The sequence below is a fragment of the Paenibacillus sp. Soil522 genome, assembly GCF_001428245.1.
Classification (GTDB): Bacteria; Bacillota; Bacilli; order Paenibacillales; family Paenibacillaceae; genus Pristimantibacillus.
This window is the reverse complement of record NZ_LMRV01000088.1, coordinates 57672-114233: the sequence shown is the minus strand read 5'-3', so window position 1 is coordinate 114233 and position 56562 is coordinate 57672. Positions and strand designations below refer to the sequence as shown.

Sequence of the window (56562 nt, the reverse complement as noted above, 5' to 3'; positions counted from 1 at the left end):
CGCCTGATGCCAGCTCATCTGCGGCGTATTCTCGAATAAGGAAGGCAAGTCCAAAGCCGCTTCGCGCGAATTGGACAAGCAAATCGATGCTGCCCAGCTCAAGCTCGGGAGCGAGCTTGATGCCATTCGCGTTGGCATACTCGTCAAGGGAACGGCGGGTGCTGCTTCCTTTTTCTAATAGCATCAAGGGATATTGGCTTATATTTTCAAGCTTCAAGACATTGCCGCCAAGCGCAGAATAAGCTCGGCCGCAGACAAGAATATCTTGCAGCGGCATGCTTACACGAAAGTCCAGCTGTTTGTCAGCTGCAGGCATATGTACAATGCCGAAATCGATTTTACCCTCCTTAAGGAGAGAGATTGTCTCAGGGGAGGTACGATTCGTTACACGGATGCGAATGTCAGGGTACTCTTTATGAAACCGTTCCAAATAAGGCATCAAATAATGCTTGCATAACGTGTCGCTGGCGCCAATGCTGATTTCCCCGCTTTGCAGACTGTGCATTTCTGCGAGCATTCGCTCGCCTGTCTCCATAAAGCGATAAGCCTGTTCGATGTAACGGAACAGCACCTCGCCCTCCGCTGTGAGCTTAACCCCTTTAGCCATGCGAAAAAAGAGCTGCCCGCCTAATTTGGCCTCTAATTGCTTAATGGTTTGCGTGACGGCAGGCTGTGTAATATACAGCTGCTCTGCGGCTCGCGAGAGACTGCCTGTCTTGGCTGTCCAGTAAAATACGCGATACCACTCCATATTAATAAGCATACCTATTACCTCGCCTTATATTTCATATTAACAATATCAATTATATTAATGTCATTACTGCCATTATAATGAATGATGTAGAGTGAAAACAAGGTCGGGAGGCGATTGGTTTGACAGTTACCGCAATAGTAGGTGCGAATTGGGGAGATGAAGGAAAGGGGAAAATGACGGACGCGTTAGCCGCAAATTCCTCGTATGTCGTGCGTTATCAAGGCGGCAGCAATGCCGGGCACACGATTATTAACAGCTATGGGAAATTTGCTCTTCATATGCTGCCGTCGGGCGTTTTTTATCCGCAGATTACGAACGTCATCGGCCCCGGTACGGCCTTGGACATCGATGTGCTGCTGCGGGAGCGGGATGAGCTGCTGGCCAGAGGAGTGCCGGAGCCGCGAATTCGCATATCCGAACGGGCTCAGGTTGTGCTGTCTACTCATCGTTTGTTCGATGAGCTGGAGGAGGAGCGGCTTGGAGTAAACGGCTTCGGATCAACGAAGCGGGGGATCGCTCCGTTTTATGCGGATAAATATGCGAAGCTAGGCATTCAGGTTGCTGATTTGTACGATGAAGAGCGTTTGCTGCAGCGTCTAGAACAATCACTGGCTGCCAAAAACGTACTGCTTGAACAGCTGTATAACCGCAAGCCGATAGACGCGCGCGAGCTTTTGCCCGAGCTGCTCGACCAGGCAGAGCGGCTGCATCCTTTCGTATGCGATACGAGCAAGCTTCTTCATGACGCTTACCGGCACGGAGAGCCGATTTTGCTGGAGGGACAGCTTGGAGCGCTTCGTGATCCGGATCACGGCATCTATCCTTATTCGACTTCATCTTCAACGCTGGCAGGTTTTGCGCCTGTTGGCGCGGGACTGCCGCCCTATGCGATTACGAGAATCATTGCGGTAGTAAAGGCGTATTCCAGCTGTGTGGGAGCGGGGCCATTCGTTAGCGAGCTGACGGGTGCGGAAGCCGACAAGCTGCGCCGGTTGGGCGGCGATGCTGGAGAATTTGGCGCAACGACCGGACGGCCGCGCCGTATGGGCTGGTTTGATGCAGTAGCTACCCGCTACGGCTGCATGCTTCAAGGCGCCACGGAGGTTGCGCTCACCAATCTAGATGTACTCGGTTATTTAGAGGAAATACCGGTATGCGTAGGCTATGAGCTGGACGGACGAATAGTAAAGGACTCTTTCCCGGTTACGGCAAAGCTGGATTCGGCAAAGCCGATATTGGAGCTTCTGCCGGGCTGGCGCTGCGATATTTCGCAGGTGCGCGTATTTGAACAATTGCCGGAAGCGGCGCAGCAATATGTTCGGTTTGTGGAAGAGGCAATTGGCGTGAAGGTTGCAAGCGTATCGGTAGGACCAAACCGCGAGCAGCTCATTACGCGATAAACGCGGGCAGGCAAAAGAAAAAAAACGGTATCCTGGCAGATAGGATACTGCATTTTTCCTTGCGCACCCTATTGTTTTAATCGAATAGAAGTTTTTCTTTAAAGTGAAAACAAATGATAAACTTGGGCTTGCAAAAACTAATACCATTAGTTTATTATAAAACTAATAGTATTAGTTTTATTTTGAGGGGGCCGGTTGGGATGAGATTGATTCGTGAAAAAACGGTTGTGCAGCTGACATATTTGCCGAATGTGTTTCCTGTAAATTGTTATTTGGTTGAGGAGGAAGACAGCTTGACGCTGGTGGATGCTGCGCTTCCGAATAATGTTAAAGCAATCTTGCAAGCGGCCGATCAATTAGGTAAACCAATTAACCGTATTGTGCTGACGCATGCTCACGACGACCATATCGGCGCCCTCGACGGATTAAAAGAGCTGCTTCCTGCCGCGCAGGTGTTCATATCCAAAAGAGACGCAAGACTGCTGGAGGGTGACCTTTCTCTGGAGCCTAATGAACCTGGCGGTCCGATTCGCGGCGGCGTGCCGAAGAAGGTTCGTACGAAGCCTGACGTTCTGCTGAAGGATGGCGATCGCATCGGTTCCTTGCTCGCGGTTGCAGCGCCAGGTCATACGCCCGGTTCGATGGCATTCCTTGACACGCGTAACGATATTTTAATCGTTGGAGATGCTTTCCAAACCCGCGCAGGCGTTGCGGTCTCCGGGCAGCTGAAGCTGCTGTTTCCTTTTCCCGCCATGGCTACCTGGGATAAACGAACGAGTCTCGAATCGGCGCGCCGACTGAGAGATTTGAAGCCTTCACTGCTCGCTGCCGGTCATGGCAATATGGTGCTTCAGCCGAAGCGGCAGATTGACAAAGCGATTAATGAGGCGGAGCGGTCTTTGGCAAAATAGAAGTAAAAGGGGGATTTCTCCATGACACCAAGACGGGGGCTTGATTTGCTTACGATCGTGGAAGCGGCAGCTGCAATCGCAGATGAGCACGGTATACAAGAAGTAACGCTGGCATCGCTGGCGCAGAAGCTTGGCGTTCGTTCTCCATCATTATATAACCATGTGAACGGATTAAATGGATTGCGCAATCAGCTTGCCATTTACGGGCTGAAGAAGCTGACTGCTGCAATTAATAAGGCTTTAATGGATAAAAGGGGCGATGAGGCGATACATGCCATTGCCTCCGCATACATCGCTTTTGCAAGGATGCATCCGGGTTTATATGAGCTAACCTTGCGTTCTCCGGATGCGGGTGAAGCAGAATACGCAGCAGCCGGGCAGCTGCTGGTCGATCTGCTGGTAAATACGCTGAGCCATTATAAGCTGGATCGCGATAAGGCCATTCATAATGTGCGGGGATTACGCAGCTTCTTGCACGGATTCGCTTCTATCGAGCAGAAGGGCGGATTTGGGATGCCCCAGGCTATCGATGAAAGCTTGAAAATCGTAATTCAAACCTATTTGAACGGACTTCGCCAGCACTAACAGGAAAGGGCAGCTCTTTAAGGTTTATGACCTTGAAGAACTGCCCCTTTATGCCTATTAGTAAGCTTGTTGGATCAATGCGGCAGCGCCGATCAGTCCTGCATCCTGCTGCAGCAGTGCTGGAACGATAGCGGCTTGTCTGCCCGACGGGTTAAGCGCATTTTTGGAAACGTAGTCTCTCACGGCTGCAAAAAGCGGCTCGCCTACCTGCGAAACGCCGCCGCCGATTACGATTTTGTTCGGATCCAATATATTGATGAGCGATACGCAGCCCATGCCGATCGAGGTAAATACGCGGTTAACGAGCTCAGACATTTGCGGATCGCCTTGCGCGGCAAGCTCAAAGGCTTCCTTGGATGTAACTTCACGGCCAAGCAGCTCCGTCGCTTGACGGGCAACTGCGGTGCCGGAGGCAACTGCCTCCCATGGCGTGCCGGCTTGATCCACGAGCATAAAGCCTGCGTCACCGGCATTGCCTGTTGACCCGGTAAGCAGCTTCCCGTGCATAAAGATTCCGGCGCCAATGCCCGTGCTTATCGTAATGAAGATGAAGTGATCGGAATCCTTCGCTGCCCCGATCCATTTCTCGGCGAGCGCAGCTGCCGTAGCGTCATTCTCCATTTTAATAGGCAGGGGCAGATGCGCTTTAAGCGCTTCTACGACAGGGAAGCCCCACCAGCTTTTTAAATTAGGAGGGCAGGTCAGCTCTCCTTTTTGCGTATTGAGCGGGCCGGGCGCCCCTACGCCGACTCCCTTCAATGTTTCAAGCGATAGACCGATCTGCTCGGCCAGCTGCTTTACCGCATCGGCGACTCGCGCAAGCATCTCGTCTGGCGCGACCGTGAGGTCGGTTTTTAACGAGCCTTTGGCCATAACGTCTCCTTGCTCATTTACGAAGCCAAATGCTATTTTTGTTCCGCCAATATCAATTCCTATTGCTATACTCACGCAGCACCCTCCAATTAAATGAAAAAATAACTGACACTGTTCGTGAAAAAGTCTATCACACTCGCGGAATATTAGGAAGAACAGAGCAGAAAAGCCCGCAGCGGCAGCGGCAGCTTTTGCCTTTAACTAATACTGTACAAATAGAGAGGAGTGTAGTAATATCCTATCAAATGAAGTGCTAGAGAGGATCCTTTGCGGCGCAAGGGATCCTCTGGTCGTTTACATCCGGTAAAGAGAAGAAGGGTAGCAATCCAATGGAATCCGAGGCCAAAGCAAGTACGCGCATGTTGAAATTTGGGATGCCGATGACCGCAAACGTATGGCGGAACGCCCGAATCGATGTTGGGGCATCCTGTCTGTTCAGCTTATTTAATGTTGTTTTGAACCAGTTCTATGTCGCGTTCGCGATTCAGCAGGGCGCAAGCAATTTTCAAGTCGGATTATTGTCGGCTGCGCCCGCGGTTGGCTTACTGTTTTCACCCTTCTGGGCGACCTGGATCGAAAAGGCAAATAATCCGAGGCCGTTCGTCATCATTCCCAATGCTATTGGAAGATTGCTCTTGCTGCTGCCTGCCTTCTTCGCGAATCCATCGGTTTATGTTGCCGCTGCGCTCGCGTTTCAACTATTGATGGGCATTCAAGCACCTGCCTATGCGGCGCTAATATCGCGGATGTATCCAGCTGATTTGAGAGGCAGGCTCATGGGCTACGTGCGGATGGCGATGGGGATCATCATGATTCCGCTCGCTTACTTTGTAGGTAGCTGGTCGGATGCCTTTGGTCCGTCTGGGCCTTTAATTGCAGCTTCTCTTGCAGGTATGCTGTCTATTGGATTATTTAATACGTTGAAGCTGCCAAAGCAGACGGTAGAGTTGAAGCCCGCTGTACTACTGAAAAAGGGAAGCCGGTTTCCGCTGCAGGAGCAGTGGAGGCTCATTAAAGAAAATCGGACGCTTGCTGTTTTTCTGGCGGCTACTACGTTTGCAGGATTCGGCAATATGCTGGCTAATCCGCTCTATCAGATCATTCAGGTTGATGTGCTGGAGCTGTCAAACGTACAGATTGGATATGCCCGCGTCGCTTATTTTACAGCCTTGCTTATTACCTTCTGGATAGCGGGCTGGATGATCGATCGGATCCATATTAAATATACGCTGTTATGCGGCATTGCTGCTTATGCTGTAGTGCCGATGCTGTATGGGATTTGGGGAAGCTATGTTGCGGTCATAACCGGAAATGCGATTCAAGGGATCGGGGAAGCGATTTGGGATATCGGTATTTTAGCATTTGTGTTCCGGTTGGCGCCAGGCCGCGAAGCGATGGTGTTCGGATTGCATTTGATGCTATTCGGATTCCGCGGTACGCTCGGTCCGCTTCTCAGCGCATCGCTATCTACCAGCGTATCCTTATCGGTACTGCTTATTATCGCTTCGATTTGCGGCTGGATCGGAACGTTTCTATTTTTATCGGGCAATTGGAAACGACGAAGGCTCATCCGGCAAAGTTAATTTCCAACTTAGTGAACGATATGAACAAATGGAAAGTGATGCTAAGCAGTTAATTCTAGGCAACCAAAGAAGAAGGCACTTGCTCTAATGAGAGTAGGTGTCTTTTTCCTTTTCCAAAGAGCGGTTTATATTTCTTTAGCGCCTCATTAACCATACTTCCAATAGCTTTCGCATACATTATAAAAGCAGTGAGCTTTTGGAGAGTTTATTTTTTTGATTTTGAAGGGGCTGTTATTTATAAAAAGGGAGTGACTTTGTTGTCTAAGAGAATCCTGATTTTGACAGGCGATGCCGTAGAAGTTCTAGAAGTGTATTACTCGTACTATCGGTTGCTGGAAGAAGGCTATCTGCCCGTAATTGCGTCACCGATACGAAAAATACTGCATACTGTCGTTCATGATTTTGAGGGATGGGATACATACACTGAAAAACTCGGCTATCAGATTGGATCGCATCTCTCGTTTAGCGAAGTTATTCCTGAAGAGTACGACGCTCTTATCATCCCGGGCGGGAGAGCTCCTGAATACATCCGGCTGGACAGACATATCCCGAGAATCGTCAGTCATTTTTTCGAGACGGGTAAACCTGTCGGCGTGATATGCCATGGGGTGCTCGTTCTGAACGCGTTGCCAAATAAGAGCTACTTTGCAGGCCGAACGATGACCACCTATCCAACCTTACGTTTCGAATTGGAAAATTTGGGTGCGTTCTATACGAATCAATCGACATATGTGGATGGAAATATTGTATCCGTGCAACTATGGTCGGATCTTTCCGCTTTCATGAGAGACTTTCTTAAGCTCGTGAGAAAATAATTCTTATCCATTCGGCTAAGAAGCCTTTCTAACGCTGGAAAGCGAATCGCATCCCGTCAGTATGACACGTAAACCCTAATATCCTGATCGTAATTGCCGAACTGTTTGCCGAACATACTTAGACCACCGCTATGAGCAGCTGTTTCGGGAGCGCTTATTCGGAATCTGATATCTTCCCCATAGCTGATGAGCAGATCCTTAATCGTTCGATCAGACATTCGAATGCCGTCGATATAAGAGCCCTCCGCATCGACCGTTATTTGCTTGAGTAAGCCATGCTGCGTTCCAAGATCCCACCATGCAGGCGTATAAACGCCCCGGAGCGCTCCAAAATCGCCTGGACAGGTCCAGACGCCTAAGCAAACGTCATTGATATAGAAGGAGAGGTCGGAAGGCCAATTTTCGTTATAGTGCGGTGCTTCTGAGCAAATTTCGAGCGAAACGGAAATGCTGCGGGCGCTCTGTTTTCCTACTAAGTAGTTAGGGATACGATATTCGATATAGCCGCTGCCGAACCAGAGATGGCACGCCTTTACACGCTCGGGATCAGAGAAATAGCGGGGATCGTCTATCATTCCGATCATTTTGGTATCGGAGGCAAGGCCGCAGGTCGGCTTTATTTCGTAGGAGGAATATTGCCCGATCGGAATGGTTACGGCATACCGATTTTGATCGGTCTGCTCCTTAGCCCGGAATTGCAGCGTTGCCGAATCGAGCGACAGATGGCATATTTTTTGGCGGCCTCTTGTACTCGGTACGCTCTCTGTCGTAATAATCGAAGCCTCTTCGAGCTTCTGAATATGTTTGGTAACGATAGCTGACGAGAGGCTAAGCGCTTCCGCTAATTCCTTAATATTCATAGGCTTATGATTCAATAACTCGATTATTTTTACTCTTGTGCCTGAAGCGAAGCACTCAAGAAATTTTAAATTATGGCTATTAACCTCGATGTTCATGAAAAACGCCTCATTTCATCTATTTGCCCTTATTATATAATCTGAAAGTTAAGCACACAACTTTAAAGTTTACTAATAAGATGAGATAAATAAAAATGGGGTGTCCCGTAAGACCTGTAAAGGCCTTTTGGGACACCCCATTTTTATTGAAAAAAAGAACGGTTTATGGAATGGCTCGATTAGTAAAGAGAAATGGTCAAAGTGTCGCGCTCGAAATAGGAATGAAGAGTAGCTTCACTGCCTACAATCTCCACGCTAATTAACGATTTGATACAAGTTTTCAATGCGTTTTTGCCTGTTGTCAGCTTACGGTTCAGTACAGCGGATAGCTTTTCAATAGCTTGCTTATTCGTATCGGTTAAATAGACAGGTATCGTTTTATTTTGAAACATCAGTATCGTTTTCATGGTAAAGACCTCCATCCCGCGAAGGATTTTTTTTATATTGTAACTGACAATTATTAAATAATTCTTAAAATTCGGTGAGTATTTGGTTACAAAGCTGTAACTTTTGGCAAAAAGTCAGCTAAATACAGCATTTTTTCTTATTATGGACGGCGTTCTGACGTTTCAAGCTGTTTTTTGCGGAACTGCGAAGGTGTACATTTCATCATTTTGCGAAATACTTTAACGAAGTAACTAATGTGATCGAAACCTACATCAAGCGCTACCGCCGATACTTTGAGCTCGGGCCTCAGCAGCAGCTCCGTTGCTTGTCTGATCCGATAGGCATTCAAGTACTCAATTGGCGTTTGTCTGGTCATCGCTTTGAAGAAGCGGCAAAATTGTCCTTCGCTCATCGGAATTTGATCGGCGATTTCAGAGATCCGTATGGGACGGTGGAAATTTTGCTGCATATAAACGATAGCTGTCTTCAGTCTGTCAATCTTCGTCGTGTCGGCCGTACTCGCCTCGCTGCGGTTGCAGAAGCAGCCTTCTGCTGCGATTTCGTGAAGCATTAAGTAGAAGTGTCCTTTCACGGCTGTCTCAAGACCGGGCGTCTGTCTTTCACAGACGTTCATGATGCTTTGCAAATGACGCAGCAGAGCGCGTTCCCAATCTGTGACTGGCCGGATATGTCGCGGAAACGTTCGTTTCTTATCCTGAAGCGGAGAGATAAAGCGTTCTTGCACGGCATCATAGCTCGCGCTGGCAAGCAGATGAGTGTCGAACACAATTGCACAAAATGAGCAGGCCGTATCGCCCAGTGCATGTCCAGCGTGAATATCGCCGCCGTCTATAAATACGGCCTCGCCCGCGCGAACGGGAAAATATTCGGTATCCACCTGAAACAGCACTTCACCGGACAGTACATAAAAAAATTCAGCCTCTGCATGCCAGTGGCAATCAAGAACGGGGACGCCAGCCTCATGATGCTCAATCCAATAGGCTGCAAGCGGGAACATGTTGTCACCGTGCAGACGGTCTTCCTTCAATGAATGACGAATCGTTTGATCCATTTTGCAAGGGCCTCCTGCGTCTGATTCGAGATGATTGGCTTACTTAGAGGCGTATCGTCAGAATAGTGCTATAGATGAGCATGATTATGTTAGAATCATACGATTAAGTATCAGTATAATGCAATTATGTAGGAATGCAAATAAAACATAACAGGAAGGTTGGTTCAGTCCATGAAATTTACAGACGGCAACTGGCTCATTCGTGATGAATACAAAGTATTAGGAGCTGTACAGGTACATGATTTCGAACAACATGATGGCAAACTGACGGCGTATGCATCTCCGCAGCCAATCGTAACGCGCTCGAATATGCTTGATACGATGCTGTTAACGGTTCATTTTCATTCTCCGCTGCCAGGTATTATCGGTGTGAAGCTTGTGCATCATGCAGGGGTTGTCGAACGCGGTCCGGTATTTGAGCTTTCCTCACAAACCGGCGATCATATCGTCATTGAAGAAAACGAAAACGAGGCCGTTCTAACAAGCGGCAATCTAAGCGTTCATATACGCAAAGGCCCGGTTTGGGCAGTAGATTTCTACCGGGGCGGCGAGCGCATTACCGGCAGCACGCAAAAATCAATGGCTTACATTAAAGAAAATAACGGAAATACCTTCATGCGCGAAGAGCTGGATGTAGGCGTTGGCGAATGGGTTTACGGTCTTGGCGAGCGCTTTACGCCATTCGTAAGAAACGGACAAGTCGTTGATCTATGGAACAAAGACGGCGGAACAAGCTCCGAGCAATCGTACAAAAACGTTCCATTCTATATTACGAATAAAGGCTACGGCGTATTCGTCAATCACCCGGAGCTTGTATCGTTCGAGATCGCTTCGGAGAAAGTAAAAAAGGTGCAATTTTGCGTTGCAGGCGAATCACTCGAATATTTTATTATCGACGGTCCAAGCATGAAAGATGTGCTTAACAAATATACCGATTTGACTGGCAAGCCTTCTCTGCCGCCGGCATGGACATTCGGTCTGTGGCTCACGACCTCTTTCACAACCAATTATGATGAAGCGACGGTTAATTCCTTCGTTGACGGTATGGCTGAGCGCGACCTGCCGCTGCATGTATTCCACTTCGACTGCTTCTGGATGCGCGAGTTCCACTGGACGGACTTCAAATGGGATGAGCGGGTATTCCCAGATCCGGTCGGCATGCTGTCGCGTTTGAAGGAGAAAGGGCTTAAAATTTGCGTATGGATTAATCCATATATCGCTCAGCGCTCGCGCTTATTCGAGGAAGGCAAGCAAAACGGCTATTTGTTGAAGAGGCCAGACGGTAACGTATGGCAATGGGATTTGTGGCAGCCGGGCATGGCGCTCGTCGATTTCACGAACCCGGCGGCATGCGAATGGTATGCAGGTTACCTGCGCGAGCTTGTAGACATGGGCGTTGACAGCTTTAAAACAGACTTCGGCGAGCGTATCCCGACGGATGTTGCTTACTTCGACGGCTCCGATCCGATGAAGATGCACAATTATTACACGCAGCTTTATAATAAAGTAGTGTTTGAAGTGCTCGAAGAGAAGCTTGGCAAAAACGAAGCAGCCTTGTTCGCGCGTTCGGCTACGGCTGGCGGCCAAAAGTTTCCGGTTCACTGGGGCGGCGACTGCTACGCGGATTATGAGTCGATGGCAGAAAGCCTGCGCGGCGGCTTGTCGCTCGGCATCTCAGGCTTTGGCTTCTGGAGCCACGACATTGGCGGGTTTGAAAACACGGCGCCTGAGCATGTATTCAAGCGCTGGCTGGCATTCGGCTTGTTGTCCAGCCACAGCCGTCTTCACGGAAGCAAATCGTACCGGGTGCCTTGGGCATATGATACGGAAGCGGTTGATGTAACTCGCTTCTTCACGAAGCTGAAGTGCCGAATCATGCCTTACTTGTTCAACACGGCTGTTCAAGCGACCGAGCTGGGCTTGCCTTCGATGCGCGCCATGGTTCTTGAATTCCCGGAAGATCCAACAAGTGAAATTCTTGATCGTCAATATATGCTGGGGGACTCTTTGCTCGTAGCTCCTATTTTTAACGAACAAGGCAACGTCACTTATTATTTGCCTGCTGGCAAATGGACGCATCTGTTGTCCGGCGAAATCGCCCAGGGCGGCTCATGGCGTAAAGAGAAGTATGATTTCTTCAGTCTTCCATTATTCGTACGTCCAAACTCCATTATTGCGCTTGGGGCAAATGACGTTCGTCCGGATTACGACTATGTCGATGGCGTTAGGTTTGAGCTTCATAACTTGGAAGACGGCAAATCAGCAGCAACGATAGTTCGCGATGTAAAAGGAGCTACGGAACTGACGGTATCTGCAAGCCGCCAGGGCAGATCGATTTTGGTTAAAGTTGACGGAAGCGGCAAACCATTCTCGTTCGCACTGAAGGGACTTGGAGACATCGTTTCTATAGAAGGCGCGCAAGCTGTAGTAACCGGAAGCGTTGCACAGCTCTCATCCGGATCGAAGCAATTGGAATTTACGGTTAACATTTAAATGATAATAGAGCAGCTCTGTCACAGCCATATGTTGGCCGGGTCAGAGCTGTTCCTTTCCTTATTTCACTCTGCTTTAAACTGGCATTGACCAAAATCGCATAAGAAAAGGCTAATTAAACAGCTGTTTTTCTTATGAAACTGTCGATATAATGAAAGTCGGAAAGCAAAATCAAATACATCAAAATAAAAGATATAAGGGAGAGCGACTCACATGACACGAATGAATGTTGGTTTGCAATTGTACACTGTACGAGATGCTACGGCACAGGATTTCGAAGGCACGCTTCGCCAAATTGCTGCAATGGGCTATGAGGGCGTAGAATTTGCCGGCTACGGAGATATCAAAGCGGAAGCGATGCGCGACCTGCTGCAAGAGCTTAATTTGAAAGCAATCGGCAGCCACATCGGCCTGCAGCTTCTCGAAGAGCGCCTTGATGAGGAAATTGCTTATCTTCAAACGATCGGAGCAAAATATGCGATTTGTCCTTGGTTGCCCGCTGACGCTCGCGATACAGAAGCATGGCGCGGACATCTTGTGAAATTTGAAGAGTACGGAAAGCGTTTCCGTGAAGCGGGCATTGCTTTTGCTTATCATAATCATGAATTTGAATTTGAAGTGGAAATCGACGGCAAAATCGTATTTGATGCTTTGTATGAGCGAATAGATCCGCAATATTTGCAGGTTGAGATGGATATCGGCTGGGTGCAATATTCAGGAGTCGATCCGCTTGCTTACATTGCAAAATATGCAGGCCGTTTGCCTCTTCTTCATCTGAAGGATTTCCGTGCAGGCGAGAAAGGCAAACAAATCGATACGGTTGAGCTGGGCCGCGGTGATTTGCCGCTGCTGTCAATCATTGAAGCTGCCTCGCAAGCATCTGTAGAATGGCTTATCGTCGAGCAGGACACATGCGCGAATCCGCCGCTGCAAGCTGTTGCGGAAAGCATGGAATGGATGAAAACGAATTATTTGAACAAATAATCAAATTTAAATAGATAGGGGAAAATAAAGATGCCAAAAATACGCGTAGCAGTTATAGGTTGCGGTTCCATTTCTAAATACCGTCACATTCCGGAATATGCGGCTAATGAAAATGTCGAGCTTGTTGCTTTCGTTGACCCGGTTATCGAGCGCGCTGAGAAATATGCCGAGCTGCATGGCGGCAAGGCTTATGCGGATTTTAAAAAGATGCTGGCAGAAGTTAAGCCTGACGCAGTCAGCGTATGTACGCCAAATGCGCTTCATGCGTCTATGTCCATTGCTGCTGCTAATGCAGGCGCTCACGTGCTTGTAGAAAAGCCAATGGCTGTTTCGGATGAAGAAGCAGAAGCGATGATCGAAGCTGCTAAGAAAAACGGCGTTCATTTGATGGTTGGCCACAACCAACGCTTCATGCCGCCTCATGTGAAAGCTAAGCAAGTGCTGCAATCAGGAATTCTTGGAAAAGTACTTACTTTCCGCACTTCCTTCGGTCACCCTGGACCGGAAGGCTGGAGCATTGATGGCGCAAACAGCTGGTTTTTCCGTAAACCGGAAGCGATTATGGGCGCAATGGGCGATCTTGGCGTTCACAAATCCGATCTTATTCGCTGGATGCTGGATGATGAGGTTTCAGAGGTAGCTGGATTTGTTGGCACGCTTGACAAGAAAGGTACCGAAGTTGACGATAACTCGTCCTGCTTGCTTCGCATGAAGAGCGGCGCAATCGGTACGCTTGTTGCCAGCTGGACTTACTACAAAGGCGAGGACAACAGCACGATTCTATGGTGCGAGAACGGCGTTATGAAAATCGGTACGCATCCGGACGATCAAGTTATTGTTGAACTGCGCAACGGCACGGTTGAGAAGCATAAAGTTGGCGCTATCTCGACGAATGACAATCAAGAAACAAGCGGGGTTATTGATGCTTTCGTGAAAAGCATTCTAACGGACACGACGCCGGCAGTAAGCGGTGAAGACGGCCGCGCATCCTTGAAAGTCATTTTGTGCGCATTCGAATCGCAAGCGACAGGCAAGTTTATAAGTGTAACTTAATGAACGTGAATGCCTTTATTAGAACAAAAAGCAGGCCAGGGAAGTTTCCCGCGGTCTGCTTTTTTGCATGTCCGCCGTTTCGGGTCTTGAAATGAAAGCATATGATATAGCAATTGTTTAACCGAAAGGAAGCGATGCATGATGGCCGTTGAACGCAAAAACTTCCGCAGATTCACCTATGCGGAATACGTTGATTACTTGAAGCCATTCGTTTCAAAGGTAACGTTCTCGCAGGTTCATGTACACGGAACGTGGAAGCCGACGATTGCTGATTATCATAGAGCAACAGATAAAATGAAGATCATTCAAGCGATGTGGCGTTTCCATACGATTACACAAAAATGGGGCGATATCGCACAGCATGCGACCATCGATCCTGACGGCTATATATGGGAGGGCCGTTCGCTGCTTACACCGCCAGCATCATCAGTGGGCTATAACGACCCGGATGACGATCGTATTCATCCGTTTATGTTTGAGATGATCGGAAATTTCGACGTTGGCGCCGAGAAGCTTGAAGGCGCACAGCTGGCTACGGCCGTAAAACTTACGAGTTTAATCTTAACGATGTGGAAGCTGCCTGATGATCAAATCAAGTTTCATCGGGAGATGAATCCGGCCAAAACTTGTCCGGGAAACTCGATTAACAAAACCTCATTCGTAGAACTCGTTCGCGATTGGAGGAGCGCTGCTATGAGCCCGGAAGATGCAAACAAAATCATCTCAACATGGCTGTCTCCGGCATGGTTTGCCGCCGGTACAAAAGCAGAGCGCGATGAAATTCACCGATTGGCGAATGAACTGCGTAAAGCTAGCGGTCAATTAGAATAAAGCGCAAAAAAACATGATGAGCATATTCTCATAATGCAGTAACGGTGCTGTTTTGCTAGCTGTTTTCAACCTATTACCAGTTTTTGTGCCATGAAACGGCCAAATCCCCATGATAAGATAAGTGGCGTCGGGAAGAACAACACGCAAACAAAACGGATGCGCTGCTGAATAAAGGCATCAGCGGACAGACGTTTTGAATAAAAACTTATTTTATTAGGAGGAATTATTCATGAAGATGCAACCAATACGTGTAGGTGTCGCTAGCATACTCGCAGCAACAGTGATCGGCGCAGGCTTTACTGCTCCAACGGCAGGTGCAGCACCGGCTGTGAAAACATTCTCCAACTATAACTGTCCGTTTAACCAAAATACTACGTTTAACCAAGATATGTTTAACCAAGATAGTTTTAAACAAATTGCAGATAAATACGGTATAGATCTTAGTAAGCTGCTTAATGGAGGTACGATTCAATTCCCAACTGCAGGCGGTTCTACAGGAGCAACGCAGCCAAGCACAGGAACTGGCACAGTAACTAAGCCAAGCACAGGAACTGGTACGGTAACAAAACCGAGCACGGGCACTGGTACGGTAACAAAACCGAGCACAGGCACTGGTACGGTAACAAAACCAAGCACAGGCACTGGTACTGGTACTACGACTAAACCTAGTACAGGCACTGGCAACGCGAGCGCTGGAGTTTCCAGCTCGACTGCATTCCAAACGCAAGTAATCGACTTAGTGAACCAAGAGCGTGCGAAGGCTGGATTGTCGGCTTTGAAGACTGATGCTTTGCTTACGAAGGTAGCTATTGAGAAAGCAAGAGACATGGACGTTAACAACTATTTCAGCCACAACTCGCCGACTTACGGCTCGCCATTTGATATGATGCGTTCTTTCGGAGTAACTTATTCCTACGCTGGTGAGAATATCGCTTCCGGTCAAAGAACACCGCAAGAGGTTATGACAGCATGGATGAACAGTGCAGGTCACCGCGCGAACATTCTTAGCCCTAACTTCACTAAAATCGGCGTTGGTTATGTAAACGGCGAATGGGTGCAAGAATTTACCGGCTAATCGTCTAAATGAATAACTGATAACCGTTAAGGGCGCTTGTCGCCCTTAACGATTTTTTACAATAACGCTGCCGTAGTTGTGAAACTTCGGAAGAGCACAGGAGGATTTACCGCATGTTTAAAAGACGTACCTTAGCAGCAGCATTAATTGGAATTTCCGTCATGATGGCGGCTGGAACGGTTGACGCAGCTTCAAAAACACATATAGCGACTGACAATGATACATTCTGGAAGCTTTCCAAGAAGTACAATGTACCTTTGGATACATTGATGGAAGCGAATCCAAAAATTAATCCGCTTAACTTGTATAAAGGCTTAAAGCTTACGATTCCGTCCACGGAAGCAAAAGCAGCCAAAAAACCGGTAACGCTGAAGGCAGCGGCTGCTAACACTACGAAATCGGTCACTGCCATGAATGGTAAAGAATACGCTTACTCTAAAGCGTTAATCGTACAAGCTACTGCTTATACTTCAGCGGCATCGGAAAATGGTTGGGGTCCCATCGATTATTTTGGCAATAAGCTTAAGGTCGGCACGATTGCGGTTGATCCGAAATTGATCCCGCTTGGTACGAAGCTCTATGTTACTGGCTATGATTATAACGGATTGCCCAAGGGCGGTATGGTTGCAACAGCGACCGATACGGGCAGCGCGATTAAAGGCAATCGCATCGATATTTTCGTTCCAGGCGTTTCAAGCCAAGCCATGTCGTTTGGTATCCAAAACGTTAAAGTGTTCATTTTAGAATAAGCTGCAAGGAAAAACCGGTAATCCGCTCATGTTGTGCGGATTACCGGTTTTTTTTGCTCTTGCTGTGCTGGCGGGAGGCGGATTGGTCAATAAGCTCGGGCAGCGTTACGAGCTCATAGCCTTTGCTTTGGAGAAGCTGGATAAGCTGCGGAAGTGCATTAACCGTACCGGATAAATCTTGGCCGATACCTCCTCCTGCATGCTGAAGCACGATTGATCCTGACTGAAGCGTTTTTTTTATATTTTGCAATACGGTTTCGCTGCTTGGATTGTTCTTCCAATCTACCGAGTCCACATCCCAATTGACGATGGTAAAGCCGGCCTGCTCGCTCCATCTCACCTGCTGCGGCAGCAATTCACCGTAGGGGGGACGGATAAAGTGCGGAGAGTAGCCGATCATGCTTTTGATAATAGCATCGGTTTTCCAAATTTGCTTTTGATAATTCGTTAAGGTAAGGGTTGACAATTCAGCATGGTCGTATGAATGATTACCAATAATATGTCCTTCGTTATGTATCCGCTTCACGATCGAAGGATTTTTGGCTGCGCGATTGCCAACCACAAAGAAAGTGGCGCAAACATCATGCTCTGCTAATATATCTAAAATGGCCGGTGTATATTTGGGATCGGGAGCATCATCGAAAGTAAGCGCAATTTGCTTCGTATGACGAGGTCCATTCAGTAGAAAGGCGCTTGGAAATTGCTTGTGGAGCTTTACCCATGACATGTCGGCTACGTGCCGTTTCTTTGTGTCATTAGCTGATTTGGTTGGCGCAAGCTGCTGTCCGCTGGCAGAAGCTGCATATGAATCGGCTGTAAGGCAAAGCAATAGGCATCCTATTAAAGTCAATGCCACAATAGGCATCCATATTTTTTGTGGTGCGTTCCACATGCTGCATCAGTCCCCGTGATTGAATGATAAATGAGCTGTGCCGCTATTTTACCCCTACGCTTTGCTTTCATGCGCTTTACAATAAAAAAAGGGAGGCTTAAGATGAATGAAGATCTTATTTTCCATATAAAGGAGAGCATGTGAATGAAGCTTTTGCAGTATAAGCAATCGAACCAATTGAGGCTGGGTATGAAGGTAGAGAAAGGGATTATCGATATTGCCGCTGCGTCACAAGAATTGGGCTTAGCTGCCCCTCAATCGATAGAAGAGGCTATAGGAGGCGGAGAAGTGGCGGCTTCTCAGCTAGAAGCAGTAATGAAAGCCGTTTTAGAAAATTTTAAAACCGTTTACATGCTTGAAGAAACGAACCTCTCCTTTGCACCAGTCGTTATGAATCCGCAAAAAATTATTTGCGTCGGCTTGAATTACCGCAAGCATGCAGAGGAAACGAAGGCAGAAATTCCGACCTCGCCTATATTGTTCAACAAATTTGCGAATGCGCTTAGTGCGCATGGCGATTGTATTGAGCTGCCTCAAACAAGTGATGAAGTTGATTACGAAGCGGAGCTGGCAATTATTATCGGGAAAACCGCAAAAAATATTGAAGAAGCTGAAGCACTCGACTATGTCTTCGGTTATAGCTGTGCGAACGATTTATCCGCTCGAAACTTGCAGCGCCGAACATCACAGTGGCTGCTGGGTAAAAGCTGCGACGGGTTTGCTCCAATCGGACCCTACATCGTCACTTCGGATGAAGTGGCCGATCCGGATAAGCTGACCATCTCATGCAGCGTTAATGGCATTCAAAAGCAGCATTCAAATACGGCAGATATGATTTTCTCATGCCGCGCGATAATTAGCTACATATCGAGGCATATGACGCTCGTGCCTGGCGACGTTATATTAACAGGAACGCCTGAAGGAGTAGCGATCGGATATCCTAAGGATCAACGCGTTTATTTGAAGTCCGGTGATAAGGTTGCGGTTCAAATCGAACAGCTGGGAGAGCTATCCGTTACGATGATCTCGTCTAATTGAAAAAAAGATCATGATCTGCCCGCTCGGTATGCGGAAGATGATGGTCTTTTTTTCAATTAATTATTTCATTTTAAATACATTTATCGTCCTGAGCAGCTGAGCGGCCATCGTTCGCATCCGCTCGGTTTCTTCAACGACTGCCTGTACGGATGCAATTTGCTCGTTCATGGAAGCCGATACCTGCTCGGTGCCAGCAGCAGATTGCTGCGTGATCGCGGAAATGTTTTGAATTGCCCCGGATATTTTACGGGCGCTCTCAAGCATGGCATCGCTTTCTTGGGAAAAAACGAAAATTTTCTCGGTAATAAATTGAACGCTTTGGACGATTTCCGCGAATACCAGCTCAGATTCCTTAATGTGCTCGGCTTGCAGCTTGACAACCTCTTCGTTCGTTTTCATGTTGCTTATCGTATGCTTGATACCTTCGTCAATGCTCTTCACCAGGTTGAACACTTGTTTTGTTGATGCGCTGGATTCTTCGGCTAGCTTGCGAACCTCAGATGCCACAACGGCGAAGCCTCTTCCGTGCTCGCCTGCTCTGGCAGCCTCGATCGAGGCGTTCAAGGACAAAAGATTGGTTTGTTCAGCCAAATCAGAAATCGTTGTCGTAATGGCGCTAATGCCTTGCGCTTTCCGTGCAAGCTCTTCAATCGTAGCGGATACCTTCTCGGTCGCCTCAACGTTGCGGCGCATGCCATCAGCTTGTACATCAAGAGCTTTCATACCTTTGTCAACAAGCAGCAGCGTCATCTCGGAGCGTGTATTCATCTCTTTCGTGGACGAAGCATAGTCGGAAACCTTCTCTTCGATCTCGGTAATGGACTCGCTCATCTCCGATACATCTTCGGAAATCTCGTTTGCCCCGGTTGCAAGCTCGTTGGCGGAAGCGGCAACCTGCTGCATCGCGATTTGAATATTATTATTTTTATCGAAAATGCTGTGACTCGTATCGGACACGTGACGGATGATGTTAGTCGTTTCCGTAAGGATGTCGCGAAGCTTATCGATCATGCTGTTAAAGGAATGTCCAAGCTCGCCTAATGCGGATGAGGAATGGGTGTCGATTTTTTGAGTGAAGTCGCCTTTGGAAATTCGTAGTGCAGTTCCCTTAATTTCATCGAAGGAATTGTTGATCGATTTTTCAATGAAGGAAATAAGCGGGAATGTCACGATTGCCATAATGATTATAACGATAATGCCAGCAATGAGTGAGCCGCCTGATACCGATAAAATGAGAAGCATAATGAGGGCAAACACCGCTAAATTAAGGTAAGACGTAATAAGCAGTTTGTTGCGCACAGAAAGCGAATAGTACCATTGGATCATTATGTAAGCGCTCCTTTTAATAGATTATCCATATTATAGCACTCGTCTCGAAATTGGTCTATAATTGTCGATTCACAAAAAATAAATATAAAAAATACGACCGCAAGCGGCATTTCGGAAAATACTAAATATGTTTTCGGTGTAACAATAATTAGAAAATGATACCATTATCGGTAATTGGAATGTTTTTTATGGACTTACTTCCATAAAGTATGGGGTGGTTCAAATTTCCTGAACATGAGTAGAAAGGATCAATATAGAAGGTGCAGGCGACGAGATTCAATACTGATTGGCAGCTTCTAGTTCGGAAGATTCATTTAATTTCTGAATAATAATCATTAGTCTTATTTAAATATGTATAAATTAGGGATTAAAAAAATTAATGTACTCAAAATAAATCGAAAAATGAAAAAATATGTTGAATTATATATTGAAAATGATAGAAATGAACTATATAATATGCGGTGAGACCTAAATGGAAACTCATACCTAATAAATCATAAAGGAGGATAAAATGTATGCAAACGGATTCGGTTTCACTCGCACGTCAAGTAGAATTTGTGTTTCGCCAGCTCGAGGGTGAGCTGACTAATGCAACTGCAGGTACGGTATTGATTCATATTCGGAATAATGCGGTGGGGAAATTTGGCGTCAGGCATCATCCGATCGAGAGCAAAAATGGGCAGTTTGAGAACGGGGATAAAGGGCTGACCGCAGCGCAGGTGCAAGCATTCAAAAAAATGGCGATCGAATCGCTCAGGTACAGAAGGGAATGGACGCATGGCGAAATTTTGTACGATTTCTCCGTTCGCCCAAGTGCAAACTCATGGTCAGCAAGTATACTATTCGAATCTAACTACAATATGGCCAACTGGAATTTACGCTACTATCCTAAAAAAAATGATTTATGGGATTCACAATAATAATCAAAAACGAGCTGACGGCGACCGTCAGCTCGTTTTCTTAAAGTCCAAAATCCAGATCAGGATATACATACGGTGATTCAGGCGCCTTGATTCGCTCCAGCTTGACGGCCTCCAAAGTTAGAATTTCATTATCCAGATAAGTTGAGGTAGTCAGGGTTCCCTTCACAGTTATCCATTCATCGTCCGCGTAATCCATAGCTTTAGGCCAAATAATCATTAGTCCATAGGGCAAAGCGTCAGCAGAACAACAGTTCATGGCAAATCGGCTGACGGCAAAGCGTTCCTTGCCCATGTCCTCCTCACGGTAAACAAAGCCCGTAATTTCAACTTCTTTGCCTATGAAAGCTTCCCGGTAAAGATCAAGCGTCGTTAACGTTTCAATGAATTGCTTCTCCGGTACGGAGATGAGTCCTTGCGTATAAAGCTTCTTTCCGTAAGCGGCATGCGCTTCCGTATATTCATCATAAGGAAACAAGGTATCTATTGAGCTGCCTGAAGCCTGTTCCCCTTGATTTGAAGGCGGCGGGGCCGATGATGAATCGGTGATGTGAGGCGCAGTCGAGCTTTGAGATATTGACCGTTCAACACCAGCGCTGCCCGAAAGGCTTATCCCTTTTTTTGCTGCAAGCGCGCTGCCAAGCGTCCCGGTTGGAAGGAGAAACCCGAGCAGCAATGGAAATACAAACAACCCGTAAATTACAATATTTTTGAAAACAGACGGAGAAGGCTCGTGTTCGCAATCACAGTCCGGTGCTTGGTTGCCCATTCGCTTCTGAAGAGCTGCATATACTTGGTAAATAGCTGCTGCGTAGAGCCCGATCGCCGAAAGCTTCACGTACAGCTCCATTCTCGGAGCGATGTACAGGATCATTTCGCCAGTGCGGTCCAAATAGACGATTAACATGGCAAAGCCCGTCAATATAGCGGCTCGTATCAGGTGATGTGTCATCGTATTACCTCCGTTATCCAAGCTCCGATAATGGTCAGTACTGCGGTTAAAGCAATGAGTGTGAATACAAACTTAACGCGGAATGTCGTGAGCAGCATAAGCGTGTTTTTTAGATCGACCATAGGCCCAAATACAAGAAAGGCAAGCAGCGGTCCGAAATCGAACACGCCGTTGAACGATGAAGCGATGAACGCGTCCGAAGTGGAGCAAATCGACAGAATAAAGGCAAAGGCCATCATGAATATATACGAGAAAAAAGGCTGATCGGCAAAAGAAGTAAGCGTGCTGCGCTCAATAACCGTCTGAATAACAGCGGTTAAAAAAGCGCCGAAAATCAAATATTTTCCCATTTCAAAAAACTCATCGGAAGCATGCGATAAAATCGAGGAGATTCTGCCACGGAACCCATTGCCGTTAGCGCCATGATCATGGGTATGAGTATGGCCGTGATGCACGATATTCAATGCCGGAGTCACCTTAAGCGGGTTGCTTCGCATAAATTTATATAGCAGCAAGCCGACGACAACTGATACGGCAAAGGCTAGTCCCATTCGAGAATAGGCCATTTCAGGAGTTGTGCGAAAGGCGGTGAACGTTGACGCATAAACGATCGGGTTCACGATGGGGCCGGCCAAAAGGTATACGATTCCGATATAGGCAGGCATGCCTTTACGGATTAAACGCCGTACGACCGGAATCATTCCACATTCGCATAACGGGAACAGCAGGCCAAGCAATGCGCCAAAAAGGACTCCGCCGACCGGGTTTTTAGGCGTGAATTTACGAATGAGCTCATCGGTGACGAATACTTGCAGCAAAGCAGAGAACAACACGCCAAGCAGTATAAACGGAAAAGCTTCTAATATAATGCTTATAAACAATATTTTGAAGGATTGCAGATTGGCAGCGTTAAAAATATGTACGGGCAATTCTCGATTCGTAACAATAAGTGCGAGCATGATGAGGCAGCAAGCTCCGAGCAGCGGAGTGCCAAAGCGGAAAAAAAATTTCGGCATGATGAAATTCCTTTCTTTTTGTAAGAATTACGATTAACAGTATAGCTTATGCTTGAACTTCTTACAATAGGACAACTTTCTTACGCTTGACTTTACCGTCTACACATGTATAATCGTTTTAAATGCAATGATGGGAATAAGTAAGCTCGATTGAATTGCGTGCAGAGAGCCGGTGGTTGCTGCGAACCGGTGCAAGCGTCGATGCTGAATGGGCCCCGGAGCCTATGAACGGAAACTGGCAGCAGCAGCTGCTGAAGATGTTTGTACGGAAGCTCCCCGTTATGGAGCAACAAGGCTTATGGGATTTTTATGCGCTTAGTTCTTATAAAAAAAGCGTACCATAAGCGAATTAGGGTGGCACCACGGTCCCTCGTCCCTTGCGGCGGGGGATTTTTTGCGTTTTTTTATACTCGAATGAAATGGGGTAGAAGTGGAATGAAAAAAGTGCTTTCCGGCATTCAGCCAAGCGGCCAGCTTACACTCGGAAATTATATCGGAGCCATGCAAAACTTCGTAAAGCTGCAGCATACAGAGGAATGTTTTTTTATGGTTGTCGACTTGCATGCCATTTCGGTGCCGCAGGATCCAGCTGCGCTGAGAGAGCAAACGGAGGCGGTAGCCGCATTGTTTATAGCCGCAGGAATCGATCCGCTCAAAGCGAACGTATTCGTCCAATCCCACGTGCGTGCGCATGCTGAGCTGGGATGGTTGTTTACGACGCTCGCCAACATGGGCGAGCTGGAGAGAATGACGCAGTTTAAAGATAAATCGGCGGGCAAAGATTCGGTTGGCGCCGGCTTATTCGTCTATCCCACGCTCATGGCTGCCGATATCTTGGTATACAACGCTGATCTCGTGCCTGTTGGCGATGATCAAAAGCAGCATCTGGAGCTAACACGTGATTTGGCGCATCGTTTCAATACAAGGTTCGGAAAATATTTTACGATCCCGGAGCCTTATATTCCGAAAGTAGGCGCCAGAATTATGTCACTCGACGACGCAAGCAAAAAAATGAGCAAAAGCAATCCGAACGTCGGCAGCTTTATTGCGTTGCTTGATTCACCGGATGTCATCCGCAAAAAAATTAGCAGAGCGACGACTGATTCCGGCCGCGAAGTTAAATATGATCCGGCTAACAAGCCTGAAATCAGCAACCTGATCAGTATCTATTCTCACTGCGCGAATATGAGTATTGAAGAGATCGAGGTCCGCTATGAGAGTCAAGGTTATGGACCATTTAAGAAGGAGCTTGCGGAGCATGTTGTTTCGGTCATTGAACCGCTGCAAGCGAGATATAACGAAATCCGCAGCTCAGGCGAAATTCATCACATTTTAAAGCAAGGGGCTGAGCGCGCTTCCGTTATCGCTGACCGTACCCTTGCTGAAGTGAAAGAACTTATGGGCTTTCTTCCGCCTCGCGGCTAAACGTTTATAACAGCTACAAGGCTGACGCCTCGCGTCAGCCCTGTTTTTTTCTACGTAAGCGGGCTTTCACGATAAAGCCGGCTCCGATAGTGAAAAGACTCAATAAACCAAACAATAATACGAGCCAGCCACTATAGCTAATGGAGACAGACATCGCGCTCATAAATACGATGGCAAGCACAGAAAAGAATAACGAAAGCGGTTTAGACATGGTGTTTTTTCTCCTTCACAAAAAGTCAATATTTTTTATTGAACGAAGCATAGATTCCTTAATGGTGCACATAATAAGCTTGCAAGCTTGCAACACACATCTTAGTGCAGAGGACGAAAGGAGAATTACATTATGGCAGGCAGAAACAGCAGCAGAAGTGGTCAACTGGTTGTTCCGCAAGCGAACCAAGCACTACAACAAATGAAACTTGAGGCAGCACAAGAGCTAGGCGTGCAAATTCCTCAAGATGGCTATTACGGTAATGTTTCGACTCGTGATGCAGGCTCCCTTGGTGGTTACATTACAAAAAAGCTAGTCCAAATTGCTGAACAACAGCTTTCTGGCGGCTCCCGTTAAACGTTTCTAATACTCATTGATGAATGGAAGCCCGAGGTTTTCCTTGGGCTTCTTTGCTGTTGCAAGCTCTATTTTAACATATGGCTTATGGACAGGGCTGTTCTATTTTGTACAAAAAAAAGAAAGCCCTTTTTATTGTGCGGTAAAGGGCTTTCTGGCGTCAATATCAATAAGTATCCATACGCAATCTTTTCATTAAGCGCTCATCGCTGAGCCAGCCTACATAGGAGCCAACCGTTTCAAAATTTTTATTCATTAGCAGTACGCCGACGAACGGATATTGCTTGCGATGGCGATACCGGATGTCGCACCATCTTACCTCGTATCCCCATTTATGCTCGCGGACATCTGCGCAGGCGAAGCTCGTGAAATATAAAAAGGAGCTTATAGCCGGATCATTCTTTGATTTTTCGACTGCCGGATGATCGGAGCACTGCACACGATCAAGCCACTGCAGATGATTATTGCGCAGATTGCCGATGACGAAACCGCCATTTTTCATCTGCTTGACTACGTTCCAAATCGTTAATGAGATGGTCGGGATGGCAATGTAGAAATCGCCCTCGTGATGCTCACTATCGAGCTTCTTTATTTTTTGAAGGGTGCTTCTGGCTGTCAAAGTTCGCCATACAAAGTAAATGATTAGAAACAGGTACATAATCGGAAATAATAATGCAGGATTTACGAAGCCGCCTGCCCACAGTAAAATAGCAATGATATGCACCGTGAAAATGATCGGATCGAATATATGGATAATATTCCATGATATCCATTTTTCCGTAAAGGGCCGCATTGCCTGTGTGCCGTAGGTATTAAATAAGTCGGTGAATACATGAATGCAGACGGCGAGCAGCACCCATCCCCCGATATGCAGCCACGGCAGGCTGCCGCGGTAAATCAATTGGAGAATACCGGTAATCAGCACCGTCCAAATGGCGATAGCGGGCAAGGAATGAGAAATGCCGCGATGGTTGCGAATATAAACCGCATTTCCCTTTAAACGAAGAAGCCCGTCCAAATCGGGCGCTTCCGATCCGGCTACGGTGCCGAGCAGGACGGCGGTTTGAATCGCTGGATCTGCTGCAACAACGGGATCGATTGCTGCAAGTCCGGCAAGCCCAATGCCCATGACTAGATGTGTGCCTGTGTCCATGTCGAATCCTCCTAAATCATATGATTAGGTGTAGTATCGACGGAGCGGGGGAACTTTATCAATGTAAGCCAAAGGAGACTGAAGGCAAATGTACATTTGTTTTGCGGAATACCGGATTTCACCTGAATATCGGGCGCAATACCTTTCTTATACGAACGGGCTGCTTGCAGAAGGCTGTGAAGTGCAATTATATGAAGGAACAGATCAGCCCAGCCTGTTTGTGGAAGTATGGAATGCGCCGACCTGCGAGCAGGCGGAGCAAATAAAGAAAGAACGCTGCAATGAGCGTTCCCCTTGGTTCCAAGTATCGGAGTGGATAGTTGGCGGACCTGCGAAAATGCATGTCTGGACGTTCAAGCCGGCACATCTGAACGACGAGACCATAAACGGTTAACGGCTGGAAGGTGCTGTGCCTATTGTTGCCGTACCCATTGGAGTTGAAGGGCTAACAACGCCGCCATTGAACGGATATTCGTAAGCGATTGGTTCATCGAATGTCACGTAGTCGAGATTAAGCGTCAAAAGTAAGTAACGCATACCGGTCGTCGGATCGCTGATAACAATATGATCGCGTCCGGCAGCCTCAATGATTCCTTTGAAAATTTTGGCGTTCCACTCACGGTTGTTTTCGTAAGTCATGTAGAAGGTAGCCATTTTACCGCGGTTCAAACGCAAAATGTTCTCTACATAGGATTCCTCCACAGCTGGAAGGGTAACGATGTTACCGCCTGCAGGGGTAACGAAAGATCCGCTTGGTACAGCTGGTGGGAATTGTTGCATTTGAGCAGCCTGTACTTGCATGCCGGCAGGAAGCGTAGTTGGCTGCATCCCCATTTGCATGCCGGCAGGAAGCGTAGTCGGCTGCTGCCCGCCCATTGGATACGGATAATTGCCATATCCGCCGTAGCCGTAGCCATGATAAGGCCCTGCATTTGCCGGACTTACCTGAGTTTTGTAGCCATAACCGTTAGACATGTTGAATTTCCTCACTTTCACACATTAGAAATAGAAATTAATAGACAGTTGGGCAGTCGCCTTGCTTTGGAATGTAGAAGCAATGCGCCTTATATCTTCCGCTGTGCGCCTGGTTCCACCATGTACCGGGGCAATTTCCTGACGGACGGAAAAACCAAAGCGCGTTGGAAGCCGGACGCTGACGCTCCCCGTTGATCATCCGCTTCGCCAATCGAATATCTTTTTCACGAGCGGCTTGGTAAAAGTAACCTTTGATCGTTGCTTCGAAGCCGCCTGGCCGTTGGTTGACCATTTGCGGAATGGAGCGAATATTTTTGAAATCCAGACAGTTGCTGCGGACCCGGTTTACGCCCACGTTGCCTACCATTAGCATTCCGAGCTCACCCTCGCCTTCGGCTTCTGCGCGCATGAGACGGGCCAGCATCTTTGTATCTTCAGCGTTAGTTTTAATGACTGCCATAGACTTGACGGTTCACTTCCCTTCGCATACTATAGGGCGGTTTGATGCGCGGATCGAAATAGGCATCAAACTACATAGTCATTGTACTCGGCGCCCAGCAAAATGGTTACTAAATGATTTGTCACAATTTGCGTGGCAAAATGATGAACAAAACCGTCGAACGTTGTCATCGCATCCTTTTTTCGGTATGATTAAAAACGATTCATCAATGGATGATAGACGCCCATAAGCGTCTTGTCGCATAACTCGGGAGGCTCGCTTCGTGCTGAAAGACTTAATTGCATTGACAAAACCGCGGCTGCTTCGGCTTAATGTGTTTGCTGCGCTTGGTGGTTTCTTGGTTGCTTCCAAATGGGACATTAACGTGCCATTGCTCATATGGGTGCTTATCGGTTCAACCCTGACGATAGCGTCGGCCACCGTCATTAATAATTATTGGGACCGGGAATTAGATTTGAAGATGGAGCGCACGAAGGATCGCGCTTTACCTACCGGTCGCATGCAGCCAGGAACAGTACTTATTTACGGAATTATTTTAGGAATCGCCGGGCTTTTTATCTTATTTGCGCTTGTCAAACCTTTAGCGGGTTGGCTTGGCTTGCTTGGATGGTTTGTATACATCGTGATTTATACGATGTGGTTAAAGCGGACATCCACATGGAGCACATCTGTAGGCGGAATCTCAGGGGCAATGCCGCCGGTTATCGGATATTGCGCGGTAACGAATGAGGTTGATGCAGGAGCTTGGATCTTGTTTGCACTGCTGTTCCTATGGCAGCCTGCCCATTTCTGGTCGCTTGCGATTCGCAGAGTAGAGGAGTATCGCGCGGCCGGCTTTCCTTTGCTGCCGGTTGTGAAGGGGATCAAACGGACAAAGCTGCAAATGATTCCTTACATCCTGCTTCTGCTGCCGACGGGAATATTGTTCTATACGTATGAGTATGTAGGCATTTATTTTTTAATTATTTCCGTTCTGGGCGGAGTTGTATGGCTTGTCCATACGTTGCGCGGAACAGGCGCCAAGGATACGGAAAAGTGGGCAAAAACAAACTTTCTTATCTCGGTTAATTACTTAATGGTTGTATTCATCGTTATGATTCTGAATACGACAGGATCATAATGTATGCTTTAAGGAGTGACTTGCGTGGATTTTGTAAGGAAGCATAGTTTTAAAATAGCAGTGCTGGCGCTTTGTCTGGCTATGGGTATTTATTTATTTATTACGTACGGTATGCAGCCGAAGCAGACGCTTCCGGTTGAGAAGGCTGCTCCAGCCTTCGAGCTGACGGATCTTGAAGGGCAGAAGGTATCGCTCGAATCGACGAACGGAAAGGCCCGCATCGTGTATTTCTATTTTGCGAATTGTCCGGATGTATGCCCGCCGACAACCTTTTTGCTGTCGCAGGTACAGGATCAGCTCGAGTCGGAAGGCAAGCTGGGCACCAAGGCGGAGCTCATCTCGATTACGTTCGATCCGGAACGCGATACGCCGGAAGTCATTCGTGATTTCGCCAAACGTCATTTCGCTGATCTGAGCGGCTGGCGCTTCCTGCGCGGCGATGAGGAGAAAACACTTCAGCTTGCTAAAGATTTCGGTGTAGGCGTGGTCAAAAGTGAGGACGGCTCTTATATGCATACGAATGCCATTACAATTGTTGATAAAGACGGGCAAATCCGGAAATGGATTAATGGCAGCTCTGAAGATTTAACGGCTGACAAAATAATCGATGAATTGAATAAGGTGCTTTAAGTGGCTTTAAAATTCATCTTTGCTCCAAATAGAAGCGGGACTCTGCGCAGGGTACAGAATATGCGCATCGAGGCCCGCTTTTTCTAATTGCTCGATTAAATATTCCTCAGGGGTATGCTCAACGCCGGAATAGCCCTTTCGCGTATAAATATGCTCGGCATCGGGAAATAGGTCGCGCAGCAGAAACCGGATCCGTTTACCGGAGGAGTCGTTGTCGGTAAATATGTAAGCTTGATTTTGGCCTACCAGCTTGCGGAGCTTGTCCAGCTGTTCGGAGCCGGGCGTGCCAAAGGTGCAGTATATCGGAACATCTTCATGGAGGACGCGCTTTAACCTTGATTTATCATTTTTTCCTTCTACGATAATAGCAATGTCCATGGAAGTCACCTCAGATTTGTAAAATGAGAATAGAAGCATGCGTGCGGGATACGTATAGTTTACCACCATTTTTCGATTTTACCGATACCCGGTTTGAATGGCGGTATGTGATAAACGGCCTGCTCAGAGCAGGCCGTTTATCCATTCTAATATAGGCAAGCGCACGCTACGATCACGAGTAATATAAACAGCACGAGGATAATGCCAGTGTTCGTGAAAACGTTCCTTCTACAATCTTTATTTACAGATTCTACTTTTACGGACATTTATGGAGTCACCCCGTTTCCTATAAATAAGAGCCCTGATAACCGTCAGCCAGGGGTAGCTGATTCAGATGGTCATCTGCCACATTGTATTTTATGTACGGGCGAGTGATTAGCCCTGTGCAAATACCTATCCTTACGAAAAATTTGTGCGTGAGGAAAGCGAACGGGAGAAATGCAGCGGCATCAAGGCTACTGCGATCATTAATCCGATAAAGGCGATGTAGTAAGGCGAAATGTAATCGCGCACTTGCCCGGCGGCCATTGGACCGATAAAGGCACCAATCGAGAAAGCGACCGATAAGACGGAAAAAGTGCGCCCATAGCGTGCTCCGCCGCTAAGCTCAATTAGCAGTGTGGACAGCGCCGGTAAAATAACCCCTTTGGCCATCCCGACTAACAGCAGCATTACCGTGAGCGGCGCAGGTATATCCGAGGCGATGCAGAAGTATACAATCGCAAGGAAAAGCGAGCCCCATAGCGTACGCTGATAGGAAGATACCCGGTTTAAGAACAGCATGCTCAGTGTGACGAGAGCGCCGATGCTGACTACGGAGAACAAGAGGCCGGTCGTCATCATCGCTTCCTGCGACTTGGCCAGCAGCGGGAGCTCAAACGATAAGATCCCCTGCGCGCAGCTCAGCGCAACCGGCAGCAAATAGACGAGCCAGGGAATCGGTAAGGGCTGCACAATCGGCGGTTTTGCTTTCTTTTCCCCTGGAAGGACGGCATCCGGCGATAAAGCGGCTTTCTCGCGAATGTCCCTAATGAAGAAGAGGGCGCAGACGGACGTAACGATAAGAATCCAGCCAAGTAATGTAAAAGCGGTCGTAAAACCGATTTTGGCAACGAGATAGGCTCCCGCCGCAGGCGATACGACGGATGCAAGCGTGTGAACGAGACCATTGCCTGCCATAAGCTTTCCTTGCTCCGTTCGGTCGCTCGTAATTTTGGCAAGCAAGGATAGACAGGCCGGCGAGAGAAACGCCAGCACAAATCCGCTGATAGAGCGCAACAGGAGCAATTGCCAAGGATTCGTCACTTGCGATTGGAACAGGAGCACGACGCCTGCTGCCATGAGACTGAACACGATAAACAATCTGCTGCCGTAACGGTCAACGCCGAAGCCCGCGATAAGATTGCCGGGCAAATGCGTAATGGAGTACATGCCCATCATGAGTCCGATAAAGGAAGGCGCCGCGCCTAAAGAGATTGCGAAGGGAGTTAAAATCGGGTACTGCGCATGCAAATCGAAAAAAGCGACGAACAAAAATAAATAAAGCCAAACAGCGGTTTTCACAGGGCTGCTCCTCCTTGCCAATAACATTCTTATATACTTGTACGTTTATATGGGACAGGATATGTCTGGATAAAAAGAGAGCGACGTTTACGCCCTATAATCCGTAGGTTATAATATTTTGTAATAGGATTTTTTACGAGGTATAATGGAGGGGATCATTCTTGGATTTTTTGAATTTTTCAACCTATGATTTTGATACTTGGACAGCATTTTTCAAAGAACATTGGCTGGTGCTCGTCATTGCACTTATCGTGCTTTTATTAATAGTCCGCATCGTGAAAACCTTCTTGAAATGGGCTATCGTAGCTGCAATCGTACTTGGTATTGTTGTGTACAGCGGCTACAGCATGGACGATCTGAAGGAGATTGGCTCGAAGGTTGCGGATACGGTAAAGCAGGAAGCCGTTAACGCGATGGTAGGCGAGTCGAAGGACGCTGCTTTTGTAACGAACGCAGACGGAACCTTTACGGTAAAAACCAAAAATGTAGAGCTTACGGGTGAGCCGGGCGCTAATGAGGTTGCGATTTCATTCCGCGGGACGGAGCTCGGCAAGTGGGAGCTCGATAGCACGATACAAGCCTTCATAGACCAAGCGAAGCAGAACGGGTAATGCATATGACTAGCTGGGTTCAACTGTTTAGAGAGCCGGAGCCTATTGCCATTATTGTTCTTCTGTTGCTGCTTGGCTCTCTTGTACAAGGGGTGAGGAGAGGCGCGTCGGGTTCCGCGAGGCGTCTTTTCTTTTTTGTATGGGAGGGTGTAGTCATTGTCGTTTGTCTGGTGCTGGCAGCGCAGCTTACGAATATTTTATCGCCCGCCGCAGCGAAGTGGCTTATAAGCCACGTGACGATTCCGCAGCGTGAGCTTAGCGGCGTTGAGCAAGCTTGGTTTACGCTGCTTACGAGCCTGCGGGATTTCGCTTTGCTGCGCTATGGCGTCTTGTTTCTGCTCGGTTATTTGCTGCTGCGCGCATTGGCGGCTTTGGTAGAGCCTCTGATAGAACATGCGGTGGAAGGCATGCTGCGCAGCGGCAGGGAAGAGCCTGCTGCCGGCTTGCGGGGCAAGAGAAGCGCAAGCCGTGCGGTAGGTGCTTTAATCGGGGCTGTGCACGGCGCAGGGCGTTCTTTTATTTTCGTTGCCATTTTATTCGTCTATGTGTCCCTCATGCCTAATGGCTGGTATGTCGATAAAATAGCCGATTCAAAGGTTTACACGAAGGCAGCCTCGTGGCTGAGCCCAGTGGCGGGAGACGTTTTAGCCGGGCAAGGACCTGTGCTGACTAAAGCGGTTGAAGCGCAGTTCCAGCAGATTTTACAACGCAAATATGAAATTATCGATTACGCCATTCCTGCAGAGATTGAGCAGGCGGCCCTTTATGTCACGAAGGATGCGCAAACGGATGAGGAGAAGGCGCGCAAGCTGTATGATTGGCTTGGCACAAGAATAGCATACGACTATGGAAAAGCCCGCAATTATGAGGAGAAGGGCATTTGGAAGGAACAAACACCGCCCGAGACATTTGATACGCAGAAAGGCGTATGTATAGATATAGCTCGTTTATATGCCGTAATGGCCAGATCGGCAGGCCTTGAGGTACGCGTCGTAACCGGAGTGGGCGCGGACGGTCGCGGAGGCTTCGGGCCGCATGCTTGGAATGAAGTGCGGATCGGCGAGGGGGATGCAGGCTGGATTCCGCTGGATGCCACATGGGCAAGCGCCGGGGATTGGTTTAATCCGCCGGCGTTCGACGACACTCATATACGCGAAGCGTAGTCAGCATTTATGGGTTTGATTTATTTAAAGAATACGAGGTGATTCAGCGTGCAGGACGATCCGCAAAAGCGGGAGATTATAAATCGGCGTCATTTTTCGTTTCGATTGAACTTATTTTTCTTTATTACGTTCGCATTGTTTAGCGTGTTGATCGTTCGGTTAGCCATTTTGCAGTTCGTAGAGGGACCGACACTTAGCGCGGAAGGCATCGGCAAAAGCACACGAAGCGTCAAGATTCCGCCGATAAGGGGCAATATTTACGATTCTACAGGCTATGCGATCGCATATTCCACATCGACCCAATCGTTGTATTTCAGCATTCAGCCGGAGCTTAAGCTTGAAGATGCGAAAGAGAATGCGAAGGAAATGGCTGCAAAATTGCAAGAGGTGTTCACAAAGTACGGAAATCCTGCCAAGGCGATGACGGTGGATGATATCATCCGGCAGATGGACCTTGATTTCAGACGGAATACGATATCAACCCCAAGGCGTATCAAATCCGGTTTGACGAAGTGGGAAATCGCTTATTTTATGGAAAACCGCACGTCGTTCAAAGGCATCGACATCATGGAGGAAAGCGTCCGGAACTATGATGCCGATTCCATTTCCGTTCAATTAGTGGGCTATTTAAAAAAGTATAAGGGCGTTCGGGAAACGGTAGATTTCTACAAGGAAAAAAGCGCCCAAGAGGATCCGACTCTGCAATATTTGGAGGAAGAGGATGTCGGCATGGATGGCCTGGAGTATATGTACCAGGATGTTCTTCGGGGAAAAAACGGCTTGAAGACGTATCCCGTTAACAATGCAGAGCGTATTATTGGACCGATGCAAATTACGAATCCGGAAAAGGGCTCAGACATTTATCTGACCATTAACAAAAACGTGCAGCTGAAAACAGAAGAAGCCATCATGAATCAATTGAAAAAAATATCAACCTCATCCAATCGATACGAGCGGGCGGAATACGCCAAAACCGGCTTTGCCGTTGCGATGGAAGTCGATACCGGTAAAGTGGTGGCGATGGCAAGCATGCCTGATTACGACCCGAACATTTGGGCAGGCGGCCGCATTAGCGCGGAGGACTACGAGAACTTCTCGAATGTACTTGAGAACGGAACGATTCGCAGTGTTTACGGCAAGTACGAAACGAAGGCAGAGCGCGACAAGCACCCTTCGTCCATCGTGCCGCCGGGATCTACATTGAAGCCGTTATCTGTTCTTATCGGGTTAAATGAGGGATTGTTTACGCTGTCAACCATTTATCAGGATATAGGGGTATTTTATTTTGGTAAAAAAGGCTATCAGCGTCCTATCAAAAATTCTCAAAGTCACGTGTACGGGAACATTGACGGAGCGGGCGCGATCCAGCATTCATCCAACCCCTTCATGGCTGCAATGGTCGGCAATAAGCTCTACATGCGCGGTGAAACGAACGGCAAGAGCAGCGTCGAGATTTGGGATGATTATATGAAGCAATTCGGTCTTGGCGTGTTGACCGGAAGCGGCCTGCCAAATGAATCGAAGGGCGTCATCGAGTATTTTAGCGAGGCTGAGCGAGGCAGTGCCCAGTCCGCCCTTATTTTTGCCTCCTTTGGACAGCAGGGCCGTTATACGACGCTGCAGCTTGCTCAGTACGCGACTATGCTAGCAAATCGGGGAAAGCGGTTGAAGCCGCAATTCGTCAACGAGATTAAAGACGCAGGCGGAAATCTCATTCAGAGCTTCAAGCCTGAGATATTGAATACGGTAGACATTCCGGCAGCTTATTGGAAAGAGATTGAAGAAGGCATGTCGAAGGTTAGCTCCCAAGGCTTCGAAGGCTTTGAGTACAGCTATAGGCGTAAAACGGGAACGTCCGAGCAGGACGTAGCATCCCGCCGGGCGGAAAATGCCGTCTTTATCGCTTATGCTCCTGCAGAGAATCCTAAGCTTGCGGTAGCGGTTATTGTACCGGATGGCGGCTTCGGGGGTTATGGCGCATCGCCTATCGCACGGCAAATTTTCGATGCTTACGATGAGGAAGTCGGATTGACCGGTATGCCTAAGAAGAAGCCGGTAGTTGGAGCGAATGCTGCTGGCGCTGTGTCCGGCACGATTGAATAAGTAGGTTTACATGAAAAAAGGCAGGTTGGAGCGTATGCTCCGGCCTGCCTTTTTTTTGGCAATAATAGCCCATCTAAAAATAAATGTTGCATTGAGGAAACATTTTTGTGTATTATTAAAAAAAAGGCTTTAGGCAAACTATGATTCATAAGTGCAAATTATGAAACATATAAAAAATGATAAGGGTGCAGGAGGTTTTTATTTATGCGTAAAACGTTCAAGACGAATTCAGCTCTTCACAGATTCATGATGACAATTGTTTTTTTGGCGGTGGCTGCGATAGTGACGTCAGCCTGCGGGCAGGAAGCGGGGAACGGCAAGCTGATCATTACCGCGACGACAGGGATGATCACGGACGTTGTTCAGCAGGTAGGCGGCGAGTATGTCGAGGCAAGCGGTTTGATGGGAGCGGGAATCGATCCCCATCTTTACAAGGCATCGCAAGGCGATGTGAAGAAGCTGGACGATGCAGACGTTGTCTTCTATAACGGCTTGCACTTGGAGGGCAAGATGGCCGAGATGTTCGAGGAGCTGGAGCAGCGTAAGCCAACGGTTGCCGTATCCAAGTATTTGACCGAAGAGCAGCTGCATGCCGCTCCAGATCAAGGTGCAGGCATGCATGACCCGCATATTTGGTTTAATGTGAAGCTCTGGATTTCCGCAACGGAAGTCATTCGCGATACATTGATCGAGAAAGATCCCTCGCATGCTGATTATTACAAAGAGCATGCAGCGGCGTATATAAAAGAGCTCGAAAAGCTTGATGCTTACGCTAAGGAGCAAATGGCTTTAATCCCTGAAGCAAGCCGTATTCTCGTAACAGCGCATGATGCCTTTGGCTATTTTGGCGAGGCATACGGTTTAACTGTTACGGGTCTGCAGGGAATGAATACGATGTCGGAATACGGCTCGAAGGATGTAAGCAAGCTGCGTGATTTCTTGGTGGAGAAAAAAATTAAAGCGGTCTTTATCGAATCCAGCGTGCCAAAAAAATCGATTGAGTCGGTCATTGAAGGCGCGCGTAAATTAGGCCATGAAGTGACGATTGGCGGAGAGCTGTTCTCCGATGCGATGGGAGATGCGGGAACGGTGGAAGGAACTTATATCGGAATGGTGAAGCACAACGTAGATACGATTGTGGCAGCGTTGAAATAGGACAGAAGCAAGGAAAGCGAGTGATGAAACATGAGCCAAACTCATACAGCAGCGAAGCAGAATGCGAAGACGATTGCCCCGCTTGCCATTAAGGGATTAAGCGTGGCGTATCAGAAGAAGCCAGTGCTAAGAAACGTATCCTTTGAAGTAACCGAAGGGGAGCTGATCGGCGTAATCGGCCCGAATGGCGCCGGGAAATCGACGCTGATGAAGGCGGCGCTTGGACTCATACCGAGCTTAGGCGGAGAAGTGCTGGTGTACGGGAAGCCTTATAAGCAGCAGCGCAAAATGATCGGCTATGTCCCGCAGCGCGAATCGGTCGATTGGGATTTTCCGACGAATGCCCTCGATGTTGTACTCATGGGACGATATGGTCATTTGGGCTGGTTCCGTCGTCCCAGCGCCAAGGACAAGGCGTTAGCGCTTGAATGCCTTAACAAGGTTGGGATGGCCGATTTCGCGGACAGGCAAATTAGCCAGCTGTCGGGCGGACAGCAGCAGCGCGTGTTTCTAGCCCGCGCGCTGGCGCAGGACGCTAAGCTGTATTTTATGGATGAGCCGTTCGCAGGCGTTGACGCCGCGACGGAGAAGGCGATTATTACGCTTCTGCAGGAGCTGAAGCTGCAGGGGAAAACGGTGATTGTCGTCCACCATGATCTGGCGACGGTACAGGATTATTTCGACTCGGTCTTGCTGCTTAATGTTGAGCTGCAGGCATTCGGCCCTACGGCGCAAGCCTTTACGCAGGAGCAGCTGCAGCGTACTTACGGCGGCAGGCTCGCCTTCCTTGATCGCAGCCATACATCTCCGTCAATAAATGGCGGAAAGGGTGAATGATTGATGGAAACGATATGGTCAATGCTGGCTGATCCGAATATGCAGTGGATTTTTCTCGGCTGTACGCTGCTTGGTTTAAGCAGCGGCGTTATTGGATGCTTCTCTTATTTGAGAAAACAAAGCTTGATGGGCGACACGCTGGCTCATGCGGCACTGCCGGGAATATGTATCGCTTTTATGTTAACGGGAGTTAAATCAATCGGACTATTTCTAATCGGTGCTGGTGCAGCAGGCATTATCGCTACATTCGGTATTGGATATATCACACGAAACTCTAAGCTGAAGCAGGATGCGGCAATGGGCATTGTGCTGTCGGGATTTTTTGGTCTCGGAATTGTGCTCCTTACGTTAATTCAGCATGGCGACTACGGCAATCAAGCGGGCCTGGATAAATTTTTGTTCGGGCAGGCGGCTTCGATGATCGCTTCGGACGTCATTACAATGACGATCGTATGCGTATCGCTTATAACGGTATGCACCTTGCTGTTTAAACAATTCAAGATCATCTCCTTCGATCCGGGATTTGCAAGAGGCATCGGTTATCCGGTAGCTTTTCTCGAGCAATTGCTTATGCTCCTGGTCGTCGTGGCTGTCGTTGCCGGCATACAAGCGGTAGGCGTCGTGCTAGTCGCGGCGCTGCTTATTACGCCAGCCGTATCGGCGAGGTATTGGACGGACCGGCTTGGATTAATGGTTGTATTGTCAGGCTTGTTCGGCGGATTTAGCGGTGCGGTAGGTACTTGGTTAAGCGCGTCCGTGTCCAATTTGCCAACGGGCCCGGTAACGGTACTGGCTGCAACGCTGCTCTTCTGTATTTCGGTCTTATTTGGTCCGCAGCGCGGCTTGATCGCCAAGCGGCTGCTGCGCCAGAGAGTGAAGCAGCGCTTTAACCTTGACAACGAGCCTCTCATTGAGGGCAGCGCGAAGAAGGAGGCGGCCATATGAGCGACTTTTGGATTTTGCTTACGGGAGCGCTCGTAGCAAGCTGCTGCGGCATTCTCGGCGTATTTCTGGTGCTTCGCAAAATGGCGATGATAGGCGATGCGATCAGCCACTCCGTCATGCCGGGAATCGTCATTGCGTTTCTGCTCAGCGGCTCGCGCGATTCGCTGCTTATGATGTTCGCGGCACTAGTATTCGGCTTGCTGACGACGTTCCTAATTCAAATGTTTCAGCAAAGCGGCATTCAATCGGATGCATCGATCGGGGTTGTGTTCACCTCTCTGTTCGCGATCGGGGTCGTTCTTGTTAGTTTATATGCGCGTCAGGCGCATTTGGACCAGGATGCGATTTTGTACGGTGAAATCGCATATGTGCATTGGAATTTATTCGAGCTGGGCGGTATAAACCTGGGACCGAAGGCGGTATGGCTGCTCGGCGTAACGCTGTTCATTATTACGGCAGTGATCGGCTTGTTTTACAAGCAATTCAAGCTATGCGCGTTTGATCCGGCGCTTGCGGCAGCAATCGGCATTCCGGTAGCGCTCTTTCATTATTTACTGATGGGCCTCGTCTCCATGGCAACGGTCAGCTCCTTTGAGAGTGTGGGAGCTATTCTTGTCGTAGGCTTGCTGATTATTCCGGCATCCACCGCTTATTTGCTGACAGACAGGCTCGGTCTCATGATCGGCCTGAGTGTTGCAGTCGGCATAGCGAGCACGTTTATCGGTTACGGAGCAGCCGTCCTGCTTGATGCCTCTATCGCAGGCTGCATGGTCTGCGCAGCATTGTTATTGTTCGTTCTCGCTTTTTTATTCTCGCCGTCGCATGGCATTATTATCAAAAAGCTTCGGATAAGAAAGCTCGCATAACCGTTTTTTTATAGGAAGTAAGCTGGGGAAAATAGGACGAAGCAGATGCTGCATTTGCTTTGTCCTATTTCTGCCTTATAGCTTCCTTTAACAGTTTAGAGCGCCCGCAGCCGAGGTGAATAGGACTATTGCACAGTAAGCAAATGTACAGGCCGGGGAGCATGCTTTCGCGTTCAAGCGGAGGCTGCTCTTTTTTTAATATAAGAAATGTGCGGGCCCTTCTAAGTTTGTAAAGCGACTTTCGTTTGGAATCTGTCGTAAATGTGCTAAAATAATTTACTAGTTAGGTAACAATGAGACGGCATTTACGAGGAGGCACAATAATGGGAGATTACAAACTGGTTGCGCTCGACATGGATGGGACGCTGCTGAATGAGCAAAGTGAAATTAGTGCGGAAAATGCCGAGTGGATTCAAAAAGCGCTGGATGCAGGCGTCATCGTCAGCTTCTCCACAGGACGGGGCTTTCGCAGCGCTCTGCCCTTCGCGGAGCAGCTGAAGCTGGAGACGCCTATGATTACGGTAAACGGCAGCGAAATATGGCATCGCCCGCATGTGCTGCATAAGCGCACGCATCTAAGCCCCGTTTACGTGCAAAGGCTGCATGAGCTTGCTCTCGTACACGGCGAGCCTTGGTTCTGGGCTTATACGGCCTCAGATATTTTCAATAAAGAAAAGTGGATTAGCCCCGCTGACGATTATGAAGCGCATCATTGGCTGAAATTTGGCTATTACACGGAGGATGACAGTATCAGAGAGAAGCTGCTCGCGGAAGTGCAAAGCTGGGGAGCGCTTGAGATTACGAATTCATCGCCTTGGAATTTAGAGCTTAATCCGCAAGGCGTATCGAAGGCAAGCGCGCTTCAAGAGCTGTGCGGCCTGCTCAATATCGACATGTCGCAAGTCGTTGCAGTAGGCGACAGTCTGAACGATATTGCAGCCATTCGCGAAGCAGGACTAGGCGTAGCAATGGGAAATGCGCAGGAAGCAGTTAAGGAAGCTGCAGATTTCATCACATATACGAATGATGAGCATGGAGTTGCAGAGGTAATCAAACGATACGTTTTGAAAGGATGAGGAACGTATGGACATTTTAGGCTGGATATTAGTTATTTTGTTATTCGTTGTGGGGATGGCCGGGGCTGTTTACCCGATTCTGCCCGGGGCGCTTGCCATTTATGGAGCATTTTTTGTTTATGGATTATTTTTCTCATTTAGCGAGTTTGGCGTTTGGTTTTGGCTCATCCAGACCCTTATCGTTATCGTGCTGTTTATTGCCGATTATGCTGTCAGCGCTTGGGGCGTCAAACGGTTCGGCGGCTCGCGAGCCTCGATTATCGGCAGTACGATCGGCCTAATATTTGGTCCATTCGTCATTCCTGTGCTTGGTCTTATCATTGGTCCCTTTGCCGGCGCTGTGATCGGTGAAATGATTATTGGTACGAGCTTAGAGAAGTCCCTCAAGGTCGGTCTTGGATCGGTCGTTGGATTATTTACCAGCGTTGTTGTGAAAGTTATTTTGCAGCTGGCGATGATTGTATTGTTTGTGCTATGGCTTGTATTCTAAATATTTGCATGAAGAGGTGGATAACTGGTGATTAAAGTGACGGTATGGAACGAGTTTTTACATGAGAAATTCCATGAGGAAGTAAAGAACGTATATCCGGACGGCATCCATCAAGCTTTGGCGAAAGGAATTGCCGGAAGCGATATTGAAGTCGCAACAGCGACGCTTGAGGAGCCGGAGCATGGACTTACGGCCGATCGTCTTGCGAATACGGACGTTCTGATTTGGTGGGGACATATGGGGCATGAGCGGGTCGATGATGCCATCGTTGAACGCGTTCATCAGCGCGTAATGGAGGGCATGGGCCTGATCGTGCTTCATTCCGGTCATTTCTCGAAAATATTCAAAAAGCTGATGGGTACGGGCTGCGATTTGAAATGGCGCGAAGCAGGCGAGAAGGAGCGGCTATGGGTCGTTAACCCGGCGCATCCGATTGCGGCGGGCTTGCCGGAATACATTACGCTGGAGCATGAGGAAATGTACGGCGAGCACTTCGATATCCCGGCGCCGGACGAGCTTATATTCGTAAGCTGGTTCGAAGGCGGAGAAGTGTTTCGCAGCGGCTGCACGTTTAATCGCGGCCAAGGCAAAATCTTTTATTTCCGTCCGGGACATGAGACATACCCGACTTACTATAACCCGCAGGTGCTTCAGGTCATTCAGAACGGCGTCCGCTGGGCAGCGCCATCGAATGCAGCAGTGCCGGTTCGCGGCAACCACCAGCCGCTGGAGCCAATCGGCAATAAAGGATAGGGAGACTAGGACATACCATTATGTTGAAAAAAGACTCATTAATTAAAGGTACGCTTATACTTACGGCCGCTGCCCTGGTCGTTCGCTTTCTCGGGCTGTTCCAGCGTATTCCGCTCGACTATATGCTGGGGCCGGTAGGGCAGGCGTCCGTTAACTCTGCTAATACCATCTATTTGCTGCTTCTTACGATCGCTACGGGCGGTATTCCGCTTTCTATTAGCAAAATGATATCGCAGCGTTATGCGCTTGGCAGACCCGAAGAGGCCAAGCGCATCTATCAGGCGGCGTTGATGTTCGGCGCAGTCACAGGACTTTTGCTGACTTTTGCGATGTTTGTTTTTGCGCCAGCTTATGCACGCATTTCGAAGGTGCCGGATTCTGTCTTATCTCTGCAAGCTATAGCTCCTTCGCTTCTGCTGTTCCCGATAATTGCGATGATGCGCGGTTATTTTCAAGGCAGACAAATCATGTCAGCCGGCGGCATATCGCAAATCATGGAACAAATATTGCGCATCATCGGCGGAATCGGACTAGCGCTTATCGTGCTAGGCTTAGGCTGGGGTGATAAGTACGGCGCTGCGGCAATTGCTTTCGGTTCTGTACTCGGAAGCATCGGCGCATTTTCCGTCATGATGTGGTTTGCGCGAAAGCTGAAAAAGCAGGATCGTACAGAAGTTTTGGCAGCTGACAGAGAAAATGCGGTTAAGGCAAGCTCGAACCTGCCATTTCGGACTATTTACCGGGAAATATTCAGAACCTCCATTGCGGCAGTCGTAACGGCAATGACGGTGCAGTTTGTTTATTTTTTCGATCAGACGCTTTTTATGAGGCTGACAGCTGCTTTTTACAGTCATGAAACGGCAACTAAAGTATTCGCTGAGTACACAACCAAAGCGATGGGCATTGCCGGCATCCCTCCGATTCTGGCTATCGCGCTCGGAGCATCGATTATACCGGTCATATCTTCGGCCTATTCCTTGAAGAATATGCAAGAAGTACAACGGCAATCCTCGCTCGTGATGCGGATCGTTTGCTTTACCGGCGTACCTGTTGCTATGCTGCTTACGGTCGCTTCCTATTCGGTAACGGGCCTTTTATTTATGAAACCAAGCGGCAGCGATATTGTCGCGTTGCTTACGGCTGGAGCCATTTTTCAAATTACGATGATGATTTCGAATTCGATATTGTACGGACTAAACAAGCCAAAGATTCCTATGTACCATACGTTTATCGGAATCGGCCTAAAGATCGTGTCCAGTCTTGCACTTGCGCCTGTGCTTGGCGTATACGGACTTATCATTGGATCATCGATTTGCTTCGTCGTTATTACGATGCTGAATGTAAGAACAATCAATAAAGAAGTCAATCTAAATATACTGGGCGGCAAGTGGTTGGCCTATTTGGTAGCGGTCGCTGTACCAGCCCTGGCTGGCTGGGGCGCCGAGTATGGAATACTTGCTTTGACGGAAGCATGGATTGAAAAGCTGTCCTATTTATTGGCTGCTGCAGTTACTTCAGTCATAGTAGGAGGACTTTATCTCATTTTGCTGGCGGCGCTTCGTGTCATAACGCCGGAGGATGTGCGCTCTTTCCCTGGACCGCTGCGCAAGATACTGAATCTTGTTTTAAAGCCGTTCTATAGAAAAGCGGTTTAATCGATTGAATGTATATAAAAATGACGCATTCCTTAAAACGGATTGCGTCATTTTTTTTAGCCTCTATAAAGCTAGCAAATTCGACAAAACTATTTCTTTCCATACATTTACAAAATAGAGAGTCTCCTGTACAATAAATAGAGTTTGTCAGTTAAGATGGCCTACTATATTACTTAATAAAAGGAGACGTACGAATGAGAAGATTTTTCGCAAGACCAAGCAAATTAATCGTACTTTTACTAGTGTTTACGCTCGTTTTTGTAGCAGGCTGTCAGTCGATTTCAAACCTTGATTTCAATACGGTATTAAAAAACTCTCTTAAGGTTGAATCGAGTGAAAGCAAACAATCGGTAGAGCTTAAGCTTTTGCTGGATGAAGCGGCATACGATGGCCTCTCCAAAGAGGATCTCGCGCTTATGAAGCTGGTGTCAAGCTTGAAATTGCAGTTTGATAACGTAAAGATGCAGGATAGCTCGCATGTTTCCTTTGACGGCAGCTTGATTTTGGGAGATACTACGAGCATTAAGTTTTCGCTCAAAATGTCCGATACGCTTGCGGTAATGGAGCTTGAAGGCGCAAAGCACCCGTTCGTGCTTGATCTGACAAGCGAGAGCTTGCTTGGATTGACGGGTATGCCTATTGAAGCAGCAGCAACAGAAGTGCCGGCAATAGATGAAGAAGCTTTAACGGCGCTGGGCCATGATATGATCGATACAATCGGCACATACGTCATCCAAAACCTGCCGAATCCGGATCGCATTCAGGTGAAATCAGTCAATGAAGCGATTAACGGCTCTTCAACTTCCTTGATGCAAGTACATATCGACCTGAATGGCACTGAAATTTGGGCTTGGGTAAAAAAATATGTCGATGCGCTGATCGCTGACCGTGCAGGCTTGGATCAAATGGTAGCAGGCGTGTTCGAAATTCTCAAAAGCAACCCGGACTTATGGGCAGCCTTCGGCACGGTCAATCCTTTAGAGGAAGGCGGACTTGACGCTCCTAAATATGAGGAAGTGCTGAAGGAAGCGACGGATGGTTTTGCGCTGCTTCTGACCGAATTGCAAGGAGAGCTGAAGCGGCTTGAGGAAGAGGATAAAGAAACGCTGGATCAAATATTCAGCAAGGATCTAACGATTAAAGCGGATGTTTACGTGGACAACAAGCTTGATATCCGCAAGCAAGCGTATGAGCTTTCTTACGTGCCGACTGAAGTTCCGGAGTATGGCATACTGCCGCTTAAAGGACTGACGATCAAGGTAGAGAGCGAGTCTTGGAATGTTAACGGCGAAGTCAAGGCGGAAGCGCCGATCGCATCCAAATCGGATATCCCTGCCGATAAATTGTTTGGCATGCAAGGCTATCAGGTATTGAAGCAGTTTGATGAGAAATCAACGATCTACGACCTGTTGAAAAATAAGCTGCATATTGGCAAACAGAATATTACTTGGTATTCAGGCCAATCGTATAATCCGGCAATTGTGACTGCCAGCAACATAACGATCATTCCGCTCCGCGATACGGTCGAACAGCTTGGCGGCGTGATCACATACGATAAGAAAACAAAAGGCTTAAAGGTGTTCGACGATGCGACGAAAACGACAATTACAGTGAAGCTTGGCAGCGATATCGCATTCGTTAATGGCAAAAAAGTAAAATGGTCATTCCCAGTAACCGTTATTGACGGGGTAACCTACGTCCCTGCACGCAATTTTGCTTCGGCGTTAAAAGCAAAGATTGGCTGGGAGAAACTTGACGATGATTTGAAAATATTTACGTTTGATCGGGAAGTCTAAGCAAAGGCTTACAAATCGTTAAAAATTTAATACGATATGTTTAGGGGTGCAGCATGAAAAAATTGACGACGGACGCGGAATTTCGCGAGGCAGTTGCAAGCGAAGGGCTCACTATTGCCTTATTCAAAACAACCTGGTGCAAGGATTGTCACTTTATTAACCCGTTTATGCCGGATTTGGAGCGTCAGTACGAAGGCAAGGTCAATTTTGCAGAGATTGACCGCGATGATCTTCCTGACCTATGCTCCGAGCTGAACATATTAGGAATTCCGAGCTTTATCGCCTTCCGCGGCAGTCAGGAGCTTATCCGCTTCGTGAGCAAGCTGCGCAAGACGCGCGAGGAAATCGAGGAATTCGTAAACCGGGCCATACAAGTCAGCGATGCGCTGAGCCATAAGTAATCGAAAGTCCGCGCTTAAGGGAAAGGTTCCTCCTTAGCGCGGGCTTTCCTTTTATTTATTGCGCTTCTACCCGGAAGTGTCACATTTTCAACATGGCTTTTGCCTTATTTTATGGCTATAATTGTACTGTTATTAAAACACGAAATAAGGTGATTTTATTATGGTAACCGGGCGTTTTCGCGCGTTAGCTATCGCTTCGTGCATCGGAATGCTTCTTGTACTGCTCGGCGGGGCACTAGTCACGAATACAGATTCAGGCCGCGGCTGCGGTGATGATTGGCCGTTGTGCAATGGGAAATTAGTCCCTGCTTATACGATCGAATCCTTGATTGAATATTCACATCGGCTTGTAACGGGTGCCGAAGGCCTTCTTGTTCTGGCTGTTTGTATAATAATGATTTTGCAGTTTAGGAAAGACAGGCAGGGCTTTAAGGAGCCTTTGTTTTATGCCGCTGGGGCATTGCTGTTCACAGTTATCCAAGCGTTAATGGGAGCAGCAGCCGTTATGTGGCCCCAATCACCGCCTATTATGGCGATTCATTTCGGAATTTCATTAATCGCGTTCGCTTCTACATTGCTGCTGGTAATCTGGACGTTCCGCGCTAAAAATGGACCGCCGGTGGTGTTTCAAGTACCGCGTTCCATCTTTCCCCGCGTGCTTCTAACATCTGTTTATAGTTATGTTGTTGTATATTTGGGCGCATTCATCCGGCATACCGATTCTGGCGGAGGCTGCGTAGGCTGGCCGCTTTGCAACGGAGAGATCGTTCCGGAGATTAATGGTGCGACAGGAGCCGTATTTATACACCGGGCGGCTGCTTTGCTGCTAGCGATCAGCCTGGCAGGCTTGTACGTTCACATTCGCAGAGTCAGCTACGGCGCATGGGGTTTAACGAAGCCGGCGGCATGGACGCTTGGGCTTGTCATTGCTCAAGTATTCAGCGGCGCGCTGCTGACATTAACGATTACGAATCCGGAGTGGTTTTTGTTCACCAACTTATTGCATAATTTGATTGTTACCGGCTTGTTCGGATTATTAATGGATATTTTAGTTCGTTCGTGGCGGTTAAGGGAAGGGCGTGAAGGATAGTGAGCTTTAATAATTTACGGGAATTTTTGGACGTACTGAGGCGTGAAAATGATTTGGCTATTATAGATGCTCCTGTAGATCCTAATCTTGAGGTAGCAGAAATTCATCGGCGGGTAATCGATGCAGGAGGACCCGCTTTGTTATTCACGAACGTGAAGGGGAGTCCTTTCCCGATCGTCACGAACCTGTTCGGGACAAGCCGTAGAGTCGATCTTGCATTCGGCCCGCGTCCGGAGGCGCTAATGAAGCAAATCATTGGAGCGATGGACCGCGTTCTGCCGCCAACGCCTAAGGCGATTTGGGGCGAGAAAAACTTAATATGGGACATGCTGAAGGTAGGAATGAAGGAAGTGCCTTCCAGCGGTGCGCCTATTCTTCAGGCCTGCAAACGAGAAAATCCGCTTGCAGGTTTGCCTGCGATCACGAGCTGGCAGGATGACGGAGGTCCGTTCATCACGCTTCCGCTCGTTTATACGGAGCACCCTGAGCACCGGAAGCAGCATAATCTGGGCATGTACCGCATGCAAATCTTTGATGATCGTACGACGGGGATGCACTGGCAAATACATAAAGGCGGCGGCTTTCATTACCATGAAGCGGAGAAGCGGAATGAAGCGCTGCCGGTATCGGTTTTTCTCGGCGGGCCTCCGGCTCTCATTGCATCGGCGATTGCCCCTGTACCGGAGCATTTGCCGGAGCTGCTGCTTGCATCGCTTATCATCGGCGGCAAGCTTACTGTGGTCAAGGATCCGAACGGCTCTCATCGTATTCCGTCGGAAGCGGAATTCGTCCTTAGCGGCCATGTGCCGCCGCATATCAAAAGGCCGGAGGGTCCATTCGGCGATCATTACGGTTATTACTCGCTTATGCATGATTTCCCGGTTTTTAATGTCAGCCATATGTGGCATCGCAAGGATGCCATATACCCGGCTACAGTAGTAGGCAAGCCCCGTCAAGAGGATTATTATATGGGTGAGTTTCTGCAAAAGCTGCTTTCTCCGGCGTTCCCGATGGCTATGCCGGGAGTTAAGGATTTATGGACTTACGCTGAGACTGGCTTCCATGCGCTTGCTGCTGCTGTCGTAAGGGAAAGCTATTCAAGGGAAGCGCTGACATCCGCATTCCGCATATTGGGCGAGGGCCAGCTAACGTTAACCAAATTCCTTATCGTGACGAATCAGCCGGTCGAGCTCGAAAACTTCCCGGTGCTGCTTGAAACGGTTCTTGAGCGTTTCCGTCCGGAAACGGATCTGTTTATCTTCGATAATACGTCCCACGATACGCTCGATTACACGGGCGGCAAGCTAAACCATGGCAGCAAAGGGGTCATGCTTGGGGTTGGAGAACCGGTTCGCGAGCTTCCCGGCTCGTATACCGGAGGGGCAATCGATGAAATAACGGCTGCACAGCCTTATTGCCGCGGCTGCTTAGTCGTATCAGGCGCATCTTATGCCGAAGAGCCTAAGCTGGCGCAGCGACTGCTTGAGCGCCTCACAGAGAAGGGAACAGAATGGCCGCTCGTTATCCTGGCGGACGACGCAGAGATCGCGGCAGCTCAAACGCCATTTTTATGGACGGTATTTACAAGATTTAATCCGGCAGACGATATTTATGCAAATTCTGATATTCGCCGCCATCATTTTGGCTATAAGCTTCCTATCGTCATCGACGCCAGAATGAAGCCTGGTTATCCGGATGAATTGTTCCCGCGCGAGGATATCGTGAAGCTGGTTGATAAACGCTGGAGCGAATACAAGCTGTAATTTTGTTGAATGGTAAAAAATATCGTTATTCTTTTTTTTGGAAGGGGCTGTTCGATTATGCTGCGTTTCCTGTTTGATGAGCCTCAGAGAGAAGCAGAAGGGATCCTTGCAGAAACGTTCCGTTTAATGGATCAGTTCGTTGCCATCCTGAACAAAAAAATGGCGGCAGGCGAAGATAACGTTCAAAAGCTTCGTAAATATGAAATATGGACGCTAGGCCTTCGCTCATCCCTCGATGAGCTTGAGCAAAGCCACTACGTCGCGCTTCATTTTCAACACAAAATTACTTCCTCCTCAGTTAAGCAAATGACAGATGAGGAACGAATCCATTATAATCGGTATACCTACTTCGATAAGAATGCCTTTATCCGGGTCTTCTCCCTGCTGGATAAGCTTGGCACGCTGCTAAATGAACTTCTTGATATGAGAACTGAGAGGATCAAGCCCCATTTCTCCTATTTTACCGTTTTGCGCAATATGCGGGACAAGCAGGCTCATACTGTGCTGATGTGGAAGCTGAACCATGCGAAGGAGAAGTATAAGGAGCCGCTCAACAGACTCCGCAAACGAAGAAATACGGAAATTCATTACATGAACTCAGAAATGCAGGATGATTTAATTCAAAGCAACCGCATGTACGGTGAAGAGGTCCGATTGGAAAATATTGCGGAACAATCAGCTGATTTGACGCAGGGCCTATACCTTGCGATGGAATCGCTTCTGTTCACGTTTCAATACGCATGCGGATTAATGCGAAACAAGCAACCATAATCCCGAGGGGGGAAAACTTGTGGGGCTCAAGGGCAAAACAGCGTTAGTAACAGGCAGCGCGAAGGGACTTGGTAAACGAACGGCGCTTCAGCTCGCTGAGCAAGGCTGCAATGTTGTCATTAATTACTACGAGAGCGAGTTTGAAGCGCATCAGGTAAAGGCGCAGATCGAGCAGCTGGGTGTGAAGGCGATTACGGTGCAGGCCGATATCGCAACGACTGAAGGCGCGGCCAAGCTTGCTGACGAAGCGGAGCGATGGGCAGGAGGCGTTGATATTCTTATCAATAACGCGGGACCTTTCGTCCGCAAACGCCGGTTATTCAGCGAATATGATGAAGAGACGATCATTAGGCTGCTGCACGGCAATTTATTAGGTGTTATGCTGCTTGATCATCGACTGCTGCCGGGAATGCGCGAGCGGAAATGGGGACGCATTATCCATTTCGGCTTCGGCCACGCGGGAGAAGCTAGAGCATGGCCGCATCGGGCGGTTTATGCTGCGGCGAAGACGGGGCTAGTGTCATTCACGAAGTCATTGGCCGTTGAAGAGGCTCCGCACGGCATTACGGTCAATTTAATCGGTCCAGGCGATATTCGCGGCATGAACAAGGAGAAGTCGATTGCAGAGGTAGAAGAAGAGTATGATAATGAATCGCCAATCGGCCGCCCGGGTGCGGGCGAGGATGTGGCGCGCGTGGTGATTTTTCTCTGCGGCATGAAGTCGAATTTTTTGACCGGCAACGTGATCGACGTTACGGGCGGCTTCGATCCGATTGTTGCCAATATTAAGGGAATGTTCTAACTGCAAATGCGCCAAAAAAAGAGTCTTATCGGGCAGCAGGGAGCTTAGCTCCTTGCTTCCGATAAGACTCTTCGTCATTCTAACGTAAAGGTGATTGGTTCGCTCATCTATTTTTTAGAATACTTGAACGACTTCGATTACACCTTCAACTTCTTCAAGAAGAGCGCGTTCAATACCCGCTTTAAGCGTGATCGTCGAGCTTGGGCAGCTTCCGCATGCACCCATTAGTCGAAGCTTGATGATTCCGCCCTCAACATCAACCAACTCAACGTCGCCGCCGTCGCGCTGCAAAAACGGACGAAGCTTATCGAGTACGTCCAACACTTCATCGTACATAGTTTCTTGTGTTTGTTCACTCATTGCAATCATCTCCTTTCTATCCTATTATAGTACAAAGTGAAGCAATTGAAAATGGATAGTAACTGAGTAAAGTTAGGTGAAGCAAAGTGTTTAAACCAATGATTGAGTTTTGTGCGTCCAATATGCATCACGGCACTGACCGGATAATGAAATTATTCGAGCAAAATAATGCATACGAAGTAGCCGAATATGGCTGCTTAGGCAATTGCGGCGAATGTTATTTGAATCCATTCGCTTTAGTGGATGGCGCTATCGTATCTGCTGAATCGGCAGACGAGCTTTATGACAATATTTTAAAAGCGATCGAGCAGCAGCAAGCGGATAATGAAGCGCTGGATAAGCTGCTGGACGACCTGTAGGCAATGCGCTAACCAAGATGCCGCTTAGAGCGCCAGAGCACGCCGCTTTTCACGAGGCGCGGTACACGTCCCATAATGGGTGTGCCGCCCATAAGCCCAAAGCCGCTTTTTTTGCCGAGCGAGCCGAGTACACCCTTTAGCTTAAGCTTGCCGACTCTCGGTGTCTTATCATGCCAGATCGCTTGAAGCACCTCGGCGATTTGCTTGCCTTGGGCGCCTGCAGCTTGACCGCTCGGGGAGAGCGGCAGCGCTGCGCAGTCCCCAACGACAAACACTTCGGTATAGTCAGGCAGCTGATGGTATTCATTTATAACCAGTCTGCCTTGATTGTCCTTAGGCAAATTCATGCGCTGCACAAGCGGTACAGGCTGGATGCCTGCCGTCCATACTGTTACATCCGTATAGATAAGCGTCGAACTATTGCAATCATGCAAAATGCCGCCCTCTACCTTTGTTAAACCGACATGACCCCGCATTTCAACCTGATGCTCCTCGAACCATTCTGCAACAAATGCTTGAAGCTTACCCGGGAAAGCAGAGAGTACGCTAGGTCCGCGGTCCAATATTCGAATATTCAAATCAGGACGGCTCTCACGCAGCTCGGCTGCAACCTCGACGCCGCTTAACCCGCCTCCTACGATCGTTACTTGACCGTAAGGTTTAACGTCATTCAGCTGTGCATAGGTACGTCTAGCTGCCGAAAACGTTTGAATGCTTGTTGAGAACTGCTCAGCACCCTCGATTCCATGGTATTTATCCGTGCAGCCAAGGCCGATAACGAGCCATTCATATTCAATCGGCTCCTGACCTTCGAGATGGACGAGCTTCATCTCCATATCGACTTCCAAAACCTCGCCGTATGTCAAAGAAATTCTCGGATCAACCGGAAATTTGACACGCAGCTCTAAATCCGAAACCGTGCCGGCGGCAAGCGCGTAATATTCCGTCTTTAAGCCTTGAAACGGCATCCGGTCAATCAATACGATGGAGACATCGATTGGCAATTGTTTCTCTAATAGCTCGTCCGCAATGGCAAGACCGCCATAGCCTCCGCCCAAAATAATAAGTTTTCTCATCTGGTTTCCAACTCCACACCTCTATATGATAAAGCTATTTTGTGCTTTCGTGCTGTTGATTACTCATTCATACACTTTAATTTCATTGTAAAATGTATCACGTTCAACAGGAATTCGGCCTGCGCCTTTAATAAGCCAAATCAAGTCCTCGCGGGTAATGCCTTCCGGTGTTAAGGCGCCTGCAGCATGGCTTATTTTTTCCTTCACGATCGTACCATGCGCATCCGACGCTCCCATCGTCAAAGCGACCTGCGTCAGCTGTACGCCAATATTAATAAAGTAAGCTTTAATATGCGGGAAGTTATCGAGCATCAAACGGCTGATCGCAATCGTCTTTAAGTCCTCGAATGCAGAGTTGCGGCGGCGAATGCCGGCTCTTGGATTGATGGGCTGCATCGAAAGCGGAATGAAAACAAGGAAGCCGTTCGTCTCATCCTGCAGCTCGCGAATATGCATCATGTGGCGAATGCGGTCCTCTTTCGTTTCGATCGAACCGTACAGCATCGTCGTATGCGTCCGAAGGCCAAGGTCATGCGCAGTCCGGTGAACCTGCAAATATTGCGTGACATCGGCTTTGTCCACGCGCATTTTTTTTCGGTAATGATCGGATAAAATTTCGGCACCGCCGCCAGTGAGCGACTGCAAGCCTACCTTCATTAGCTCCTGCAGCACTTCACGGTAAGTCAGCCCGCTGATGCGCGAGAAAAAGTCGATTTCTGCAGCGGTATAGGCTTTTAGTGTAACCTCAGGAAAGCGGTCCTTCAGCGCTTTAAGCGAATCTACATAATACTGGAAGGGGACATTCGGATTATGTCCGCCAACGATATGGAATTCGCGAATGCCGGCATGGAAATGCTTCTCAACATATTCGATCATTTGCTGTCCGCTCAGCGTATAGGAGCCTTCATCGCCTTCGTCCTTACGGAAGTTACAGAAAGCGCAGTGGGCTTCGCACACGTTCGTGAAGTAAAGACTCATATTCTCAATAAAATAAACCTTTTTGCCATTTTTACGCATGGCGACTTCGTTTGCCAGCTGTCCAATCGTAAGCAGATCATCTGATTGATATAAGAAAACGCCATCTTCAAGGGTTAAACGTTGTCCATGACGCACTTTTTCAATAATGTGCTGCATATGTGTATCTTCTGTCGGTATTACGACGTTCATAGCTGAGCCTCCTCGATATAAATAGTTTGTGAAAAAAATAACTTTCTTTTTCCGATTAAGAAGCTGTAACTATTATAAACCTCACACGTAGCATGAGCAATAAGAAAAGTATTTCACAATCCATATACTGGGAAATCAGCTTGTAGGCATGCTTCTCTTGAGCAAGCGAACAAACTGGAGTATACTACAAATAAGTAAGTGAAATTCAGCAGTACCGATTAGAAGGATAAATGGAGGGATGTAGCATGATCACAATTAGTGATATAGCATCTGACAAAATAAAAGAAATGCTCGCGGAAGAGGGCGGCCCTGAACTATTCCTGCGCATTGGCGTCAAGGAAGGCGGCTGCAGCGGCTTTTCATACGGCATGGGCTTTGACGATGAGCAGCACGAAGGCGACAAGGAGCTCGATATGAACGGCCTAAAGGTTGTCGTAGACGAAGACAGCATCAAATATTTGCATGGACTCGTTATCGATTTTAAGGAATCTGCAATGGGCGGAGGCTTCACCATCGAAAATCCTAACGCCAGCGCTACATGCGGGTGCGGATCGTCATTCCGTACGGCTGCGGATGCAGGCAAGCCTGCTGCTGCCGGCGAGTGCTAAGAGTAAACCATCCCGAAAATTTTTCTAAGGATGGTGTATAAGCACCTCGAAAAATGTGCAAGATAGTGTGGACGGTGTGAAGAGAGGTGTGGTTCCATTGGACCATTTGGTGCTAGGGCTACAGGAGGAACTTATTTAATCACTTAGCTTTTATGAAAGCGAGGGGTTGTGTCGCAGAGCTACTCTGAACACACACGCTGTAACGATCCGCTTAAAACCGGAAAGTGAAAAGCGGTGCCCAAGTAATCTTAACAATGTGAAGTGTTAGATTTCAAGAGACTCAAACGATCAAACACCGTCGAAAGAGGAGCCTGTTAAAGGGCTCCTTTTTTCATTGTCATTAGCATTTCCGCCTAGCACGAATTAAAGCGGCTTCCGCCTCAGCAATGAGGGGGAAGCCGCTTTTTTTAATAAGAAATGTTTTAAAAGCAGGTGAAGGAGTTGATATGTCGCAAATCGATTCCGATATATCCCCAAGATCTTCCAAACCATCGAAAGCCTGCAATGGACGTGCGTCCAACAAATACGGGAAAAAACCAAAAGTTTTGACCATTTGAGAGCCAAACATAAGTGTTGCGAAAGAGACAGCCGGAAATGGCTCCCGGATCAACGGCTAACGGCATAACAGCGGGCTGCTGCGGTATGAATTGTGGTGGAGGGGCTGTCGGCCCCATTCCCTGCGGTCCCTGAGGTCCTTGCGGTCCTTGAGGTCCTTGAGGTCCTTGCGGTCCTTGAGGTCCGAAAGGTCCAAACGGTCCTAAGGATCCCTGTGGTCCTTGAGGTCCCTGTGGTCCGAAAGGTCCAAACGGTCCCGGTGGACCAAATGGGGGCATAAATGCCATGCAATATCACTCCTTATTATTTGGGCTAAAGCATTTTATGCTGAAGGGCAGAATAAGGAGTGGGCCATCCGATTTTAAAAGTTTTCAATTCCATAATTGGTTAGACATGCGAAATGGGCTTCATTCCAGGTATGGCAACCGAAAGCGTGGATGAAATAAACTTGCTTCCGTCCCAAGTCAGAAGATTTTCGACATAGCCTAATGTATCAGCGTTTGTGGTGCCGATGATGCGCTGCAGGGCAAGCAAATCAAAGGATGTCCGGTTTTCATTTGTCACAATCGGGTTTACTGCCGCAAGAGCGAGGACCTCGCCTTGTGCGGGCTTCATTAGCTTTCCGTCTTCGTTGTAATAGGCAGAAAAATAGGAATAGCCTTTGTTGCTTATGTCTATCGTAAACAGCACATCAAGCTGGGAGCTTGATACCGCTGCCTTGTACATATCTTCATATTGGACACGGAAAGAGTTGTTTTGATTATAGATTTCAGAATCGAATATTTTGCGAAGCACATGACCGGCATAGGAGTAAATGTAGAAGGTACCGTATCCGCCGCTTCCTCCGGAGTCGAAGCTCACTAAGATGTCGGCAATTTTATTTTGATCGAAGTCGCCTAAGAACAACCCCGCATTGTATCCGGTATTGTATTGCAAAGGAACGACTTTATGCTGCTGGGAATATCCATCATGGATCACAAGCGTAATTTGATCGGCAAATATTCCGGATGGTCCATCAGGTTTATGTCCGAATAAGTAAACAAGATCGGGTATACCGTCTCCGTTTACATCGCCTTGCTTCATGTCGAGCAAATAATGATCCCGGGAAGAGGGATTTTGCTGATTCCTATGCGTATGGAAAAACGAGTTCATAACCATTCCTCCAGGCGTGAAGTAACTATGCTCCTGTCTATACCTATGCAGATGTACGCTGATTTGATTGTGTGGAAGCCTAGCTGCGTTTTTTTACTTATGGGACTATATTTATAGAGATTAGGAGAGAATAAAAAGGAATGTATTTATTAACCGATTGGAATGATTGCTATGATGAATATACACTGGCGTCTTGCAGAGCTGTGGCTGCTGCAGCAGAACAGGAGTTTAACGGAGCTTGAATGTTCCGAAATGAACTCCTGCATGAGGCTGAACGCCAAATATGCGCAAAGACTGGCCGAGCAATATAATTTCGGATTGATGGCGAGCATGACAAACGATTGGGATTGGCTTCATGAAGTATCGGGCGAAATCGACAAGCTGGAGAGAATGTATGAAAGCAGTCGGCCATCTTTTTTTGAACAATGAGAGGAAGGACTGAGGTGCTGCGGCTTAAAGCTGTAGCATGTGATTTACTTAAATATAGCAATCGAAAAGAAATGTTTGTATCGTTTAAATGCTAGAATAGAGATATCGATTAATTAAAGCTCTAAAGAGCTGGAAATCGTGGGCATGACATTCTTATGATGAGGTGATAGGTAATGGGATTTAAGTCCGCTAATATTTTTGTGAATTTACCGGTTAAAGATTTGAATAAATCTGTCGCGTTTTTTACAAAGCTAGGATTTGAGTTTAACCCGCAATTTACGGATGAGAATGCAACATGTATGATTATCGGCGAAAATATATTTGCGATGCTGCTGGTAGAAGACTATTTCAAAACGTTCATTCAAAAAGAAATTTCCGATACAACAAATACATCCGAGGTGATCTTGGCCATATCTGCTGAGAACAGAGAGCAAGTGGATGAGTTTGTCAATAAGGCATTGGATGCTGGCGGTACACATTCCAAAGATGCAATTGACCATGGTTTTATGTACGGATGGGGCTTTCAGGATATTGACGGGCATCTTTGGGAAATTTTCTATATGGATCCGAGTACGGTCAATCCAACTTAAGCTAGTTATAAAAAAAGCTGTCCCAGCAAGTCTATATAGACCTGCCGGGCAGCTTATTTGCCTTATTTGCTGTACAATTTATTTCACTTCATTCATCTGCGCAATGATACCCTCGATGGCTTCCTCTGATATGGAGCCTTGGCTGAACATGGCGAGCGCTCGAAGCGGCATAAAGTTCAGCATGGCCGTCATCATCTCCGGAGCATCCTCCATTAGAGAGCTCATCATGCCGCTGCCCTCAGAAAATTTCTGAAGCATGCCATTAGCGATGATTGCGCGCTCCGGATCGCCCAGCAAATCACCGAACGTTGTATTCAATGTTACCGGCTTGCGAATACTTACGGTAGAAATTACATTCACCGATACGCTGTCCACGATATCACGTGAAGAAGCGCCTACTAAAATTTCGAACTCGCCTGTCTCTACATGCCAATCCTTCAAATCAACATTATAGTATGCGAAGGCACGTTTGCCCAGTTCAAAGGTTACCGTCTGCTCCTCGCCCGGCTGCAGCTCAACCTTGGCGAAGCCCTTCAGCTCCTTGGATGGACGGTTAACGGTGCTGATCGAATCCCTTACGTATAGCTGTATGATTTCTTTGCCCGCTACAGTGCCTGTATTCCGTACATCTACGCTGACAGTAACGGTATCTTGATCCGTAAGCTCCGTTTGGCAGACCTTCAGATTACGATAAGCGAAGGTCGTATAGCTGAGTCCGTAGCCGAATGGAAAGAGCGGCTCGATTTCCTTCGTATCGTAATAGCGGTAGCCGACAAACACGCCTTCCTTATATTCGACTTTGTCGCCTTCGCCCGGGAAGTTCAAGAATGAAGGATTATCGCTGAGCTTAACCGGAAACGTCTCAGCCAGTTTGCCTGACGGATTTGCATCTCCGAATAACAAAGCTGCGATAGCGCCGCCGACAGCTTGACCGCCCAAGTAGCCTTCAAGCACCGCTTTGGCTTTGCCAAGCCATGGCATCACGATTGGAGACCCGTTACTCAGTACAACGACGAGATTGCTCTGCACTTCCGCTACCGCTTCAATAA

60 protein-coding genes, 1 pseudogene and 1 other annotated feature (2 of these 62 running past the window's edge) are annotated in these 56562 nt (G+C 47.9%); of the genes and pseudogenes, 39 read left to right on the top strand and 22 right to left on the bottom strand.

All coding sequences use genetic code 11. From position 1 onward, the window contains the following. Positions 1 to 763, bottom strand: partial view of a LysR family transcriptional regulator gene (locus ASG81_RS25970; RefSeq protein ID WP_056641422.1) — the 5' portion only. The gene continues 116 nt to the left of window position 1, outside the view; 763 of the gene's 879 nt are visible here — the first part of the coding sequence; its start codon is at positions 761 to 763; its stop codon lies off the left edge, out of view. Between the two features lie 110 nt (positions 764 to 873). On the opposite strand from ASG81_RS25970, the gene ASG81_RS25965 reads away from it, so the two are divergent. From ASG81_RS25965 to ASG81_RS25955, 3 genes are all read left to right on the top strand, one after another. Next, on the top strand, positions 874 to 2154 hold the full coding sequence (locus ASG81_RS25965; RefSeq protein WP_056641419.1) for an adenylosuccinate synthase: 1281 nt from the start codon (positions 874 to 876) through the stop codon (positions 2152 to 2154). Between the two features lie 200 nt (positions 2155 to 2354). Then, positions 2355 to 3065 carry an MBL fold metallo-hydrolase gene (locus ASG81_RS25960; protein ID WP_056641416.1) on the top strand — a complete coding sequence of 237 codons (711 nt, stop codon included), beginning with the start codon at positions 2355 to 2357 and terminating at the stop codon, positions 3063 to 3065. A gap of 21 nt (positions 3066 to 3086) precedes the next feature. Next, complete coding sequence (locus ASG81_RS25955) at positions 3087 to 3650, top strand: TetR/AcrR family transcriptional regulator (protein WP_056641413.1); 564 nt, start codon at positions 3087 to 3089, stop codon at positions 3648 to 3650. A 57-nt stretch (positions 3651 to 3707) separates the two neighbouring features. Here ASG81_RS25955 and ASG81_RS25950 read toward each other — a convergent pair whose 3' ends face one another. Next, positions 3708 to 4598, bottom strand: a complete 891-nt coding sequence (locus ASG81_RS25950; RefSeq protein ID WP_056641410.1) for an ROK family protein — start codon at positions 4596 to 4598, stop codon at positions 3708 to 3710. Positions 4599 to 4882: 284 nt separating this feature from the next. On the opposite strand from ASG81_RS25950, the gene ASG81_RS25945 reads away from it, so the two are divergent. Both ASG81_RS25945 and ASG81_RS25940 read left to right on the top strand, forming a co-directional pair. Continuing rightward, entirely contained in the window at positions 4883 to 6106 is a 1224-nt protein-coding gene (locus tag ASG81_RS25945) for an MFS transporter (RefSeq protein WP_155971950.1), read from the top strand. Positions 6107 to 6363: 257 nt separating this feature from the next. Then, entirely contained in the window at positions 6364 to 6921 is a 558-nt protein-coding gene (locus tag ASG81_RS25940) for a DJ-1/PfpI family protein (RefSeq protein WP_056641405.1), read from the top strand. Positions 6922 to 6977: 56 nt separating this feature from the next. Here the strand turns inward: ASG81_RS25940 and ASG81_RS25935 are convergent, their stop codons facing one another. From ASG81_RS25935 to ASG81_RS25925, 3 genes are all read right to left on the bottom strand, one after another. Continuing rightward, entirely contained in the window at positions 6978 to 7877 is a 900-nt protein-coding gene (locus tag ASG81_RS25935) for an ArsR/SmtB family transcription factor (RefSeq protein WP_056641401.1), read from the bottom strand. A 179-nt stretch (positions 7878 to 8056) separates the two neighbouring features. After that, positions 8057 to 8284: a hypothetical protein gene (locus ASG81_RS25930; RefSeq protein ID WP_056641398.1), complete on the bottom strand. Its 228-nt coding sequence runs from the start codon at positions 8282 to 8284 to the stop codon at positions 8057 to 8059. Positions 8285 to 8424: 140 nt separating this feature from the next. Beyond that, positions 8425 to 9336 carry an AraC family transcriptional regulator gene (locus ASG81_RS25925; RefSeq protein WP_056641395.1) on the bottom strand — a complete coding sequence of 304 codons (912 nt, stop codon included), beginning with the start codon at positions 9334 to 9336 and terminating at the stop codon, positions 8425 to 8427. A 171-nt stretch (positions 9337 to 9507) separates the two neighbouring features. Here ASG81_RS25925 and yicI point away from each other — a divergent pair, with 171 nt between their 5' ends. The 6 genes from yicI (at position 9508) to ASG81_RS33600 (ending at position 16521) form a co-directional block, all read left to right on the top strand. Continuing rightward, positions 9508 to 11829: an alpha-xylosidase gene (yicI, locus tag ASG81_RS25920; protein ID WP_056641393.1), complete on the top strand. Its 2322-nt coding sequence runs from the start codon at positions 9508 to 9510 to the stop codon at positions 11827 to 11829. A 213-nt stretch (positions 11830 to 12042) separates the two neighbouring features. Further along, entirely contained in the window at positions 12043 to 12813 is a 771-nt protein-coding gene (locus ASG81_RS25915) for a sugar phosphate isomerase/epimerase family protein (protein WP_056641390.1), read from the top strand. 30 nt (positions 12814 to 12843) lie between these two features. Next, the gene (locus ASG81_RS25910; protein WP_056641387.1) at positions 12844 to 13866 is read left to right on the top strand and encodes a Gfo/Idh/MocA family protein; all 1023 of its coding nucleotides are present in this window, start codon (positions 12844 to 12846) and stop codon (positions 13864 to 13866) included. A gap of 138 nt (positions 13867 to 14004) precedes the next feature. Continuing rightward, positions 14005 to 14697: a peptidoglycan recognition protein family protein gene (locus ASG81_RS25905; protein WP_081417589.1), complete on the top strand. Its 693-nt coding sequence runs from the start codon at positions 14005 to 14007 to the stop codon at positions 14695 to 14697. 229 nt (positions 14698 to 14926) lie between these two features. Next, positions 14927 to 15772 (top strand): CAP domain-containing protein, encoded by an 846-nt coding sequence (locus ASG81_RS25900; RefSeq protein ID WP_056641382.1) that lies wholly within the window; start codon positions 14927 to 14929, stop codon positions 15770 to 15772. A 113-nt stretch (positions 15773 to 15885) separates the two neighbouring features. Next, positions 15886 to 16521, top strand: coding sequence for a 3D domain-containing protein (locus tag ASG81_RS33600; protein WP_056641378.1), 636 nt, complete (start codon positions 15886 to 15888; stop codon positions 16519 to 16521). Between the two features lie 40 nt (positions 16522 to 16561). On the opposite strand, the gene ASG81_RS25890 is transcribed toward ASG81_RS33600, so the two are convergent. Next, complete coding sequence (locus ASG81_RS25890) at positions 16562 to 17413, bottom strand: polysaccharide deacetylase family protein (protein ID WP_056641375.1); 852 nt, start codon at positions 17411 to 17413, stop codon at positions 16562 to 16564. A gap of 144 nt (positions 17414 to 17557) precedes the next feature. On the opposite strand from ASG81_RS25890, the gene ASG81_RS25885 reads away from it, so the two are divergent. Beyond that, complete coding sequence (locus tag ASG81_RS25885; RefSeq protein WP_056641370.1) at positions 17558 to 18451, top strand: fumarylacetoacetate hydrolase family protein; 894 nt, start codon at positions 17558 to 17560, stop codon at positions 18449 to 18451. Between the two features lie 60 nt (positions 18452 to 18511). Here ASG81_RS25885 and ASG81_RS25880 read toward each other — a convergent pair whose 3' ends face one another. Beyond that, a complete protein-coding gene (locus tag ASG81_RS25880) occupies positions 18512 to 19774 on the bottom strand; it encodes a methyl-accepting chemotaxis protein (RefSeq protein WP_442952963.1) in 1263 nt (420 codons plus the stop codon). Positions 19775 to 20295: 521 nt separating this feature from the next. Between ASG81_RS25880 and ASG81_RS25875 the strand changes: the two genes are divergently transcribed. Beyond that, entirely contained in the window at positions 20296 to 20700 is a 405-nt protein-coding gene (locus ASG81_RS25875) for a hypothetical protein (protein WP_056641364.1), read from the top strand. Positions 20701 to 20740: 40 nt separating this feature from the next. Here the strand turns inward: ASG81_RS25875 and ASG81_RS25870 are convergent, their stop codons facing one another. Next, positions 20741 to 21652, bottom strand: a complete 912-nt coding sequence (locus tag ASG81_RS25870) for a TIGR03943 family putative permease subunit (RefSeq protein WP_056641361.1) — start codon at positions 21650 to 21652, stop codon at positions 20741 to 20743. Beyond that, entirely contained in the window at positions 21649 to 22668 is a 1020-nt protein-coding gene (locus ASG81_RS25865; RefSeq protein WP_056641358.1) for a permease, read from the bottom strand. Before ASG81_RS25865 ends, ASG81_RS25870 begins: the two co-directional genes overlap by 4 nt. 118 nt (positions 22669 to 22786) lie before the next feature. Beyond that, positions 22787 to 23049: a binding site (T-box leader), on the top strand. Positions 23050 to 23103: 54 nt separating this feature from the next. Here ASG81_RS25865 and trpS point away from each other — a divergent pair. Continuing rightward, complete coding sequence (gene trpS, locus ASG81_RS25860; protein WP_056641355.1) at positions 23104 to 24093, top strand: tryptophan--tRNA ligase; 990 nt, start codon at positions 23104 to 23106, stop codon at positions 24091 to 24093. A gap of 34 nt (positions 24094 to 24127) precedes the next feature. Here the strand turns inward: trpS and ASG81_RS31700 are convergent, their stop codons facing one another. Then, positions 24128 to 24304 carry a DUF5325 family protein gene (locus ASG81_RS31700; protein ID WP_162255070.1) on the bottom strand — a complete coding sequence of 59 codons (177 nt, stop codon included), beginning with the start codon at positions 24302 to 24304 and terminating at the stop codon, positions 24128 to 24130. 132 nt (positions 24305 to 24436) lie between these two features. Here ASG81_RS31700 and ASG81_RS25855 point away from each other — a divergent pair, with 132 nt between their 5' ends. Further along, a complete protein-coding gene (locus ASG81_RS25855; RefSeq protein WP_056641352.1) occupies positions 24437 to 24661 on the top strand; it encodes an alpha/beta-type small acid-soluble spore protein in 225 nt (74 codons plus the stop codon). 166 nt (positions 24662 to 24827) lie between these two features. On the opposite strand, the gene ASG81_RS25850 is transcribed toward ASG81_RS25855, so the two are convergent. After that, positions 24828 to 25814, bottom strand: coding sequence for a metal-dependent hydrolase (locus ASG81_RS25850; RefSeq protein ID WP_056641349.1), 987 nt, complete (start codon positions 25812 to 25814; stop codon positions 24828 to 24830). Positions 25815 to 25902: 88 nt separating this feature from the next. On the opposite strand from ASG81_RS25850, the gene ASG81_RS25845 reads away from it, so the two are divergent. Next, positions 25903 to 26208 (top strand): hypothetical protein, encoded by a 306-nt coding sequence (locus tag ASG81_RS25845; protein WP_056641346.1) that lies wholly within the window; start codon positions 25903 to 25905, stop codon positions 26206 to 26208. Here the strand turns inward: ASG81_RS25845 and gerQ are convergent. Together gerQ and ASG81_RS25835 are read right to left on the bottom strand one after the other, a co-directional pair. Continuing rightward, the gene (gerQ, locus tag ASG81_RS25840) at positions 26205 to 26789 is read right to left on the bottom strand and encodes a spore coat protein GerQ (protein WP_056641343.1); all 585 of its coding nucleotides are present in this window, start codon (positions 26787 to 26789) and stop codon (positions 26205 to 26207) included. The two genes, ASG81_RS25845 and gerQ, sit on opposite strands and share 4 nt — an antisense overlap. A gap of 37 nt (positions 26790 to 26826) precedes the next feature. Next, the gene (locus tag ASG81_RS25835; protein ID WP_056641339.1) at positions 26827 to 27249 is read right to left on the bottom strand and encodes a cell wall hydrolase; all 423 of its coding nucleotides are present in this window, start codon (positions 27247 to 27249) and stop codon (positions 26827 to 26829) included. Between the two features lie 241 nt (positions 27250 to 27490). Here ASG81_RS25835 and cyoE point away from each other — a divergent pair, with 241 nt between their 5' ends. Further along, on the top strand, positions 27491 to 28369 hold the full coding sequence (gene cyoE, locus ASG81_RS25830; protein WP_268795833.1) for a heme o synthase: 879 nt from the start codon (positions 27491 to 27493) through the stop codon (positions 28367 to 28369). A 24-nt stretch (positions 28370 to 28393) separates the two neighbouring features. After that, on the top strand, positions 28394 to 28999 hold the full coding sequence (locus ASG81_RS25825; RefSeq protein ID WP_056641334.1) for an SCO family protein: 606 nt from the start codon (positions 28394 to 28396) through the stop codon (positions 28997 to 28999). Between the two features lie 6 nt (positions 29000 to 29005). Here ASG81_RS25825 and ASG81_RS25820 read toward each other — a convergent pair whose 3' ends face one another. The 3 genes and pseudogenes from ASG81_RS25820 to ASG81_RS25815 form a co-directional block, all read right to left on the bottom strand. Further along, positions 29006 to 29377 carry a toprim domain-containing protein gene (locus tag ASG81_RS25820; RefSeq protein WP_056641331.1) on the bottom strand — a complete coding sequence of 124 codons (372 nt, stop codon included), beginning with the start codon at positions 29375 to 29377 and terminating at the stop codon, positions 29006 to 29008. A gap of 146 nt (positions 29378 to 29523) precedes the next feature. Then, a pseudogene (locus ASG81_RS33230) lies at positions 29524 to 29595 on the bottom strand (YjcZ family sporulation protein); the annotation flags it as partial. A 181-nt stretch (positions 29596 to 29776) separates the two neighbouring features. Beyond that, on the bottom strand, positions 29777 to 30940 hold the full coding sequence (locus ASG81_RS25815; protein ID WP_056641328.1) for an MFS transporter: 1164 nt from the start codon (positions 30938 to 30940) through the stop codon (positions 29777 to 29779). 161 nt (positions 30941 to 31101) lie between these two features. Between ASG81_RS25815 and ASG81_RS25810 the strand changes: the two genes are divergently transcribed. The 17 genes from ASG81_RS25810 to ASG81_RS25730 all read left to right on the top strand — a co-directional run bounded on the left by ASG81_RS25810 (position 31102) and on the right by ASG81_RS25730 (position 49217). Beyond that, positions 31102 to 31551 carry a hypothetical protein gene (locus ASG81_RS25810; protein ID WP_056641325.1) on the top strand — a complete coding sequence of 150 codons (450 nt, stop codon included), beginning with the start codon at positions 31102 to 31104 and terminating at the stop codon, positions 31549 to 31551. Continuing rightward, on the top strand, positions 31551 to 32714 hold the full coding sequence (locus ASG81_RS25805; protein ID WP_327205191.1) for a transglutaminase domain-containing protein: 1164 nt from the start codon (positions 31551 to 31553) through the stop codon (positions 32712 to 32714). The genes ASG81_RS25810 and ASG81_RS25805 overlap by 1 nt, the downstream gene beginning before the upstream one ends. A gap of 48 nt (positions 32715 to 32762) precedes the next feature. Beyond that, positions 32763 to 34817, top strand: a complete 2055-nt coding sequence (locus ASG81_RS25800) for a peptidoglycan D,D-transpeptidase FtsI family protein (protein ID WP_056641322.1) — start codon at positions 32763 to 32765, stop codon at positions 34815 to 34817. Between the two features lie 204 nt (positions 34818 to 35021). Further along, positions 35022 to 35972, top strand: coding sequence for a metal ABC transporter solute-binding protein, Zn/Mn family (locus ASG81_RS25795; protein WP_056641320.1), 951 nt, complete (start codon positions 35022 to 35024; stop codon positions 35970 to 35972). Between the two features lie 30 nt (positions 35973 to 36002). Continuing rightward, the gene (locus ASG81_RS25790; protein WP_056641317.1) at positions 36003 to 36809 is read left to right on the top strand and encodes a metal ABC transporter ATP-binding protein; all 807 of its coding nucleotides are present in this window, start codon (positions 36003 to 36005) and stop codon (positions 36807 to 36809) included. A gap of 3 nt (positions 36810 to 36812) precedes the next feature. Continuing rightward, complete coding sequence (locus ASG81_RS25785) at positions 36813 to 37754, top strand: metal ABC transporter permease (RefSeq protein ID WP_200961614.1); 942 nt, start codon at positions 36813 to 36815, stop codon at positions 37752 to 37754. Then, entirely contained in the window at positions 37751 to 38620 is an 870-nt protein-coding gene (locus ASG81_RS25780; protein ID WP_056641311.1) for a metal ABC transporter permease, read from the top strand. The genes ASG81_RS25785 and ASG81_RS25780 overlap by 4 nt, the downstream gene beginning before the upstream one ends. 323 nt (positions 38621 to 38943) lie before the next feature. Then, positions 38944 to 39696: a Cof-type HAD-IIB family hydrolase gene (locus ASG81_RS25775; protein WP_056641308.1), complete on the top strand. Its 753-nt coding sequence runs from the start codon at positions 38944 to 38946 to the stop codon at positions 39694 to 39696. A gap of 7 nt (positions 39697 to 39703) precedes the next feature. Further along, positions 39704 to 40186: a DUF456 domain-containing protein gene (locus ASG81_RS25770; RefSeq protein WP_056641303.1), complete on the top strand. Its 483-nt coding sequence runs from the start codon at positions 39704 to 39706 to the stop codon at positions 40184 to 40186. A 27-nt stretch (positions 40187 to 40213) separates the two neighbouring features. Beyond that, positions 40214 to 40939, top strand: coding sequence for a ThuA domain-containing protein (locus tag ASG81_RS25765; protein WP_056641299.1), 726 nt, complete (start codon positions 40214 to 40216; stop codon positions 40937 to 40939). A 20-nt stretch (positions 40940 to 40959) separates the two neighbouring features. Continuing rightward, the gene (locus tag ASG81_RS25760; RefSeq protein ID WP_056641296.1) at positions 40960 to 42594 is read left to right on the top strand and encodes a putative polysaccharide biosynthesis protein; all 1635 of its coding nucleotides are present in this window, start codon (positions 40960 to 40962) and stop codon (positions 42592 to 42594) included. Between the two features lie 194 nt (positions 42595 to 42788). Then, entirely contained in the window at positions 42789 to 44390 is a 1602-nt protein-coding gene (locus ASG81_RS25755; protein WP_056641293.1) for a copper amine oxidase N-terminal domain-containing protein, read from the top strand. A 53-nt stretch (positions 44391 to 44443) separates the two neighbouring features. Next, a complete protein-coding gene (locus ASG81_RS25750; protein ID WP_056641288.1) occupies positions 44444 to 44791 on the top strand; it encodes a thioredoxin family protein in 348 nt (115 codons plus the stop codon). Positions 44792 to 44951: 160 nt separating this feature from the next. Then, complete coding sequence (locus tag ASG81_RS25745) at positions 44952 to 45881, top strand: COX15/CtaA family protein (protein ID WP_056641286.1); 930 nt, start codon at positions 44952 to 44954, stop codon at positions 45879 to 45881. After that, entirely contained in the window at positions 45881 to 47644 is a 1764-nt protein-coding gene (locus ASG81_RS25740; RefSeq protein WP_056641282.1) for a UbiD family decarboxylase, read from the top strand. The genes ASG81_RS25745 and ASG81_RS25740 overlap by 1 nt, the downstream gene beginning before the upstream one ends. Positions 47645 to 47701: 57 nt before the next feature. Further along, positions 47702 to 48415 carry a Cthe_2314 family HEPN domain-containing protein gene (locus ASG81_RS25735; protein ID WP_056641280.1) on the top strand — a complete coding sequence of 238 codons (714 nt, stop codon included), beginning with the start codon at positions 47702 to 47704 and terminating at the stop codon, positions 48413 to 48415. A gap of 19 nt (positions 48416 to 48434) precedes the next feature. Beyond that, a complete protein-coding gene (locus tag ASG81_RS25730; protein ID WP_056641277.1) occupies positions 48435 to 49217 on the top strand; it encodes an SDR family oxidoreductase in 783 nt (260 codons plus the stop codon). A gap of 114 nt (positions 49218 to 49331) precedes the next feature. On the opposite strand, the gene ASG81_RS25725 is transcribed toward ASG81_RS25730, so the two are convergent. Continuing rightward, positions 49332 to 49577 carry a NifU family protein gene (locus ASG81_RS25725; protein ID WP_056641273.1) on the bottom strand — a complete coding sequence of 82 codons (246 nt, stop codon included), beginning with the start codon at positions 49575 to 49577 and terminating at the stop codon, positions 49332 to 49334. 98 nt (positions 49578 to 49675) lie between these two features. On the opposite strand from ASG81_RS25725, the gene ASG81_RS25720 reads away from it, so the two are divergent. Then, on the top strand, positions 49676 to 49936 hold the full coding sequence (locus ASG81_RS25720) for a YuzB family protein (protein ID WP_056641711.1): 261 nt from the start codon (positions 49676 to 49678) through the stop codon (positions 49934 to 49936). 8 nt (positions 49937 to 49944) lie between these two features. On the opposite strand, the gene ASG81_RS25715 is transcribed toward ASG81_RS25720, so the two are convergent. Both ASG81_RS25715 and mqnE read right to left on the bottom strand, forming a co-directional pair. Beyond that, the gene (locus ASG81_RS25715) at positions 49945 to 51012 is read right to left on the bottom strand and encodes an NAD(P)/FAD-dependent oxidoreductase (protein WP_056641269.1); all 1068 of its coding nucleotides are present in this window, start codon (positions 51010 to 51012) and stop codon (positions 49945 to 49947) included. Positions 51013 to 51075: 63 nt separating this feature from the next. After that, on the bottom strand, positions 51076 to 52179 hold the full coding sequence (mqnE, locus tag ASG81_RS25710) for an aminofutalosine synthase MqnE (protein WP_056641266.1): 1104 nt from the start codon (positions 52177 to 52179) through the stop codon (positions 51076 to 51078). A 245-nt stretch (positions 52180 to 52424) separates the two neighbouring features. Here mqnE and erpA point away from each other — a divergent pair, with 245 nt between their 5' ends. Next, positions 52425 to 52787: an iron-sulfur cluster insertion protein ErpA gene (erpA, locus tag ASG81_RS25705; RefSeq protein WP_056641263.1), complete on the top strand. Its 363-nt coding sequence runs from the start codon at positions 52425 to 52427 to the stop codon at positions 52785 to 52787. Between the two features lie 422 nt (positions 52788 to 53209). Here erpA and ASG81_RS30365 read toward each other — a convergent pair whose 3' ends face one another. Further along, positions 53210 to 53629 (bottom strand): collagen-like protein, encoded by a 420-nt coding sequence (locus tag ASG81_RS30365; protein ID WP_155971948.1) that lies wholly within the window; start codon positions 53627 to 53629, stop codon positions 53210 to 53212. Between the two features lie 100 nt (positions 53630 to 53729). Next, entirely contained in the window at positions 53730 to 54494 is a 765-nt protein-coding gene (locus ASG81_RS25690) for an FG-GAP repeat domain-containing protein (protein WP_056641253.1), read from the bottom strand. A 171-nt stretch (positions 54495 to 54665) separates the two neighbouring features. Between ASG81_RS25690 and ASG81_RS25685 the strand changes: the two genes are divergently transcribed. Both ASG81_RS25685 and ASG81_RS25680 read left to right on the top strand, forming a co-directional pair. Continuing rightward, a complete protein-coding gene (locus ASG81_RS25685) occupies positions 54666 to 54923 on the top strand; it encodes a DUF7667 family protein (protein WP_056641708.1) in 258 nt (85 codons plus the stop codon). Positions 54924 to 55096: 173 nt separating this feature from the next. Then, the gene (locus ASG81_RS25680; RefSeq protein WP_056641250.1) at positions 55097 to 55513 is read left to right on the top strand and encodes a VOC family protein; all 417 of its coding nucleotides are present in this window, start codon (positions 55097 to 55099) and stop codon (positions 55511 to 55513) included. Positions 55514 to 55591: 78 nt separating this feature from the next. On the opposite strand, the gene ASG81_RS25675 is transcribed toward ASG81_RS25680, so the two are convergent. Next, positions 55592 to 56562, bottom strand: partial view of a beta-glucosidase family protein gene (locus tag ASG81_RS25675; protein WP_056641247.1) — the end only. The gene runs 1306 nt beyond the window's last position; the window shows 971 of its 2277 coding nt (coding positions 1307-2277); its start codon lies off the right edge, out of view — the gene reads right to left on this strand; it ends in the stop codon at positions 55592 to 55594.

What these genes read in the sequence shown, in the direction of transcription:
- mqnE (WP_056641266.1), bottom strand. Translation starts at nt 52,179, where the DNA reads ATGAACGTCGTAATACCGACAGAAGATACACATATGCAGCACATTATT.
- ASG81_RS25875 (WP_056641364.1), top strand. Translation starts at nt 20,296, where the DNA reads ATGCAAACGGATTCGGTTTCACTCGCACGTCAAGTAGAATTTGTGTTT.
- ASG81_RS33600 (WP_056641378.1), top strand. Translation starts at nt 15,886, where the DNA reads ATGTTTAAAAGACGTACCTTAGCAGCAGCATTAATTGGAATTTCCGTC.
- ASG81_RS25805 (WP_327205191.1), top strand. Translation starts at nt 31,551, where the DNA reads ATGCATATGACTAGCTGGGTTCAACTGTTTAGAGAGCCGGAGCCTATT.
- yicI (WP_056641393.1), top strand. Translation starts at nt 9,508, where the DNA reads ATGAAATTTACAGACGGCAACTGGCTCATTCGTGATGAATACAAAGTA.
- ASG81_RS25770 (WP_056641303.1), top strand. Translation starts at nt 39,704, where the DNA reads ATGGACATTTTAGGCTGGATATTAGTTATTTTGTTATTCGTTGTGGGG.
- ASG81_RS31700 (WP_162255070.1), bottom strand. Translation starts at nt 24,304, where the DNA reads ATGTCTAAACCGCTTTCGTTATTCTTTTCTGTGCTTGCCATCGTATTT.
- ASG81_RS25910 (WP_056641387.1), top strand. Translation starts at nt 12,844, where the DNA reads ATGCCAAAAATACGCGTAGCAGTTATAGGTTGCGGTTCCATTTCTAAA.
- ASG81_RS25835 (WP_056641339.1), bottom strand. Translation starts at nt 27,249, where the DNA reads ATGGCAGTCATTAAAACTAACGCTGAAGATACAAAGATGCTGGCCCGT.
- ASG81_RS25905 (WP_081417589.1), top strand. Translation starts at nt 14,005, where the DNA reads ATGATGGCCGTTGAACGCAAAAACTTCCGCAGATTCACCTATGCGGAA.
- ASG81_RS25900 (WP_056641382.1), top strand. Translation starts at nt 14,927, where the DNA reads ATGAAGATGCAACCAATACGTGTAGGTGTCGCTAGCATACTCGCAGCA.
- ASG81_RS25715 (WP_056641269.1), bottom strand. Translation starts at nt 51,012, where the DNA reads ATGAGAAAACTTATTATTTTGGGCGGAGGCTATGGCGGTCTTGCCATT.
- ASG81_RS25855 (WP_056641352.1), top strand. Translation starts at nt 24,437, where the DNA reads ATGGCAGGCAGAAACAGCAGCAGAAGTGGTCAACTGGTTGTTCCGCAA.
- ASG81_RS25795 (WP_056641320.1), top strand. Translation starts at nt 35,022, where the DNA reads ATGCGTAAAACGTTCAAGACGAATTCAGCTCTTCACAGATTCATGATG.
- ASG81_RS25930 (WP_056641398.1), bottom strand. Translation starts at nt 8,284, where the DNA reads ATGAAAACGATACTGATGTTTCAAAATAAAACGATACCTGTCTATTTA.
- ASG81_RS25720 (WP_056641711.1), top strand. Translation starts at nt 49,676, where the DNA reads ATGATTGAGTTTTGTGCGTCCAATATGCATCACGGCACTGACCGGATA.
- ASG81_RS25820 (WP_056641331.1), bottom strand. Translation starts at nt 29,377, where the DNA reads ATGGACATTGCTATTATCGTAGAAGGAAAAAATGATAAATCAAGGTTA.
- trpS (WP_056641355.1), top strand. Translation starts at nt 23,104, where the DNA reads ATGAAAAAAGTGCTTTCCGGCATTCAGCCAAGCGGCCAGCTTACACTC.
- ASG81_RS25790 (WP_056641317.1), top strand. Translation starts at nt 36,003, where the DNA reads ATGAGCCAAACTCATACAGCAGCGAAGCAGAATGCGAAGACGATTGCC.
- ASG81_RS25945 (WP_155971950.1), top strand. Translation starts at nt 4,883, where the DNA reads ATGTTGAAATTTGGGATGCCGATGACCGCAAACGTATGGCGGAACGCC.
- ASG81_RS25685 (WP_056641708.1), top strand. Translation starts at nt 54,666, where the DNA reads ATGATGAATATACACTGGCGTCTTGCAGAGCTGTGGCTGCTGCAGCAG.
- ASG81_RS25745 (WP_056641286.1), top strand. Translation starts at nt 44,952, where the DNA reads ATGGTAACCGGGCGTTTTCGCGCGTTAGCTATCGCTTCGTGCATCGGA.
- ASG81_RS25885 (WP_056641370.1), top strand. Translation starts at nt 17,558, where the DNA reads ATGAAGCTTTTGCAGTATAAGCAATCGAACCAATTGAGGCTGGGTATG.
- ASG81_RS25925 (WP_056641395.1), bottom strand. Translation starts at nt 9,336, where the DNA reads ATGGATCAAACGATTCGTCATTCATTGAAGGAAGACCGTCTGCACGGT.
- ASG81_RS25865 (WP_056641358.1), bottom strand. Translation starts at nt 22,668, where the DNA reads ATGCCGAAATTTTTTTTCCGCTTTGGCACTCCGCTGCTCGGAGCTTGC.
- ASG81_RS25890 (WP_056641375.1), bottom strand. Translation starts at nt 17,413, where the DNA reads ATGTGGAACGCACCACAAAAAATATGGATGCCTATTGTGGCATTGACT.
- gerQ (WP_056641343.1), bottom strand. Translation starts at nt 26,789, where the DNA reads ATGTCTAACGGTTATGGCTACAAAACTCAGGTAAGTCCGGCAAATGCA.
- ASG81_RS25750 (WP_056641288.1), top strand. Translation starts at nt 44,444, where the DNA reads ATGAAAAAATTGACGACGGACGCGGAATTTCGCGAGGCAGTTGCAAGC.
- ASG81_RS25785 (WP_200961614.1), top strand. Translation starts at nt 36,813, where the DNA reads ATGGAAACGATATGGTCAATGCTGGCTGATCCGAATATGCAGTGGATT.
- ASG81_RS25870 (WP_056641361.1), bottom strand. Translation starts at nt 21,652, where the DNA reads ATGACACATCACCTGATACGAGCCGCTATATTGACGGGCTTTGCCATG.
- ASG81_RS25850 (WP_056641349.1), bottom strand. Translation starts at nt 25,814, where the DNA reads ATGGACACAGGCACACATCTAGTCATGGGCATTGGGCTTGCCGGACTT.
- ASG81_RS25775 (WP_056641308.1), top strand. Translation starts at nt 38,944, where the DNA reads ATGGGAGATTACAAACTGGTTGCGCTCGACATGGATGGGACGCTGCTG.
- ASG81_RS25690 (WP_056641253.1), bottom strand. Translation starts at nt 54,494, where the DNA reads ATGAACTCGTTTTTCCATACGCATAGGAATCAGCAAAATCCCTCTTCC.
- ASG81_RS25680 (WP_056641250.1), top strand. Translation starts at nt 55,097, where the DNA reads ATGGGATTTAAGTCCGCTAATATTTTTGTGAATTTACCGGTTAAAGAT.
- erpA (WP_056641263.1), top strand. Translation starts at nt 52,425, where the DNA reads ATGATCACAATTAGTGATATAGCATCTGACAAAATAAAAGAAATGCTC.
- ASG81_RS25755 (WP_056641293.1), top strand. Translation starts at nt 42,789, where the DNA reads ATGAGAAGATTTTTCGCAAGACCAAGCAAATTAATCGTACTTTTACTA.
- ASG81_RS25735 (WP_056641280.1), top strand. Translation starts at nt 47,702, where the DNA reads ATGCTGCGTTTCCTGTTTGATGAGCCTCAGAGAGAAGCAGAAGGGATC.
- ASG81_RS25955 (WP_056641413.1), top strand. Translation starts at nt 3,087, where the DNA reads ATGACACCAAGACGGGGGCTTGATTTGCTTACGATCGTGGAAGCGGCA.
- ASG81_RS25935 (WP_056641401.1), bottom strand. Translation starts at nt 7,877, where the DNA reads ATGAACATCGAGGTTAATAGCCATAATTTAAAATTTCTTGAGTGCTTC.
- ASG81_RS25960 (WP_056641416.1), top strand. Translation starts at nt 2,355, where the DNA reads ATGAGATTGATTCGTGAAAAAACGGTTGTGCAGCTGACATATTTGCCG.
- ASG81_RS25845 (WP_056641346.1), top strand. Translation starts at nt 25,903, where the DNA reads ATGTACATTTGTTTTGCGGAATACCGGATTTCACCTGAATATCGGGCG.
- ASG81_RS25780 (WP_056641311.1), top strand. Translation starts at nt 37,751, where the DNA reads ATGAGCGACTTTTGGATTTTGCTTACGGGAGCGCTCGTAGCAAGCTGC.
- ASG81_RS25760 (WP_056641296.1), top strand. Translation starts at nt 40,960, where the DNA reads ATGTTGAAAAAAGACTCATTAATTAAAGGTACGCTTATACTTACGGCC.
- ASG81_RS25915 (WP_056641390.1), top strand. Translation starts at nt 12,043, where the DNA reads ATGACACGAATGAATGTTGGTTTGCAATTGTACACTGTACGAGATGCT.
- ASG81_RS25725 (WP_056641273.1), bottom strand. Translation starts at nt 49,577, where the DNA reads ATGAGTGAACAAACACAAGAAACTATGTACGATGAAGTGTTGGACGTA.
- ASG81_RS30365 (WP_155971948.1), bottom strand. Translation starts at nt 53,629, where the DNA reads ATGGCATTTATGCCCCCATTTGGTCCACCGGGACCGTTTGGACCTTTC.